Raw genomic sequence first — 57671 nt, forward strand, 5'->3', positions numbered from 1 at the left:
CGCCGGCCCCCTTTGCTCTGAGCTTCGGCGCCAAGGTAATGAGCCGTTCGGCCCGACGGCCAATCTCGGTTGCCAGCCGGCAGGCCTCCGCCGCCGCGTGGGCCAGCGCCACGCAGACCGCCCGCTCAAAGCTTTTTTCCCCGGGGCGGATGCGCTTGCTGCCGGACTCGGCGCGAAAAGGCGGTAGTGCAAAGGCCTGCGTCATCGACAGTGGCAGCGGCCGCGGCCAGCGCAGGCTTTGCGCCAGCACCAGGTCGGCAAGCCACCAGGCAAACAGCTCGGCATCGGGCCGCATGGCGACCGTGTGAGCGGCGATCGCCGCGGCGGCGAATGGCGCCGGCCGCGACGACCGCGCCAGTTTTTCGATCTCCGTGCAGAGCGCCGCAAGCGCGGCGCCGTCCCAGGCGAACCCGAGCATTTCGACAATCTTGGCAAGCCGGTCAGGGGTAGCGACGGGCGGCTGCGCGGAAAACTGCCGCCAGGCACCAAGGATCGCGCCGGCGGGACCGGGATCGGCGCCGGCTCGGCGCAGGTGCCAGGCATCGCGCAACGCGGCTTCGTCCTCGGCGCGGCCAGCCAGCCGCATGCTGGCGGTGGCACATTTCAGCGCCAGCCGCTGACGCCAAGCCCCGGCCCAGGCAGGCTGCGCCCGGGCGAGCATGTCGAGCGTGCCCAAGGCGGCGCCGGCCTGGAAGGCGGCGTAGGCGTCGCTGGGCGCGCCGCCGGCGGCGAGCGCCCAGGCCGGAACGGCGGGCGGCGCGGAGGAGCTGGCGGTCGCGGGATCGAGGCGAATCATGATTTGGAGCGTAAAGCGCTCGTGCGCTTTGTGCCATAATTTTCGCGCCAAAACGCACAGCCTGTCGGCAACATAAAACGAATGATAATGTTGCCTTATCGTTCGTTTTGCTCTCTAAGTGAGAAATGGCTGTTTTCATCGAGCAAAAGCCGAAAAAGCACTCTCAGGAGAGCTCCGGACCGTCCCACAGCACGGCTGCGCACGACGATGCGGGCGCGCGGCTGTCGGTCGAGCCGCAGGACGCGATCGCTGACGACTTGCCCGACATCATCGACGTCGTCCTGGCGATGGGGACAACGCCGGAAGAACCGCCGGCCGAAGCTCCCTCCCCTCTTCCGGACGTCGCCAATCCGCGCCTGCCGGCGCATCTCGAGGCGCTTGCTGGGCGCGCCCGTGACTATGTCGAGGCGGCGAGCTCGGCCAACACTCGCCGCGCCTACGCCGCAGACTGGAAGCACTTTGGCGCCTGGTGCCGCCGGCAATATTTTGACCCGATGCCGCCGGATCCGCAGATGGTCGGGCTCTACATCACGGCGCTGGCTTCTGGGTCTGGAGGGGATAAAAAAACGGTTGCGACGATTGAACGGCGTCTGTCCTCGCTGACCTGGAATTATGCCCAGCGCGGTCAGCCGCTGGACAGAAAAGACCGGCATATCGCCACTGTGCTGGCCGGCATTCGCAACAGCCACGCCAAGCCACCTGTGCAGAAGGAGGCCATTCTCCCCGAAGATCTCATTGCCATGCTGGAGACGCTCGATCGAGGCACGCTGCGCGGCTTGCGCGACCGCGCCATGCTGCTGCTTGGCTTTGCGGGCGGACTTCGCCGCTCGGAGATCGTCGGGCTCGACGTGGCCCGTGACCAGACCGAAGACGGTCGTGGCTGGATCGAATTCTTCCCTGGCAAAGGCGTCCTGGTCACGCTGCGCGGCAAGACCGGTTGGCGCGAAGTTGAGATTGGCCGCGGTTCGGCGGACGCCACCTGCCCTATCGTGGCCCTGGAGGCGTGGCTGAGACTGGCACGAATAGGCTATGGGCCGCTGTTTCGCCGTGTCACCGCCCAAGGCAAGGCGGTCGGCGCCGAGCGGCTCAACGACCAGGAGGTGGCACGGCTGGTCAAGCGCGCGGCACTTGCTGCCGGCGTGCGGGGTGATCTGCCGGAAGGCGAACGCGGCCAAAGGTTTTCGGGACATTCGCTGCGAGCCGGTCTGGCCTCCTCAGCCGAGGTCGACGAGCGCCATGTGCAAAAGCAGCTCGGCCACACCTCGGCTGAAATGACCCGCAAATACCAGCGCCGTCGCGATCGGTTCCGCGTCAATCTCACCAAAGCGAGCGGGTTGTAGCAGGAAAGCGCCCTCCCCTGCCCCGAACCAGATGTCCAGAAAGACCAGATGACGATCTGGTTTGAGTTGGCGCCGCAAGCCGCCAACTCGTTAAAGGGCCGTCATAGCCAGGATAGCTGGTCTTTCGGCAACCGTCCGCTCGGATCGAATACCGTCACCTTGTGCGGCAGATCTGGCCCCCAATCCCAAAGCACGAGATTGCAATCTTCTGCCTCGGCGCCCGGCGCAAAGCTTGGCACCAGAATGCCGGCAATGCCTCGAGAACGCAGGCGGTCATGGACATCCCATGAAGCCGGGCGTTCCCCGTTGCTGAGCGCCGTCGCCCAGGCGCACGACACCTCGTCGAGCGTGACGGACGCTTCTCCCCTCCCCTTCCCCGTTGTCAGGTCCACAATGGCCTCGCAATCAACCTCGTAGGAACACAACACGCACGGATCGATCCGATGCGCGAAGCCCTGATTGGCTTCCTTGACCGCCGTCATGATGGTCAGGGCCAGGTAGAGTGCGGGCACACCTTTGGGATTAAAGCGCGCACCCCTGATCGCGGCTCCCTCACCGGAAGTCGGTTTGAAAGCCCAACGCGGATCATGTGCCCTGTAGCAGGTTCCAACGAACCTCAAGCAAAGCCGCCAAGCGCCATGTGATCGAGATAGTCACGAACGGCACCAGCCTTGCCCTCTTTCACGAGCGCTTCGGCGGTGCGCCCTCCGAATGCCGCAAGCGGCTGGGCTCGATACCACGCCATCGCCTGGTCCTTTCCCCCCGCCCAATCCGTCACGCGGCTGATGATCTCAAGCATCTCACGAAGTCGCCCCTGTGTTTTGGCGGCGCGGCTGCGCTCCAATCGATAAAGGGTCTCGCGAGCAAGGCCGGCCGTCTCGGCCAATTGGCCCTTGGACATTCCAAAGCCATCCGCCACCTGGTCGACAGCAATGTTCCCGGCCGGATCCATATAAAGCAAAACCAACGGTGCGTTCGGGGCGATTTTTCTGAGTGCGTGGCCCACAGCTTACATCCTGTCATATCAGACGTCACAAATACTAGGCAAAACATAAGGCACTTTAACGTTAGCATCAAGTCTCGCAACCGAGGCGACCACCGACGAGGCTGTTGGATGGCCCGCTCGCGGCTGATCAAGAGCATTCCCCTGCCTCGACTTACGACGTGACAGCACGTGACCCAGTACACCGGCTAAACAGCTTGGCCTTGAGCGGGATTGATCAACGACCAGGCCCGTCCCTCCCCAATCAATCCCAGCCTTTCCGTTTCATGCTGAGCCGCAGTGCCTCGCTGATCTCAGCGGATCTTGGGCCGCTGGCCGGCCCATCCTGATGCGCGCTGTCCTTCCAGAGCGGCTTGCCGGCGTTCTGGCTGGTCTTTGCATCAAGCCTTGCACGCAGCAGCGCCATGACCATCGGCCACACCGAAAACTGGCCGTTGCGAGCCCGCTCCGTCAGGTTCCTGAGATAGCCGCCCCGACTGTTGATCTGGTCGGTTCGCTGCAGCATCGCAGCTATCGTGATAGCCGCGTTTTCAGGCCCCATCACCTGGACCGCCTCCTGCCATGCGCTGGGGCTGACCCCCATATGGGGCCGGGCCAGTTCGGCCGCCGCAACAAAGTCGCGCCAGGTTCGGATCTGGGCGCCGCGGCCCATGTTCAGGATTTCCGGGCAGGCGTCCAGCACCATTCCCAGGGGCAACTCCCTTTTGGGCAGGCTGTGCACATTGTTATCGTGCCCGGCGCTGCCGCTCGCTTCTTTCTCGTTATCCTGGCGTTCTTCAGTTTCATCGTTAGAATGAGAGTCTGGGTTTGAATTCTGTATGTGGCGCTCGAAATGGGACTCATTGGCGTTCATATTTTGTGATTTAACGAATGTTTCCAGCAGTTGATGCACTTCGGCCCAGATGTCCTCCAACTCGTCGGCAACCGACTCCAGCAACTGGCGTGAGGCTGTCCGCGGCAATCGAGCGACCGCCGCCTCATACCGCTTCTGAAACCGGCGCCAATCACACGGAACCTGTTCATTGAGCCCTGCATCGATCATCTTGACGATGTCGCGCCGGCAGATGGTGAGACGCTCCTTGACCAGCCTGTAGGCCTTCCGCTCGGCTTGCACGGCGGCCGCCAACTGCTTGAATTCCTCGGCACGAGCCACGATTGGCGCAAGGTCGAAGCCATAGGCCTGCTCGATCTGCCCGCCCTCCCCCTTGCGAGCAAAGCGTTTGCCATTCGGGCTGTCACGACGGATCACCAAGCCACACGTCACAAGGACGGACAGGTGGCGCCTAAGCGTCGCCGGCGACATGCCGTTGGCACGCCGGATCAGCTGCTCGTTGGAGGGAAACACGACCAGGCCCCCCTCCCCGGAAAGATCATCCTCACGGTGAAACGACAGCAGCGCATTGAGGATCGCCAGCGAACGATCGGTCGCGCCTATGGCGTCCCTGGCCTCTGTGATGTCTCGAAACGCCTGCCATTTAGGCACCACAGTCGTTCGGTCGATCGCCTTTGCACCTGCCTGGCTTGCCATCTGGGCAAGCGTCATTGACCGCCGCCCAAAGGGCGTCGTTGAGATATGCGTAACCATTTTCCCTTTGCCTCTAGTCAGACAAAAGAAATCTGCTCGCCAGACGACGCCTAATAGCACTTGACAGTGATTCGCGGATTTGCGATTCTCGGCTTGCTACAGACCTGAGAAGGGCTTCCGTGACGGTGACGTTCGGGGGCCTTTTTCTTTTGCGGTTCAGTCTCCTGTTGTCTTCCTGGATTCCGTCTCTCGGAACGCCTCGAACAGTTCCTCGAGCCTGCCGGCAATGAAAGCACCGAACGCCGAGGCCTCCCTGGATTTAAAAGCCAGGGTGAAAACCTTCCCAGTATCGGTGATCCTTGCCTTTACGGAATTGTCTTTTGTCGCCCAGGCCCTTTCCACGGCCCTCGTCGGCGTCGATTTCGCACCGTGGACGGTTGCCGCCAGCAGTTCATAAAGGGCCTGGAACCGCGCATCGCTGCCGGCTTGCTGGAACTGGGCGGACTGGACATGCGCCTGCGCCCTGGCGGCATTGGCCGGATGCTCCATGAGCTTGGCCAACTGCCACCAGCGGTCACGGCCGATCCCCTTGGCCGCCCCGATGGCCATGATGACGGATTCGGAGACGTTGCTCGACACGGACCGCATCTTGGAGAAGGTCGTATCGTCGAGCGTCAAGGCCGATTTAACGATATCGGCCGAATAGCCCTGCTTGAGCAGGCGCTCGGCAAACAGCGTCCGCTCGACAAAGGACAGGTTGGCGCGAGCCGCATTCTCCTGGCCCTGGGCGACGACGTGATCGCGATCGTCCATTTGCTTGACAACGGCTCGCACTGGGCGCCCCAACGCACGTGCGACCCTGACGCGCCGATGCCCGAACACGGTCTGGTAGCGCCCGGGGGAAGCCGGATGCGGCCTGACCAGAATGGGCGAATCCTGTCCGCGCTCCTGGATCGCCCGCACCAACTCGGAGAATTCCTGCTCATCCTCGCCAATCCGGTCCGACACAAACGAGGTGTCCACCAGCTCTGGGTCGAGATCGACAACCGAGCTTTTCGACAGCTCTTCAAAGGACTGCATGATGGATCGCGATGCGCCGCGAACAGCGTAGCTCGACACATCCCTGGTCTGCTCCACCGCAGCGGACCCCATCACGCTATCGAAAATGTCCTTGCGCGCCATTCAGCCCCTCCTCAAATCAGCTACCAGTCTGATTTTGTGGACAAAAATCTGCGTTTTTACTGCAGTAAAATTCATCGCCATCACGCCCTCCCCCACGCGCGATGGACGAGCGAGACGATTTCGGAATTGACCGCGTCGAGCGATTCCATCGCCCGATCGTAGGTCGTGCGCGTGAACGATGATTTCTCGACTTCGTAGAGTGTCTGCTTGGTAAGCCCGGCGTCCGATATGGCGGTCGACTTCAGCATCGGATGTTCCAGGATCTGGCCGGCCAGCATCGATTGCATAAAGCCCACCATCTGGGCCTGCGGGATGTCGGTGGGCTCGTAACGGGTGATCAGATAACGGAACCAGTCGAGTTGGATCTCGGCTCCGGCTCCCTTGATGGTTTTCAGAATGCCGCCGAGCATCAGCAGAAACTGGCTCATGGACATGAGATCGAGCATTTGGGGGTGAACCGTAATCAGCACCGACGTCGCGGCCGACATGGCGGTCAAGGTGAGATAGCCGAGCTGTGGGGGACAGTCGACGACGACGACGTCATAGCGATCGTCGACGTCACTCAAGGCCCTGGCTATGCGCAAGAAGAACTGGCGGCCGGCATTGGATGATTTGTCCTGCATTGCCAACGGCGTATCGTACTCATATTCCTGAAGTTCGAGATTTGCAGGAACAATGTCGAGGCCGGGGAAATTCGTCGGGACGATGACGTCGGCTATGGACCTACGCTCCGCATCATAGCGGATCGCCTCATAGAGCGAGAGGTTCCGGTCGAGTTCCGGCTGGAAGCCGTGAAGTGCCGACAAAGACGCTTGCGGATCGAGATCGATGGCAAGCACGCGATGGCCGGTAAGTGCCAGGTGCTGGGCGAGGTGAGCCGCGGTCGTGGTCTTGCCGCTTCCTCCTTTGAAATTGACCACCGCGATGACCTGCAGCTTATCTCCAGGCTTGCGGTGCGGGACGTATTTCTTAACCTCCGTCCTGCCATGCTGGTCGAGGAAATGGCGAAGCTCCAGCATCTGGTCCGCCGTATAAGAGCGTCGACCCGACTGCGCTTGTTCGGGCAGGGGCCCCTTGCCTTCGAGATGGAGGCGCTTCAGATTGTTTTGCGACACACCAAGATAGTGCGCTACCTCGGCCATGGAGAAGGTGCGCAGGGTCTTCGTGGCGTTCGGAGGAAACTTCTCCATGCGCAGCTGATTGAGCCGACGCGATATCTCCGCCCCGTGCTCGAGGATCTTGTCGTCAAACTCAAAGCTGGGCAACCGCATCGCGATGTTCATACTTCCGGAAACCTGAATTGGCGCTTTTTGGTGGGAAACAGACCAACAACCGCCATTAAGCTCCGATTCGCCATCCCGAGCAAGAGCTTTTGGGTTAACAGGAGGTTAACGGCCCGAGCGGTCAACACGCCGGTAAAAACGTCTGCTGGAGAGAGCTACCACGCTGTTTCGATTTAGGTTTTTGTGGAAATTTACTGCAGTAAAGTACAAACAGTAAAGTTGCCACCACTGTCGCTCCAGCGGCGGGAAAACGGGAGTCATTCGACCCCGGGGGCGAGATATCTGTGCATGGGGCCGGGGCCCTGGTGTCAGTCAGCCGCACCCATGACCTGGCGGCCAGGCGTGTTGATCAGCAGCAGCCCTGCAAGTTCACGGCTGACTGGCCCAAGCGCCTGGCATAACGCAGCGCGAACGCGTGCCGGACGGCCATTCTATGCCAGGCGCGCCGCTGGCGACAAGCGGCTGCTGCCAAGGCGACGGCTGCTGAGACGGTCATGAGCGCCAGCCCCGCCGTGTCATAAGCCAGCGCATCGCGCAGGTTAAATTGCGTTGTAGTGACCAAATGCGATTACCGGCTCGTAGACGATATAGGTCCTGGTGATAGCTTCCTTGTGCCTCCTCAACCCTGTCATCTGCGATACCCCGGACAAGCTGTTGCTGCTCGAGTCATTGGCTTCGTCCACGGCCTCTGGCCCGCGTTCGCGTTCTCGGCTCCGAGCAGGCAACATTGCAAGACACTGCCGCTGCGATGCCGAGCCTCAATCGGAACGTGCCGCTAGTCGACGGCAATTTCGGTCCGGGCATTGTTTGGTCTCCTGGCACCTCGAGCGGAGCTGGTGAAAAGCAGGCCGCTCACGGAAAGGATCACGAGGAGCGCGCCACTCGCCATCCATATCGACGGAACCTCCGCAAGAAAGGCCCAGCCGAGCAACACAGCGATGATGGGGTTGACGAAGGTATAGGTCGCTACGAAGGTCGGCGTGACTTTGCGGAGCAGCCAGATGTAGGCGGCAAAGGCGATCACCGTTCCGGCAACGGTGAGGTATGCCCACCCAGCGACCGACAACGCCGTGATCGAGGAGGGGTGAAAAAGGCTCACTTCACCCTTGGCGGCACCGACAACCGCCAAGGCAGCGGCGCCAGCCCACAATTCGATGATAGACATCACCAATGGGCTGCTGGACGTTGGGGACTGTTCGGATACCACCGTTCCGACGCTCCAGGACAGGGACGCGCCAAGCAGCAAGAAAATGTCGATGAAGTGCACCGCCCCGATTCCGCCACCGCCTTCTTCCCAGGCTATCAGCGCAACGCCAACGACACCGGGGACGAGAAAGGTCAGTGACAAGGGGCTTGGCCGATCGGGACGTCGGAGGCCTGTCTGAAGCGCCGCAATCCACAAGGGAATGGTCGCCAGCATGATTGCGGCCAGGCCTGTTGGAACACGCTGCTGAACGTTGGCAAGGATGCCGTGGCATCCGACGAAGAAAAGTAATCCGCATATGACGCCGTATAGCAGGGACCTCCTTGACGGAGGTCTCGCACCGGATGCTGCGGCAATGATGAAAACGATCAGACCACCGACCAGGCAGCGCGCCGCCATCAGCAGGAATGGCGGCAGTGATTGCAGGGCCAGCGTCAAGGCCAGGTAAGTCGAGCCCCAGATGAAGTAGATGGCGCCGAAGGCAGCTATCAGGAGAAAACTTGCGCTGGGGAGCTTCATAGGCGTAAAACCTCTTATGAGGTTAGAATTCGGAGATCGCGCTTGGGTTCCCCGCACAACCTGAAAAAGCGGCAGCCGACCGATGTCGCAAAGGAGGATCTAGCGATCCGCTTTGTCAACACGGTCGCCTGGCGCCTGCGGCAAGCCACTGAGGAGCGGCTTCCCACGACCGCGGCACTGCTGGATTGGCTTGATGAAAACGGCGTGCGCATTTCCAACGATGCTGCTGAACTCACGCGGGGGAGGGGAGGGCACTTTCAAGGGGCCCAAACCGCATATGCAAGCGCCATAGCGCTGCGCGAGACGATCTATGCACTCCTGGTGGCACAGATCAGAAATGTCAGTCCCGTTGCCGACCACGTCCAGGCATTCAATCGTTTTCTGCATCACAGGCCAGCCGCTTTGCTGGAATGGCGTGCCGGGAAATTCGGCTGGAACGGCTCGCATCCAAATGAACTCGATTTTTGCACGCCGATCGCCATCTCCGCGGCTGAACTCATGACCGGCCCGCGGGCAGGACGGGTCAAGCAATGTGCCGACGATCGCGGCTGCGGCTGGTTGTTCATCGATGAGAGCCGGGCGCAAAACCGTCGTTGGTGTTCCATGGGAGACTGCGGCAACCGCGCCAAGGCGTCGCGCCATTATGCCAGGATCCGCGAGACCCGAACCGGGAACTGACGCCATGGCAGCCCCCACAGATGTTGCTGTAAAAGCAGGTGGCCCTGAGTCACGCCTATCATAGCGTCAACTGTAGCGGGCCATTTCGCCACAGTTCAGTGACAGGATACCAGCTGGCATGGGGTTTGCCGGAGGGGTGTAAGGTCGTATCCTACATCGCGCAAGCTGGATCAGACACTATGTGCAACGACTACGAGCAACACATTCTGTGGGCTGAATACTGCAAGATGATGCAGAGGCTCGAACTCGGGATGCCTACCGGGCAGAGCGAAGGCGATCTGCCCCAGGCCGACGACATCAAGATCAACGATGTCGGCCCGGTGATGCGCGCCGCCGGCAATGGCATCGAACTGGTGCCTATGAACTTTAGCTTCCCGCCATCGAGCCCGCGCGGCGGACCGGTTTTCAATTTCCGCTCCGAAGGCCGAAGCTTTGCCAATAGCAACCGCTGCCTCATTCCGGCCTCGGCATTCTTCGAGTTCACGGGCAAGAAATATCCGAAGGCCAAACATCGCTTCACAATGAATGATGAGCCGTTCATGGCGATCGCCGGCATCTGGCGGGAAGGGCAGGGCGGAGCGCCAGCGGCCTTCACGATGCTGACAACCGGTCCCGGACCAGACGTTGGGCCCTATCACGACCGGCAGATCGTCGTGTTGAGCCCGCATAACTGGGCGCACTGGATCTACCTTACCAAGACCGAAGCGGAGCTGCTTCAACCGTCGCCTGCAGGCACACTGCATGTTGAAACGGTTCGGCCAGGAAGCGACTGATGAGCGCTGCTGGCGGGGCCCAGATTGAAGCCCCTGCTGTTCGGTGACAGGCCCACGACTGCGTACAGGCGCGGCGTCAGCCAGCCTGGTTGGCGGTGGCATTTTCTTTCCAGCCGTGGCGCAGACCAGCCCGGCCAATGCCGGAGAGCACGGCGACCGACAGCTACACCACGTTCGGGACACGATCCAGCCAGCGTGCATCGGCGGGCCTGATCGTCACGGAGGCGACGCAAATGTCGCCTATGGAAAAGGGTAGCAGATCGCGCGCTCAAAGCACGTCGTCGTTGCGTTTCTTTCCCTTGCCTGCAAAACAGCTTCTGGGGGCGAATCCGGTTACCTGGGTCTCGAACCCGCACTAGAGGGAACATTCTGCCTGACAGTAAATTTGTTTAGCGATACCAGAAATGTCGTGCGGAACGATGAACAGACGATCTGCTTGGCGGATTGGAGCCATCGGCATCGGGGGACTTGAGTCGCCGGGTCTGAGATAAAGCGCATTGGTATCCGAGGAAACCTGATGTACCAAGAAACAACATATTGCTCGGCCTGGCCTTTGGCGTTTCCTTGGCACTTGTGCTTAGCGTCATTGAGTGCAGCCCTAAAGTAAGTTCAGCATCGCTATGTCCGCAGACGAGACCAAAAGAGCCAAACTCGAACGCCTGATATCATCCGTACCGAAGCACGAATTCGAGTTTCTGATGAAGCTCGGAAAGCTCAGCAGGCAAGAAGCACAGGCGCTCGTCGAGAAGCACAATGGCGATCGCGCCCGGATATATGCTGACTTGGCGGCCATAAGAACATTCAGATGGTAGGGACACATTGCCTGCGAGTTCCTCTAAGTCGAGCACGACGCCGACCCTGGGACGGCAATCTTGCGCCATCCCCATTCTCTCTACTCCAGCGTCGCTATATGGCGGTATGACGGCACCATCTAACGCATGACGAAAGGGCTAGGGCCGCCGACGAGCCCTGCCGACGTCCCGCTCCGGACGGCTCCAGCTCGCTGCCGCGAGGGGAGGGATCGTGCTGTATCGAGTCGCCGCAGTCGGCATTCCCGACGCTGCTCTAGCATGCCGTCCTTCAGCCTCTGCGTTCCGCTCTCCAAACAGGTCTGAACAGCAAGTCCGCAATGCTCGGTTTGCACTCGATCCCTCCCGGTCCCGGCGATGGTGGTGGTCGTCCGATAGGCTTAATTGCGCTGTAGCTAATATAAGATATACCAAGCCTTGCGGGAGGCCCCCCGACCGCGATGGCCGGTGCGGCCCGCATCCCAACATCCCAGACCGCGCCGGCCATTCCAGCTCGTGTCCAATGAAAGATGTAGCTCGCGCTAACAAAAGCTGCTTGCATGTGGATTTGACAGCCCCGCGATGAGCGTGCCGCGCGCCGGAGGCATCGGCGCTGCGCCATGCTTTGGTGGCGGACACCCAGCGTTTGCCTCAAAGGGCTACGATGAGGGTTTGCAGGCTAGCAGCTAAAGGGAGATGGAAATCACCCAGGCGCCGGCGCCGCGGAAGGATGGGCGGTCGAACACGCAAGGGTGCGGGGAGCCGGCCCGGCGGAATCCCTGGGAAGGGTCAGCCGGCGCCCAATGGCCGTGCAGAGCCAGCCCCTTGCTGCCGGACGGCAATGCGCCCCTCGCTCAGGAGGCATCTGGATGCCAAGTTGCTCCTACATACAGATGTCAACTGTTTATATAGCTGCATTCGAAACCCGCATATTCCGTCATGCCTCGTAGATCGAGCACGCGAACACGGCCTTGCCGGAATTCGAGAAATTTACGCTCGCGCAGTTCGCGCAGCATCCTGTTGACATGAATCGGAGTGAGGCCGAGGGCGTCCGCGAGATCGTACTGGGTCAGAGGGCATTCATAGCTATCGCGGGTGACGAAGCCTATGTGTTCCAGGCGCGTCCTCAATTCGAGGAACAGATGTGCGGTCCGCGCCAGGGCACTGCGTCGACCAACATTGGTGAGATGTTCAGCGATGACGGCCCCCTTGTGCCCAAGAGCCGCGACGACCAGGGAGAAAAGATGGGGGGATTTCATGGCTGCGAGCGTAAATGTCTTGGTCGAGGCTACCAAGACGTTCAGTTCGGTTCGAGCAACAAACGTTTCAAGCGCGCCACCCCCGCTCGACCGGGACAGGACGAGATCGCCTTTCAAGGCAAAATCAAGGATCTGTCGCTGCCCCCCTGCAAGTTCGTGCGACAGGCAACCCCAGCCCGACTCGACTATGAATACGCGATCATTGTCCTCACCCTGGCTGAAAATGACCGTCTCGGGTGGATAACGCTTCGGTGTGAACCCCAGCGTCTTCATGAGCGCCGAATCTTCGTCGGCAAGCCTGATATACGATGACCGCTTTTCATTCCCGCCCAAAGACTGTGAAGCGTACAACATCTATAATCCCGCCCGATGTCTTCCTTTCTATCCCCAACGGATCGAATGTACATTAAATTTGGCGTGATGGGTACCTGTGCGACGTCGCAGCTACCAGCATGCGAAAGCAAGCGTTGTACGTCGCAACCCCGCAGCTAGCTTTTATTTCTTGTGAAAGTTTCTTGCATGGAATCGACTATTTCGGCGGCGATGAAGCTGCTGCGATTGTCCACTTGGCCGGCGGCATTCCGCAAGGTATTTGATGCGTCCTTGAGCAACCCTCTTATCTGTCTTGCCGACAACAATTCCGATGCCTCAAGTTCAAGCAGCACCGATTCACTTACGTGCAACGCGGCAAGGGCAACAGCTCGAGGCCTGGTGGCTAGTAATTTCAAGAGATCACTGCTGGGCCTAGTACGAGATTTCTTTTTTGCCATAGTATGCTTCTCAACTGTCCGGACAAGAAGGGTGTTTGGACTCACATCACCTCGCCTTGGCGATTTTAATCGCGATCCGCGGCGACAAACGAGATTGGAAAAGCTCAATCTGTGCGTCCCTTTAGACATATTGTAAGCATGCTATCCCGGTTTGGAGCCACGACACAGAGGCAGGCATACCGAATTAGCCGTAGCTTGCCCTTCCACCTTGGGACACCACGATACCGCCGTCGCCGCTGAGACGTCGCATCGGAGAACGGCGACAAGTCGTTCATCAGAGAAACCATGGTCACTCCCCAGCTCACGGGGTCGCCGCTTGCCGTCCGGGACGGGTCTCGCCACCTTCGATCGGGCGCGTACATCGCTGGCCTGCCACGCTGTCGAATTCTTCCATACCCAGCCGGATGAATAGTGTAGGGCAGACCGTGAGGCTTAGCCCAGAGCCCGCGCGGCGACGCTCTCACCCATGCCCAAAGCCGGCATCGGGAAAGATTCGATCTGCCCTTCGGTCTTGTCCAAATATTGCATCAAGGCCGTCACCAAGTGGTAGAAAATGCTGGCGGGAACCTCCGTCGCCTGTGATCTTCCGCGCTCGTCAATTCTGTCGATCCACAAGCCAAGGGGGGCGGGATCGATATGCCATCGAAAGAGGCGGGCAACACGGGCCTCTATCTCTGGTTTCAAATCAGGCCCGCCTATGCCGTCCAAGGCTATGGCTGCCTTGATAGCCTCGCATTGGGGCCAACTGCGGGAGAGCCGGTCGATGGGCATTCCCTGCCGCGACACAGCCGCGTAAGCCAGACCCGTAGCCCGATTCAAGCCGCTGGCGATCGCGGACGAATAGAGCTTCCGTGCATAACTGGCCAAGTCCTTTTGCCCGCTTTTTTGAGCGAAATCGATGAGAAGCGAGGCCCATTCGAAATGGTGGCCCGGTTCGGTCGACAGGCCTTTTTCTCCAGGCAAAGGTAGCCAGTCGACGTCGAAATTTTCCCCTACCGTCCAGCTCTCCTGGTCGAAGAAATGGCATCTGAAGAGATCGACCACGCGAGCCGACCGGCGCAGATAGGTGCGGTCGCCAGTAACGCCATGCCACGCAAGGAAAGCCTCCAGCATGTGCATGTGCGGGTTCGAAAACCGCATCCCGTTGGAGCCGGAGGTTTCCAGAAAGCCGTTCAGACGGTGGTCTTCGAGATGTGCGTCGATGAAATGGAATGTCTCTTGTGCCAGTCGCAAGGCCTCGCGATGGCCGCATCGATGAGCATGGCAAAGTGCCAGGAGCACGCAGGAATGATCGTATGCGTCCTCCGCAGGGTCAGCCACGCTGCCATTGACATTAAGGGTGCGCACCCAGCCACCACGGGTGGTACGGCCATATTTGGCAATGAAGTCGATGCCGTGGTCGATCAGCTCGTCGGCTGGTCCGGCCCAGCCGCGTTCCTTGGCCACCGCGAAGGCGTAGATCTGGCGAGCCATGGTGCGCATGCGCTTGGGCTTCCCCAGCGGCCTTGTGTCGAAACCGAGCGCCTCGTGAAAGCCGCCGTTCACATCATCGACCCCTACGGTGGACCAAAGCGGCAGGGTTTCGTTGAAGAGCCAATGTTCGACGCGCTTGCGCCAGGAACCGTTGATGATGACCCGGTCTCCCGAGGGTGTGTACTTCGTCTCAAGCCGTCCGCTCTTTTCCAACTGCTCGACGACCTTCTTCACGTTCTGGCTGTGGCTGACAGGGGCGACGAACACCGCGTCCGGTGTCGCTACTACCGCCACCCCCGTCATGCCGATGACGGTCAGCAGCCTGCCTTGGCTTCTAAGGTAGGAGCTGTCGCAGTCCATGGCGACGATGTCGCCCATCACGACATTGCCATTGCCGTCGATCGGACTGGCTTCGAGCAGCGATTGCCACGACCCAAGGTCGTTCCAGCGGAAGGAAGCCGTAACCATGGCAATATCGCGTGCATGCTCCATGACGGCATAGTCTATCGAGGTGGAGGGGACGGCCGAGTAGAAACCCTGGGGGAGACAGATACCCGAGAGGTCCGTTCGTGCAGTCTTGTAGGCCCGTTCTGCAGTTTCCCAGATGTCCGGCTGCAACTCGAGAAATGCCCGGCGCATGGTGTCGGCACGAAACAGGAAAATGCCTGCGTTCCAGTAGAATCGTCCTGACGATACGTAGTTGCGCGCTGTCTCGGCGTTGGGCTTTTCGACGAAGCGCGAAACTGCAGCCACGCGGTCGTCAGTTGCTGCAACCTCGATGTAGCCGTATCCAGTTTCCGCATGCGTTGGCTTGATGCCGAACACGATGATGCTCCCTGACTCGGCGGCATGAACGCCCGACTCGACGGTCTCCCAGAATTGCGCGTCGGTCGATATTTCGTGATCGGAGGGAACCACTAGCACAAGTGCATCGCTGCCATGTTCCGATATTGTCTGCAGGGTGGCTATGGCGACGGCTGCGGCGGTATTGCGACCGACAGGCTCGAAGATCGGCTTACCGCCGTTCAGGCCGAGCGAAGCAATGTCAGAGATAACACGATCGGCATGTCGTTCGGAAGCGATCAGGTAGATTGGGGTCTGATTGTCGGGCCGCGCCTTGAGGCGCCGGACAGTCTTTGCGAGCATTGAACCGTCGCCCGAAAGGTCGTGGAATTGCTTTGGATTGTCTTCGCGCGAAAGCGGCCACAGGCGTGAGCCCACGCCCCCGCTCATGACAAAACACACCAGCTCGGATGCCATATTCGAGTCCCTTCTCAGAAATCTCTAACTACTGGCTCGACCTTTGGATCTTGGCGCAACTGCAGGTCGAGAGCATCGACCATGTCGTGGCGCCCTTTGGACGGAGCAGCGCACCAGAGCCGGATCATAGGCTTCTCCGAGAGGCTGTCACTGTGGCCCCGGCGAGGAGCTGGCAGCAGCGGCGTGAGGCAGGCAGACTGCGAAAAGCCATGCCGACATTCTGGACCAGGCCGCCAAGGAACAGCCCGGCGATTGGGCGCCAGGCAGCGATCAAATGGCTGCCCAAGTCACGTCCACTACCATCCAGCGCGGCGGCCGGCCCGACGCCGCGTCGTGATGCAATTGAGTTTGTAAAGGACACCTTCCGCTCCGAAATCGCTCACGAGGGAGGGTTTTAGCATGCTGCGGGGCGCCGGCCTCGTCAGGAATTCGGGCAGTCCTGACATCCAGATACGCTCCCCTCATCCAATAGGAGATGCCAATCGGCCGCCGAAAGGATGTCTCGTAGAGGCGAGAGCGTTTTGTATTCTGGCACATGCGTTCCATTCGGGCGCTCACGTTAAGGATTGGGCCGCAAAATGCCGCTTCCCGCATTGAGGTCCCCGTCGCGCGAACTCGTCGATGAAAGGCGCCTTGGCCGGCTGGTTCGGCTTCTTCAGGCCACGCAAGTCGAAATCGAGAAGGAGGCGACGCAACTTTATCCGTCGGAAAACGCGATGGCGGACTGCGCCGCGTTTTCTGTGCAGGCGCTCGAGAACGGCGAAACCCTCGACGTTATCTCCGTCAGGATCGATACGCTCACACATAATATGATGTTGAATCACCAACGGCAGGTCTCGCTGCAGCGGCAGCTGTCATTCGTGCGCAGGACTCAAGCAGAATTGCAGCGCCTTCTTCCCTCCCATAGGACGTAGCCGCATACGCCAATTGGCGGCGTTTACCTTCCGCACCGCCGGGATAGTCTTTTGGGGCAATCTGGGATCGCGGGGCCGCAGCTTTCCACCAGACATCGGCCGGACAACATGCTTCGCCTGCATCAGGATGGCGCGTGCGCCGGAGTTTCCCGCACGCCTGCAGGAGAAGTTGAATGGACCGCATGTTGCCTCATCAATGGCCTGCGACAACGAACAAGCAGGGTGCCATCAGCCAGGAGTTTATCGGCCTCGCTGATATAACCGGATTTTTGCGGCGTTACCTCAGAACGATCATTGCCTGCCTTGGCGCCGCGCTCTTGGTGGCCTGGTTCTACAACTCGACCACCGACCCGGTGTTTACCGCCAGTGCGCAGATCCTGATCGAGCCGAAAGTGCCGCAACATCTCCAGGAGGGCGGAGAAGTAAACCTGTCATTGGACACCGCGCAGGTGGAAAGCCAGATCGCAGTGATGCAGTCGGAAAAAATCGCCGCGATGGTCATTGAGCAGCAGAAACTCGTCGAAGACCCTAAGTTTAACCGTCCACAAGCGCCGATTTTGCCGGGGGCATTCAGAAAAATAAAAATGGTCCTGGCTGACGCTTTGGGAGCCCAAAAAAGCGCCAGGCTGACCTCGCTGTGGGATTATTTCGGCTTGGGCATGCCAGAACCCGCCGCATCACTGAGCGACTATCAGAAATTCCGCCACACAATGTCGAGTTTCCGCGACGGCCTCGATATCCGCAGGGTCGGTGTTTCCTACGCGATAGACATTTCCTTCACCTCCGTTGATCCCGAGGGCGCATCCAACATTGCCAACGCCACGGCCGATGCCTTCGTGCATGAACAGATCGAAACCAAGGCCGACGCGGCACGGGAAGGTGGCGCGTGGCTTGAGAAGCGTCTTCAGCAGCTTCGTGCGCAAATGAACGCGGCCATGGCGAAGGCTCAGGAGTTCCGTTCTCGGCACGACTACAGCGTCGGCAACGAGGCCAACAATGAAGAGGCCAATGCCACGGACGGCGTCAACGCCGTGCCGACGCTCGAAGAGCTCGAGGTGACCGCCGAAACCTATCAGAAGATGTACGAAAGCTTCCTCCAGGCCTACACCAACTCGGTGAGCCAGCAATCGTATCCCGTGGCCGACGCGAGGGTGATCACGGCCGCGACAGCGCCGCTTTATCCGAGCGCTCCAAGGCCGAAACTGGTCCTTGCCTTCGCCGCGATTGCCGGGCTCATTGTCGGCATCGGGATTTCGTTTGTGAGGCACACGCTCGATTGGACCGTCAGGTCGCCGCGGCACATCAGGGAGAACCTCGGCATCGAGTGCCTCGGAGAGTTGCCTTTGACGAGCAAGCGAATGGAATCCGGCCACATTGACGAGGTCAAGAGACGTCCCTACTCGCGATACAGCCAGTGCCTCAGGAAGGCACGGGCCGAGATCAGCCTTGCGGAAACCAACCATCAGGTCAAATTCCTCGGGTTGACCGCCGTATCCAACGGCAGTCCCAAGAGTTCCGTCATCAGCAATCTCGCCACGCTTTACTCGATGTCGGGTCTAAAGACGCTGGTGATCGACGCCGATGTCCGGCGATCGGTGACCACCATGCGGCTGCTCGGCCGCTCGGTTGCCTATGACAGACTGTGCCAGGACCCGATCCGGCTCAGCATCGTGCGCGCACCAGGCCGATCGTTCGACCTGCTTCGCAGTTCCGTGGTGGAGGGCACCGACTTGTTGACGCCACGCAACATGGAGGCGTTCCTCTCGGAAGTTACAGCTTTTGGTCTCGCCGATCACGAACTTGGCGCTTACGACGTTGTCATCGTTGACCTGCCGACACTGGCCTCGGGAGCCGACGAACTGATGGTCGGATCCGTTCTGGACGGTGTCGTCATCGTTGCGGAATGGGGCAAGACGCATTCCGAAACGCTGCGGGACCTTGTCAGAGCGTTGCAGGCCAGCAGGGCGCATGTGCTTGGAGCCCTTTTGGCGAACGCTCGGGCGATGACATCCAAACAGCGCACGACATGAGAAGGGCAGATGCGTCGTCGAAAGCCTGGAAGACGTTCGGGATCATCCCTTGGCATTAGGGTTAGGGTGGGGCGCGTAGTGCTACCTCCTTTGCCTTTCTTGCCGAGCGTCCTCCAGATTGGGAAACTGTCAGCGTCACACAATTCGAAACAATGATCGTCATGACAAACGCCTTCGAGAAGCAGTCACATCTGGCACCCTCGAGTTGGGGCCCGCCATCCGTTCCGGTAGCAGTCGACAACCGAGCGGTCCTGCATGTTGTTTCGGCTCCCGACCACGACAGTGGCGGGGTGTTGTTGATCGACTTGTCACCCGCCACCAGGGCAGGCTCTACAAATCCTCCCGTGGGAGGTCTTCTGAAGCGAATCCTGGATTTGATCATAGCGGTCACGGCGCTTGTCATGGCCGCGCCGGTAATGGTTGCTGTTGCCCTGCTCATCAGGATCACGACAGGCGGCCCGGCGGTGTTCCCGCACCGCCGGGTCGGCCTCGGCGGAAGACCGTTCAACTGCTATAAGTTCCGTTCGATGGTCGCCAATTCGGAAGCCGTTCTGAAAGCCTGCCTCGAAGCCAATCCCGACATCAGAATGGAGTGGGAGAAGACCCACAAGATCAGGAACGACCCGCGCGTGACGTTCCTCGGGCGAATGCTGCGAAGGTCAAGCCTCGATGAACTCCCCCAGCTCTACAACATTGTCCGTGGCGACATGAGTTGCGTGGGGCCAAGGCCGGTCGTGAAGGAAGAGCTCCAGCTTTACGGCGACCACGTAGCGGACTATCTCCGCGCCAGGCCGGGACTGACCGGTCTTTGGCAGGTGAGCGGAAGAAGCAGCGTGGACTACGCCACGCGCGTGGCGCTGGACAGCCACTATGTTCGGAACTGGTCTGTCTGGTCCGACATCGTGATCCTGTTCAGGACCGTCTTCGCGGTGATGCGCTTCGACAGGACCTCCTAATCCCCCTGACCCGTCACTCTGCGGTTTGCTTCCAGCGGACGGACAGAAACACCCCTATGATGTACGCGCCTGCCAACACGAATGCCAGGATCAGGAATTTGAGGACGCTCACATGGCCCGGAAATCCAAAGCCGTTCCAGGCCAAGCTTCCAATCGCAAGCAGGGCGGTGGCTGCGAGAAGGGCGGAAACCTTGAACCGCAGGCCTATCAGAGCGCCCGCAGCCGCCAGGGCGATTAGTGTCATGAGCACCGACATCTCCAGTGGCAGGACGGATCGACTCACTGCGGCACAAGGTTCCGTCCGGGGCCTGAGGGCCCACGGTGCTCACTGATATGCGGCCTCAAAGAGCAAGGCAAGTGCTGCGAGCATTGCCTAGACGGTCGGCTTGAGTGCCGAGTCTTGCTTCATCTTCCTGATCTTCCTGAATGGCTTCGGCCGCCGTGGTTTCAGGGCACAAGCCAAGCCGATCATATGGAGGCGATCGAGAGCGTCACAGGATCTGATGCGGGGGGACCGATCAGCCAACTGGTCAGTTGCCCTGGCGGATCGCGGACTTGATCAATTGATGCCCTGAACCGGAACCGTCTCGGCCTGAAGGCTACCGCCTGCAGGTATGCTAGCCAGACCTGCGTCCGGCGCCGGGATCTCGACCTTCACTGTGTCGCCGGGTTCTAATGCTGTCGTCTCCTCGGCGGGAAGTTCGGCTGTGCTGCTATCCGTCGTCCGGACGATCTTGAAGATTGGCTTGGCACTTTCGGAGCGTTGCCTCAGAGCGAGTAGGGCGGGGACTGCAATCTCGGTTTCGTGCAGCAACTGCACCGCGGTATCGGCCTTGCTGGTCACTTCGTTGAGCTGCAGCTGGGTTTCGCGCAAACCTTCAGCGACTTCGCTGGCGTGCCGGTTGCTGATGTTGAGAATCTCGATGTCGGTCTTGCTGATCTCCTGCCTCACGCGCAGCAGCGAGGTCTCGGCAGCGAGCCTGTCCCCTTGCATCTGCGCGACCGTCCCCTCAAGCGATAGCTCGCGTGGTGCAACCGCCAGTCCCTTCTCGACAAGCGTCGAAACACTCGCGAGCTCCTTCTGGACAAGCTCGATCTGTTTGTCGTGGAATGTCAGTTGCTGTCCCAGCGAGTCCAGTTCCTTTTCCAGGAAGTCCCGGAGTTCATGGAGTGAACGCAGTTGCGTCGTCAGCGCGTCCTTGCCGATCGCAAAGATCTTGCGCTCCTGGTCCATTGTCGATGCAACGGTTTGGTTGGAAGCCCTGTCGTTCAATTCCGCAGGAAACGAGATCTCCTCGCTGCCGGCCAGTTCGGCTTCGAGGCGCGCCTTGCGGGCAAGAAGGCTGACATTGTTCAGCGCCAGTAAACCCACATCGCCCTGGCCTGAGATGACTTCCCGCCCCAGCCGCGATATGTCGTCCTGGCGTATGGGCAGGCCGCCCGCGATCCCCACCGCCTGCAGCACGGTCAGTCCGGGCCGATAAGGAAACTCCCCGGGTTGCTTGACATTGCCGACGATGTAGAAAGGTCTGTACTGCACAATTTCTACAGCGACATCGGGCTGGCGGCCGAGCCCCATGTTCCGCATCAGGCGATCGCCGATGGCCCGGGCGAGGTCGCCGGGAGCGGTGCCCTGCGCGCGTATCTGGCCGACAAACGGAAGGAAGAGCGTGCCGTCGGCACCGACGACGAAAGCGTCGTTGAGAGCCGTCCATTCGAAAATCACATCACGTGATGCGCGCCATTCATAAACCTTGAGCCTGACCTTATCTTGGGGTCCGAGCAGATACTCGGCAGCCGCGGAAGGCAAGGCGCCGGCGACTGTCGCGGCCAGTGAGGCAGACGCGATCGTCAAAACCCATTTGCGCATTGTCTTCCCCTTCGTCAGATTTTCAAGATGTACTCGGGTTCGATTCGGCCAATCGCGACGTGCAGGATAGCGAGCAGGTTACCCCTGAGCCTGCCCCTACGGTCGACATACGGCTCGGGCCACAGGCTCTTTGCCAGATTGGCTGCAATATTCCTGAGCATCAGGGGAAGCGCGAAAGAGGCCGGCACGGACCCCTTTCTGATCAGATAGATCGCATTAGCAACCTGGGAGTAGCCGAATCGCTCTCCGCTGACGCGACCTGTCTTGATGCCCAGATGGACTCCCCTGATCGAGGATACGCAGACCACCCGGCCTTTGGATCTCAGTTGGCTGGTGAAGTCGATGTCCTCCTGCCATCCATACAGGACGAGGCGCTCGTCGAAACGCAAATCGCCCACAAGCGAGGAACGGACCGACATGTTACATCCGTATGCACCCACATGGTCGATTGCCGAAGGTCCGGCACTGCGGGTGCCCTCTGCTGCCCGCAGCGCGGCTTCGGCATCTTCCCAGGTGAGGCCAGCGTTGGCGGCCCCGTCCTTGATGACCCTGCCCATCACCACCGCCCACTCGTCATTTGTGATAAAGGCTTCTTCGACCTGCTTCAGGTATTCGGCCGATGGGACGAAATCGTCGTCGAAGAATGTGATGATGTCGAAGCGCGCCAGCGACGGCGCAAGAGCCGTGTTCCGCTGTGCGGTCAGCCCCCTCGGCCCGAAAACACATTTTACAGGAAAGGGGCAACTGGCCGGCAATTCAACATGCGTGGCGTCGGGCGCGGACACTATGACTTCATCGGGAAGTCTTTTCTGGCTACCCAAATAGCCGAGCAGGCGCGCAACCTGCGCGCTGCGGCCTAGGGTTGGGATAATCACTGCCAGTCTCATGCCAGGTCCATGTTTCGCTGTCCGCCGACCCTAGGACGGCGAACACACCTGGACAGCCTGCATAAAAGGGTAAGCACAGCCCCAGGTTACCTCGGAGCACAGGCTTTTGGCGTATTGCGGGCCGACTCGCTCCAACCAAAAGGATTAGGCCGGCCCGCGCTCGCAGCGTCCTGTAACCGATCGGACGACTTGCAAGAGCCATGGCATGAAAGGGAGACTGCCGGCAGTGCGATTGCTGGCTGCGGCAAGGGGGGAACCATGCTCCACGAACGTTCTTCCGACCTGGCAATCGCCGCCAAATTCGCGGTGCCAATCGAGAAACCGCCGACCGCGCCGGGAAGTGTCGACAGATACGCGAGAATAGCGGTGGTTCACGACTGGTGCCCCAACTTCCGGGGAGGGGAGCGGGTTCTTGCGCAAATCTGCAAGCAGTTTCCGAATGCCGAAGTCTTCACGCTTTTCGATTTTCTGCCGGCCGACGTCAAAGAGCAATATTTCCGGGATGTGGAATTCCATACGTCGGCAGCCAACCGGATTCCCATGGTGCGGAAGTTCTACCGGTCTCTTTTCTTCTTTTGCCCTTTCCTGATCGAGCAGTTCGACGTGACAGGCTACGATGCGGTGATCTCCTCTTCGGCCGCGTTTTCGCGCGGCGTCATCACCAGGCCGGATCAACCGCATTTATGTTACGTGCACAGCCCCGTCCGCTATGCGTGGGATGAGCAGTTCTCCTATCTTCAGCAGGGAAGGTTGGGCTTTGGTCCCAAGGGAATTCTCTATCGATACATGCTGCACCGGCTGAGGACGTGGGATACCAGGACCGCGCATGGTCCGGACCTGATGTTGGCGAACTCGAACTATGTCCGTTCCCGAATCCAGCACATCTACGGGCGCGACGCGCGTGTCGTCTTCCCGCCGGTTTGCGTAGGAGAACTGCCGTGTGTGGAGGACAAGGATGACTACTACGTCTCGGCATCCTTCCTGGCCCCATACAAGCGCACCGACCTGGTCATCAGGGCCTTCAACGAAATGCCGTCGCGACGGCTGGTCGTCGTTGGCGAGGGCCAGCAATCCGCCAGCTTGCGATCGCTGGCTGGGCCCAACATCTCGTTTTCGGGTTTTCTACCCCGCCAGGAGTATGTAGAGACGCTGGCGCGGGCAAAGGCCATGGTCTTCGCGGGCTGCGAGGACTTCGGCATCGCTTTGGCCGAGGCGCAAGCCTGCGGGACCCCGCTGATTGCCTTCGGCCGCGGCGGCGCGGTTGACATCGTGCGGCGCCTGGGGTCATCGGCCGAGCCGACGGGGGTGCTGTTCAAGGCGCAGACTATCGAGTCTCTCAAGGCGGCGGTCGTGCGCTTCGAAGAAAACAGCCACGCTATCACCCCCAGTGCCTGCACCGCCAATGCAGCGCGCTTTTCCGAAGAGAACTTCGATCGCGCGATTCTGGAATCGATCGGGGCAGTCCAGTCGCTTCACGACATCATATGAGTTCGCGCACCCTGGCGCCCTTGGTTTGTGCGTCGAGGCCGTCGGCGGCCGCCATGGCCTTGAGATAAAGCAACGTCGTCGCCCTCCAGCTGTATGCTGAGGCTCTTGCCCTTCCCTTCGCCACCATCTCCGTTCGCAACGCCTGAGAACGATGAAGTCGCATGAAGCTGTCGAACCATGCCTCCGGATTGTCGGGAGAAGCGTATAGGGCCGCGCTCGCGCAGACCTCAGGCAGGCTTGCGCGGTCGGAAACCACCACCGGGCAGCCGACAGCCATCGCCTCGAGGGCAGGGAGGCCGAAGCCTTCGGTAAGCGACGGGAAGGCCAGGCAGAGCGAGTCCGCAAGGAGAGCAGCCAACTCGCCATCCGAAACGCGGCCAAGCCAGTGGATGTTTCGCGCTTGCGTGCGCGCAGAACCTGACCGGTAAACGCGGCATTCCGACATTCCGACGATGGCTATCCTGAGCCCGACTGCTCCAAGCCGGTCAGCCATGTTCAGGACGAGGTCTACATTCTTGTGGGGTGCGGCACTTCCGATCATGACTATGGTGTCCCGGGAGGCCGCCAACCGTGTCGGCGCCGAGTGCTCAGGCTTCCAACGCAAGACATGCTCATGGCCGTTAGGGGCCACGAGGGCCCGATGGGCCTGGATCACGCCTTGGCGGATGAGTTCACCGAGCGAGAAATCGGAGACAGTCGAAATACTCCACGCAGTCTTGCCGAGGCAAGGCAACAGCGTTCTGTAAAGGCTTCTGAAGGCGAGGGAATAGCTCTGCGGCGCGTTCCAGACATTTGCGTCATGAATACAAACGATATGTTTGTGGGCAAGCAGCGGCCCGGTATTGCAGAGGCTGAGCAGACCGCCGCCGTCGAGAGCGACGGGAAGTCGCGCTTGCTCCCAAACATGCCCGCGCGCGCCGCCGATCTCGCGGCGTTCGATGGACGTGAGGGGGATGTCCCCGGATCCGGGTGGACAGAGCAGGCGGAGCTGGAGATCGCTAGCAAGTGGTACTCGCTCCTCAATCAAGGAGTCCAGCGAACGGACGACTTCATGGGCATAACGTTGCACGCCCGTTGTCGCCTGGGAAAGAAAGCGCCCATTGATCGTCCAACGTCGTGGCATGCCCTTACCCCCGAGACTTTCACTGTGGAGCGGCCATAGGGGCGCAGTCACTACGGCCATTCGGTCACCTGTTGGCGCGGAGCCTCATCCGGCCGGGCGAGGGCGGTGTTGAACCTACCTCGAACGTTGGAGGGCCGTGCGCGACCGAGAATGCTAATCTGACCACAGGTGCGGCCGGACCGGAGAGGGTTATGGGTAATTCCGAATTCGATGCGACGCAGTCGCCGCCATCAAGGCGGTTGAATGGCCACGACAGCGGCACACAGCTGGCGGGAACCCTTGTCGAAGACGCCAAATACCTGGTTGGTATACCCGAGCGAAAGTCACGGGATCAGGGGGCGGCGAGGCGACGCTGGACGATAAACGGAGACTTCACGACGCTTCGCCGTAATGGAGTAGCCCGTTATGCTCGCGAAGTGACCATGGCTCTCGATGCTCTCATTTCGGAAGGTCATCCCCTTGGTCGCGACCTGGACATGGATCTGGTGATCCCACGCCCGCTAACCGAACCCTTGCCCCTTAAGGCCATCGCCGTCCGCATCATTCCGGAATTCAACAGACCACGACTTCCTCAATTTTGGGTTCAGGCGCAGTTGCCCTGGCATGTGCCTGGCGGGTTGCTGAGTTTCTGCAATCTCGCTCCCGTCATGCTTAGCCGTCAAATCGCTTGTATCCACGACATGCACACCAGGCTGATGCCGTTGAGCTATGCGAGAGGCTTCCGGTGGGCGCACCGCCTCATCCTCCCAGCGCTCGGCAGGCGGGCTGCTCGTATCACGACGGTCTCGCAGCTGGCGCGAAGTCATCTGATCAAATTCGGAATAGCACCGGAGGAAAATATTGTCGTCACCTACAACGGCAGCGACCATGCCAGGAGATGGGATGCCAAGAAATCGTCCCTGGCCGTGGATCGGCGTAGGCCATATGTCCTTTGCCTTGGCCGGGGGGACCAAGAATACAAGAACCTGGAGCTTCTCGCCCGGCTGGCCCCACTCCTCGATGACATGGGTCTGGATCTGTGGATGCCTGGCGACGTCGACGAAGCCACGATCCTGCGATACGTTGCGAAACTGCCCGACAACATCGTCTTGCTTGGCCGCATAGGCGATGACGACTTCAAGAAGGCGCTCGAGGGCGCTTTGTGCTTCCTGTTCCCCTCACGCATCGAGGGTTTCGGGCTCCCCGCGGTCGAGGCGATGGCGTCTGGCTGTCCCGTCATTGCATCGAGCTCGCCGTGCCTCCCGGAAATCTGTGGGGACTCTGCTCTTTATGCCGATCCCGACGATGTCCATGCGTGGGCCGAGAAGGTCCGCCAGCTTGTGCTCACCCCAGCCTTGCGCGATTGGCTGGTGACCAAGGGCAACGCCAGGGCAAGCAGTTATTCCTGGCGGTGGATCGCGTGGAAATACCTGGAACTGATGGTCCAGGTTGACGCCGATTTCGGGGAGCGGTCCCGCGGCTGGAGACCGTCCGAAGGAAGCGACCTTGTCGATTTCTCGAAACCGGCCGCAAAGCCGCGCTGATTGAAGGCTTCGTGTCTGGCCGGGTGCCAATCCGCGCTCGACGGCCTAACAGAAACGATTGACCCAATATTCCTCAAATGGATTAGCAATGCGCCGTTTGGGTCAATTCTCAGGTCCGCTCGCCTCCGGTAAATTGAGATCGAAGCCGATCGAGGGCAAACAGGCCACCGTAGCGGCTTCATTGGATAGGGCGATGGTCTTCTTAACACTCGGCACGGTCGGCCTGGCATCGATAACGTCCAGGGTCAACGCTGAGTACTCTCCGGCCACGGCCCGGTCTGCTCAGGCAAGGAAGTTCTGGCACAATCCTCAGCTTTTGAGGCTCGTATCCGCCTATGCCATCGCCTACATCCACATGCCCGCAGTGGTTGGCGCCGCCCACATTCATCCGGCTGTCTTGGAGATTTTCCGTTTCGGAACGGATCTGTTCGTGGTTCTGGCCGGCTTTCTAAGCGCGCATGTGCTCGGGAACAACGGCACGTCCGCAGGTGCTTATTTGCGCGCAAGGCTCATTCGCATCGTGCCTTTATACTGGGGCTTCACGGTTCTCGCATTTCTTGTCGAAAATTACGCGATGAATAACCATTCGACGCCCTTGTCAGCACTCTTCATGTCGCTTGCCTTCGTCCCCTATGGTCCCTACCCGATCCTGTATCCGACCTGGACCTTGCTGGTCATCGTCGAGTTCAGCTTGATTATCGCGGCTTTTCAGACTGCCAGCGCCAAAAACGGTGTTTTCTATTCCGCCGCCTTTGCGGTACTCCTTGCAGGCGCTGGCAAAATAACGAGATTTGAAAACCCGATTTTCGTATTCTACACCAATCCCATACTGATCGATTTTGCCCTCGGCATCCTCATCTTCACGCTTGTCAGCTCTGGGCCGTTCCTTTTCAAAATGCCGCGGCGCCGCGTCGTTGTTCTCGCAGCGGCGGCAGTCACCTTCGGAGCTGTGGCTGCAGTCTTGCGTCCGTTCTTCTGGCCGGCGCTGCCCCGCGTCCTCGCCCTCGGCGTGCCGATGTCGCTTCTATTGCTGGGGGTTGTTATTCTGGAGCAGCTTGGCATCTACAACGACTCGAGATTTGTGAACTTTCTCGCCAAATGCACCTACGCGATCTATCTGACACACTGGTTCATGGATCTCATCTCCGAAAAGCTCGTTGTCGAAAGCGGAAATTCGGCACGGCTGGCCACGGTGCTGTTGTTCGTGACCCCCATGGCCGTAACCTGCGTTTCAGTCTTCATTTATCTTTATGTTGAAGTGCCTATGACTCGATACCTGTCCGACTGGTTCGTCGCACCGGGAATATCACCGTCATCGGCAGCGCCCAGATCGACGACAGGGCATCAAGGTGGCGCGCAGCCCGGATCGGAGCATCGGAGCCGTTTGCCATGAGCAAGATCCTGGGCTGAACGCCTCATCTTAAACAAAGCCACCGACAGAAGCTGAGGTCGGCTTCTCGCTTTTGAGTAGGTCAATTCAATATCGACGTCCGAAACGAAAAAGATAACGTTATGAGACACCGCTCGGCGCCAGCTCTACCTCTCGTCGCGGTGGTAACGCCCGTATACAACGGAGGTGCCTATCTCGAGGCTACGATGAGATCCGTTCAGCGGCAAAGTTATGATAACATTATACACGTTATCGTTGACAATTGCAGCTCGGACAACACGCCGCAAATCATCGATCGCTTTCGGTCGGAGCGTGTTGAACTGATTACCATTCGCAATGACAGCCTCCTTCCGCTGCGAGAAAACTGGACTAAGGCGCTTTGTGCGGTTCCCACCGAGGCCCTTTACGTGAAGGTTCTATGCGCAGACGACCTGATGCATAGCGATTGTATCTCGCGCTTCGTGGAGATTGCTCAATGCGATGAAAAAATCGAAGTCGTTCTTTGCCACGACATCTTCATGGACAGGGTCCATCGCGCGAATTTGCCGTTGAAGCAAGGTATTTTTGGAGGCATTGAGATTGCGGCCAAGATGCTAGACGAAAGCATTAATTGGTTGCCCTATCACCATCTATTCGTTCGATTTCCTGGCAGCGCGCAAAGCGCGGTTTTCTTCAACGATGCCCCGATCCATTTTGATTTTTCTGCAGTCGTGCGCAGTGTCCTGCGTGGCAAGCTCGCCTATCTGCACGCGCCACTCGTCTACACACGGTGGCACGCGAATTCGCTTACCAGCCAGCAGCTCGGTGCGAACCAGTTAAGAGCCTTACTTGAGCGTTTTGACATTTTATGTGCCTTCGGGGCTCAGTGTTGGGACGAGGCGACCTTCCGAAGTAAAAAGGAATGTATGCGTGCCAGAATGATGCGCTTGGCCATAAAATGGACACTGATGGGAAGGCTGGACGCGGCTCAGGAACTCTTGAAGGGCCTGAAAGAGCGGCAGGTCGCTCCGAACGCCGCGGATTGGGCCAAATCGCTGGTTGAATGGCTGCCCTATTCGAATTGGAAACGAAGCTGGCGTCTTTCAACGGGCCCTGAGATTGACGAAGCCAAGTTCTGCTCGGAGAATCTTTAAGGCGGCGGCCGCTGACCGAACGCATCCACAGGAGCTGCTGGGCTGTTGAAGCCGCGACTGATCGCGCGATCGACAATCTTTCAGTAGGCAATAATTAGCGCCTCGGCTTAATCAAAGGACCTTGGACAACAACTCCTGCTCGTGCTCCTTTACCCGAAACAGTACATCATCGAGGTGCCGCCGAAGGACTGCGCGATAGTGCTTCCTGTTTTTCAGCAATTCCGTGAGGTGCGTCTCCAACAGGTCCAGGTTGAGATTTTCTATGGATTGACAGAAATTCCCAAGGCCGAAATCAGTCATCACCGCATCGTTCTTGGCCTCGTATCCGATGGAGATTGTCGGTAGAGCAAGCTTCAAAGCGCAAACCACGTTATGAAAACGTGTGGCGACAACGACGTCAGTGTCGCCAATTTGCCGCATGACGTCATGCAGGGAGTTGATTGGCTCGGCGACAAGCTGACGAGCCTGCCGCGTGAAGCGGGTGCCGTCGATCAGGTCATATCCGCTTGCCTTAGCAATTCGACCGATATCCCTGACTGCCCGCATATCCACGGTTTCGCCGATAATTAGGCGTACTCGGTAGCCTCGATCCAGCAATGAGTTGACGAAACGGCCCATCTTCTCGATGTAGGTTTCATAGATAGCGGTGTCCGATCCTGAGCGCGCGCCTGCGCGCCAGCCGTTGTAGTTCATGAGCCCAACCCCAACTGTCGTCAGTTTTCCTCCGGTGTTGTCTCGCGCGGGCAATGGCGTAGGCAGTCTGAACACCAGATCTGGGTAGACTTCATCTCTACTTGTATCGATGCCGAGTGACGATAAGAAATCCTTGGAGACCTGATCGCGGAACGAACGGAAGTAGGCCCAGGCCGCTGCAGACCTCAACATCCGGCGGCTGGTAGAATTTAGGATCGGACCTGCGCCGGTTCCAATAAAGCAGAACTTCACCCCCGACAGTCGCGCAGATGCAGCCCAGCGGAACAGACCGTAGGATGTTCCAAATGGACCTGAGCCGTAGTCGTTTAACGTTGACGTTCCTGGCACAATTATGATGTCGAATTGCCTGACATATTTGATTGCCCGGCCCCAGTTCGCTAGCCTTCCAATTGTTCTCAGGCTGACTTTATTGCAGAACCTCAGGAGGGCATTGGAAAACTCTGGGGCGCTGATTGGTGTTGTGGCAATCTGATGCGCTTTACCAATGGCATCTGGATCAACACAGACGCACGCGATAGCCGCCTCCGGCCGAGCTTCCCGCACAAAAATCAAGAACGCTTCCAACGACGCGTCATTACCGAAATTACCCCCGCCAAACATTCCGAAAAGGCATATTTTCTGTGGCTTTGCGCCGATGACCTGCGAGAACCCATTCCTGCGCGGAAGGACCATGGTCTGTGCTCGCTATTGGTGCATGCATGCGAGCGGCGGCAGCATGATACTGCGGCCGTGCACGCTCTGATTGGAAGGGGTGACAGAGGTCAGGAGGTTCGAATGGCAAATTCGGCTGCTTCGGCATGGCTCGCACTCCAAGCCTTTCGGCAGGGCGAGGCCCTGCTTCTTGTCCCGCTGGTTCTCGTCCATGAACATTCGCGTCCTTCCAGGCTCGTTTGGATAACCACTGGCCATGCGACTTTTTCGTCGGCCATCGTGTTCACTGATGCTCGCCTCACTCGGCCGGGCGGAGCGAGGCACGCGCGAAACCGGGGATGGACTTGATTATCTCGTCAACCAAAGGATGTCGGGTAAGGACCAATGCCGCTCCCCATCCAGCCAACGCCAACACCCCTGCTGCGAGTGCCTGCCCATGCGAAAGAGCGAAGCCTGTGCCCGACAAGAAAGCCACGCACAGCGGACCAGCCGCGCTCGCCATGGCCATGACTGCACTTCTCCATAGCGCTGCGGCGATATCCTTCAGCTTCAATCCCAACCGTCGCCTAACGAAGCTCAGGGCAACGTATGCCTGGAAAGGAATCGTCACCAGCATACACCAGGCGGCCGCCTGCAATCCACCGAAGATGCCAGCCATTGACAACAGAATGCCAGAAATCGGGAAGACGATGAGGGCACGGATGAACAAGTCGCGGATCGCACCGACTGCAACCAATACCGGGTAATTGAGCTCAAAACTGAAGGAGAAGAGAAGAGCAATCGCGACGACCTGAACAAGCGGCGCAGCCTCGATCCATTGGCGACCGAGCACGACGTCCACGACCGGGTAGGCCAGCACTGAGAGCACAAGGAGAGCCGGCCAGTAGAAAGCCGTGACAATAGAAAGGGCCGCGAGATACGGGCGCTTCAAATCGCTGCCTTGTCTGACCTCTGCCGAAAACGCCGGCAATACGACAGCCACGGCCCCTCCGAGGAGGAGCTTGTCGGGTATCTGGCTGATCAAGAGGGTCCTGCTGAACAAGGCTGCGGCATTCGGTGACACCAGTCGGCCCAACAAGAGCAGGGGCAGGGCGTCAAAAATGCGGAAGAGTATGGCGATGGAGCCGTTGTATCCGCCGAACGAGACCATTGCGCGCCAATTGACGAGGGTTGGCTTGAACATCCAGAAATGCGGGCACAGGGCAAGCGCAAGGCATGCAGCAAGCCCACTGCCGATTAGCCACGCCCAAGCGAAGCTCATATAGCTGAAGCCCGCGAACGCCAAAGCGATTGTTGCCACGGCTCCTGTCGCTCCGTTGGTGATGCTAATCGCAGCTACCTTGCCGAAGGCCATGTCCCGGCGCAGGAGAGCGTTGACCAGGATGACCAAAGCATCGAGGAAGAGGCAGGCTGAAATAACTCGAAAATAGGGAACGAGGTTCGGCTCCGCGTACACTGAAGCCAGAATAGGGGACGCGGCTAGGAGAACGGTGACGGCAATCCCGGTAAGGACGAACATCACTGTGAAGGCCCCCCGAATGTCCTCGCGGCTGAGTTCCCCGCGCTGGATCAGAAAGCTTGAACTGGAGAATTCCCTGACGGACAGGGCTATCGCCAGGATTGCCATCCCGATCACCGACACGCCGATTTCCTGTGGTGTCAATATGCGCGAAACCACTGCGGTCGTGGCGAAATTCGATACGAGCAGGACATAACGTTCGCCCGTGCTCATCAGAAGTGCGCGTTTAACAGAAGGCATAGTGCCCTTTCCCGGTAGCGGCGGGGCCGCCTTCGTCACGCTGAATAGTCCAACAAACCCAGTTAAAGGTCAGTACCTTCAAAGTAAGGACTAATCACAGACGAAAGGGGTAACGGGCATGCCGGCCGGAGTTGTCGGGCCTTGTTCCAGATCAGCTAAGGGCTGATCAGATTTGGGTAAAATAGAGCGTAAGAGGTTCAAGACAGGGCTTGAGTTGGTGGCGACCTCCGAAAGGGGTATCGCAGACGCGTCGGTCACCCGTATGGGTAGATTGCTACCGGCGCTCGCAGTCCCGACTATCGAGGCCGCCCCCGACCGGGAGAACTGTCGCCATGTCGTTTCGTTTCGCAGTCGCTTTGGCTTGCCTGCTGGCGTTCGTCTCGTCTGCCTCCGCCAATTTCCTTTGGGGCATTAACGGCCATCCAATAGTTGCTTATCCGGGTATCCCGATCGAACGGCAACTCGACTTCGTCAAGGATCTCGGCCTGAAGTCATACAGGGTCAATGTTAGGGGCGAGGGCGACGTCGATATGCTTGCCAACCTTGTCTCCGCCGGAAAGGTGAGAGGCATCGAGATCCTGCCCGTCCTCACGCCCGCCGGCATCGATATGGACAAGGACAGTCCGGAAGAACTTTACGCCAGGACCCGGAAACTTGCGATCGCACTTGGCTCAAGGTTCAAGGCCGACATCCGTGTCTGGGAACTCGGCAACGAGATGGAGAACTACGCCATCATCAAACCTTGTGAGAAGCGCGATGATGGTTCGCAATATCCATGTGGGTGGGGACCTGCAGGTGGAACGGGAACGCTCGATTACTACGGCCCGCGCTGGATGAAAGTGAGTGCCGTCCTCAAGGGCCTGTCCGAAGGGATGATTGCGGCCGATCCGACCATCAGCAAGGCGATCGGCACCGCCGGATGGGGCCACGTCGGCGCGTTCGCACGGATGAAGCAGGACGGCATCGCTTGGGATATCTCGGTGTGGCATATGTACGGCGAGGATCCGGAATGGGCTTTCCGGGAAATCTCGGCCTACGGCAAGCCGATATGGGTTACCGAATTCGACAACCCTTACGGAAGCCAGCGCGGCGAGAAGCAGCAGGCCGACGGCATCAAGCAGACAATGACGAGACTTCAAGACCTCAACAAGAAGTACAAGGTCGAGGCCGCGCACATCTACGAACTCGTCGATGAGGCCTACTGGGCTCCCAGCATGGAAGCCAATATGGGATTGGTGAGGCTGATCCCGGCGCCCTATGGTAAATGGAGGGTCGGCGAGCCTAAGCCGGCCTATAAGACGGTGCGTGACTTCACCCGCGGCCCGCAGCCGGCGCCTAGGCCGTACCGGGAATGCGATCCAGAGACCCTGGCTGCAAACAAACCCCTATATGTGAGGCAGGCAAGTTTCGTCTATTGCCTCATTCTTGGTCACGATGGCGACACGGCCAGCGTGGATCGTTGGTCGGCAGCTCTTGAAAGCGGGAATAGCAAGCTTGCTGACATGATATTGGACATGATGGACACCGACGATTTCGAAAGCAGATATGCCACGATCGGCCTGACGGACCGCGCCTATATCAGTTTCCTCTACCTGCTGCTTCTTGACCGTCCCGCAGACAACTACGGCCTTGACTCCTATACGCGGCCGCTACGCGCGGGCACCATGACCCGCAAGGACGCAGCCTTCGGCATTGTCACCTCAGCGGAGTTCAACTCCAGGCACTCCGCCATCCATGAGGTCTCCGGGGCGCCGACCCCTGGGTGAGCATGAACGACGGGCCGGAGGGAGTGAGCGCAATGCGCTTGATGTCTGTTCTCATGACCTGCGTCTATTTGGTGGCTATGGAGACCGGAAGCTTGGCCTGCGAACGCGACAAGGGGACGCGTTTCCCCTTACGGATCGAATCTGGAAAGAGCTTTCCGGTCGACAAGGACGGCGATCCATTCTTGATGCATGGCGACTCGGCCTGGTCCCTCATCGCAGATCTGAAGGATGACGAAGCATACCTCTATCTTGAGGACCGCAAGGCTCGTGGTTTCAACACGGTGCTGGTCAACCTGCTAGAGCACCGATTTTCCCGCAACGCGCCCGCAAACGCATATGGCGAGAGACCATTCGCTGGCAACGCCGATTTCGCCGTTCCGAATGAGGCGTATTTTGCCCATGCGGACCGTGTCCTGCAGAAGGCATGCGACCTCGGTTTCCTGGTGCTGCTTGCCCCAGCCTATCTCGGCTATCGCGGTGGTATTGACGGTTGGTATCAGAACATGGCGGCTGCTGGGCCAGGAAGGCTTGCTTCGTACGGCCATTTCGTCGGACATCGCTACCGGCACTTCGACAATATCATGTGGGTCAACGGTGGCGATGATGATCCAGCGGACAAGGATCTGGTGAGGGCTGTTGCCAAAGGCATCCTTGACGAGGAGCCGGGCGCTCTTAGCACCATCCATGGCGCTCCCGAAACGCCACCATTTGATTTGTGGACTCACGAATCCTGGCTGAACGTGAACAACATCTACACATACGGCCCTGTCTACACTGCCGCGGTCAGGGAGTACGGCAGGGGTATGCCTTTCTTCCTGATTGAGAGCGCCTATGAGTTCGAAAGTGGTACCGACGAGTACCGGGTCCGCATTCAGGCTTACCAGGCGATCCTCTCGGGCGCCTTTGGCCACCTCTACGGCAACAACCCGATATGGCATTTCGGCGGGCCCGGTCTCCATCGGCAAACATTGGGGTGGAAAGAGGCTCTGAACAGCCCGGGGGCAAAAAGCATGGAGGTGCTTTTCGCCTTCGTCTCGTCGATAAAATGGTGGCTGCTCGAACCCGACGCCACGAACAGCTTCCTGGTCAACGGTATGAGCGCGGGCATGGAAAGGGCGGTCGCTGCGACCGCAAGGGACGGATCCTATGCTGTCGTCTACATGCCCGGCAACGGCCGCATTACAGTGGACCTGGCGCGGCTTTCGGCGGCTTCCGTCCGCGCTCGCTGGCGCGATCCGACCAGCGGAGAGGTGATGGATGTCGAAGGTTCTCCCTTCAAGGCGGAGCGCACGGTTTTCAAGCCGCCAGAGCTAAACAGCCGCGGATACAAAGATTGGATCCTGGAGCTGATAGCTCAAGGCCGCCCCGAAGCGCAAAGTCAATGACGCGCGATTGCGTGCAGCAGGCAACGCAAGGCAAGAAGTGCGCCGATTCCTCCGAAAGCATTAGACGAGCGCCACTGCAAAGGAGGTAAGCGCCGGCAACGCTTCCTCGAACGGGGAATCCTGGGCGTCCATTGGCGTTCTCCCCCGTTCCTTCAAGCCCAAGTAGCCTCCCGGATATCAATATCGGTTTGAGAAGAGGTGCGCGATGAAAGTCATGGTAACCGGCCATCAAGGCTATATCGGATCGGTGATGGTGCCGATGCTGCTTCGTGCCGGGCATTCGGTGACGGGCTATGACAGCGATCTCTACCGGCGCTGCACCTTTGCCGCTGGGGGCGAGCGGGCTTCAATTCCATCTATCCAAAAGGACGTCAGGGACGTGCATGCGCGCGACCTCGAAGGGTTCGATGCCGTCATCCACCTTGCGGCCCTTTCCAATGACCCGCTGTCCGACCTTGATCCGGACATCACCTATGAAATCAACCATAAGGGCAGCGTCCGGTTTGCAAAAGCGGCCAAGGACGCCGGCGTGTCGCGCTTCCTGTTCGCTTCGTCGTGCAGCAATTACGGACAGGCGGGCGACGGGATGGTCGATGAAACGGGCGAATTGAAGCCGGTAACGCCCTATGGTTGGTCCAAGGTCCTTTCAGAACGGGATATTTCCGAACTGGCCAGCAACAGCTTTTCTCCCACCTATTTCCGCCCCGCCACGGCCTATGGGCTCTCGCCGCGGCTCCGTTTCGACATCGTGTTGAACAATCTGGTCGCGTGGGCGGTCACCAAAGGCGTCATCCTGCTGAAGTCCGATGGAACACCGTGGCGGCCGATCGTCCACATCGAGGACATTTCCAGGGCATTCATTGCCGGGCTGGAGGCGCCCCGCGAGGCCATTCACGATCAAGCCTTCAATGTGGGACGAACCGACCACAATTACAGGATCCGGGACATCGCCGAGATCGTCGCCGAGATCGTGCCCGATTGCCGGCTTGAACTCGCGCCCGACGCCGGACCCGACAAACGCTCCTATCGGGTCAACTTCGACAAGATCGCGCTTGCCCTGCCTGCCTTCAGGCCACAATGGGATGCGCGCAAGGGTGCCGAGCAACTCTACCAGGCATACCGGAAGTCGAATGTCACGCTGGAGGAATTCGAGGGGCCGCGCTTCCAGCGTATCGGTCATATCAGGCATCTGTTGACCAGCGGACTTTTGGACGAGCGGATGCGGGTCGCTGGAGTATCCAAGCCATTGGAGGAGGCGCTCGGATAAGCTGGATGGAACACCTGAACCCCGCCGGGATCGGGCCGCCGCCGGCAACCGGAATCGGTCACGAGATTTATGGCCTGGCCGAACGTCTGTTTCCCATCTGCCGGAGCATCACGGGAAACGGCGTGCGAGCAACGCTGGATGTCTTGTCACAGCATATCGAGTTGGAACGGCACGAAGTGCCCACCGGGACGCAGCTGTTCGACTGGACCGTTCCAAAGGAATGGAACATACGCTCGGCAACCATCACAGGCCCGGACGGACATACGGTCCTCGATTTTGCGGACTCCAACCTGCACGTCGTCAACTACAGCTTGCCGTTCAAGGGGATCCTGACGCTCGCCGAACTGAGGCCGCACATTCATACGCTGCCCGATCAGCCGCAACTGATCCCCTACCGGACCAGCTATTACGCCCCGACCTGGGGCTTCTGCGCGGCCCACGTCCGTGTGGCTGACCTGCCCGACGGTTTCTACCATGTGGAGATCGACGCCGAGCTCGAGGACGGCAGTCTCACATACGGCGAATACCTGCACCGCGGTCAGACCGAGCGGGAGTTCCTCCTCTCGGCGCACATTTGCCATCCCTCACTTGCCAACGACAACTGTTCGGGCTTGGCGCTGCTGGCGATGCTGGCGAGAGGTCTCAAGGCAAGGAAGACACGGTACAGTTACCGCTTCCTATTCGCTCCCGGCACGATCGGCGCGCTCGCGTGGCTGTCGCGCAATGAGGACCGAACATGTCTCATCGACCACGGTCTGGTGCTGTCATGCGTTGGCGATTCAGGAGGCCCGGCATACAAGCGCAGCCGCCGCGGCGACGCCTTCATCGACCGAGCCATGTCCCACGTGCTGGGGCATCGCGCCGGGGCAAAGCTGATGGATTTCTCCCCATATGGTTATGACGAGAGGCAGTATTGTTCGCCGGGCTTCAATCTTCCGGTCGGCATGTTCCAGCGAAGCGTCCACGGCACATTTCCCGAATACCACACATCGGCCGACAATCTTGACTTCATCAGCCCAGAGCATCTCGAGGATTCCTTCCGCATCTTGATGGAGGTGATCGACATTGTCGAAGAGGACTGGACGCCGTTGAACCGCTTGCCCAAGGGCGAGCCGCAGCTCGGCAAACGCGGCCTTTATGCAGCCGTGGGAGGGCAGAAGTCGTCGGGGGCGACGTCGATGTCCCTGCTTTGGGTGCTGAACCTCGCCGATGGGCAGCATTCGCTCCTGGCCATGGCGGAGCGCTCGAACCTGCCCTTCAAGGAACTGGCCGCCGCTGCGAAACTGCTGTTCGAACATGAGCTCCTGGTAGCCTTATGAGGCCGTTACGGTTCGCCGTCTGACAAGGGGCCAACTTTTGTCCCTTTCCGACATGGCTGTCGGCATCAAGGGCCATGCGATGGAAAAGGTGGGGTCATTGTAGAGGACGCCGGTCGACGCGTTGGGCGTATAGAACTGTGATATGAGATACGAGACCTCGGTGCCGTCGGTTAGGGTCTGGAGGCCGTGGGCGAAGCCGGCAGGGATATAGAGCTGCTTCATGTTTTCGGAAGTCAGCTCGAAACCAAGCCACTTGTAGCGTGTCTGCGAATTCGGACGCAGGTCCACAACGACGTCAAAAATCGCGCCGCGGACACAGGAGACCAGCTTGACCTCTGCGTAAGGCTCCTCCTGGTAGTGCAGCCCCCTGAGAGTTCCCTTTTTGATCGAATGAGCCCGGCTGTGCTGGACAAAGCGCGTCGCCAGACCACAATCGGCCATCTCCTTCTCACAGAAAAGGCGGGTGAAAGAACCACGGTCGTCAAGCATGGGAGTAGGCTCGATCACCCAGACCCCTTGAAGCTCCGTTTCGGTGAACTGCATGCCTTGACTCCCCGGCGCCGAGCGAGACTGCCGCATCAATTGTCAGCGTCGCCAGCCCACGCTGTAAGGGCTACCTAAGCCTTAGCTGGCCTCTCCGATAGCGGTATGTGCGGATGAAAGCTGACTACCCGTTCGGCGAGCCTGGCGTCGGGATCACCGCCGCCGGCTCGCTATAAGGATTAACGCGCCCGACGGATTGGCAAATCGAAGCGGAGAGGGCCGGATCCTAACCTGCCGTCATGTGCCTACTCAGGCGCGGCAGGCATGGGTTCTGCGGAGCGGACCCGCGGGTTAGGTAGAAGACAGGAGCGGGGAAATGAACATTCAGCCTATCGAAACCGTTCGCGGTCACAATGCGGCAAGCCGGAATGTCGGTTGCAGGCTCTGCGGGTCGCGCCTGCGCCACACATTGGTCGATCTAGGCATGTCTCCACCTTGCGAAAGCTTCCTGCAGGCCGAGCAGCTTGACCAAATGGAAGCTTACTATCCTCTCAACGTGCTTGTCTGCGACACCTGCTACCTGGTGCAGCTCAAGGAGTATCTGAGCCCCGAGACCATTTTCAGCGAGTATGCCTATTTCTCTTCGTTCTCCTCCAGCTGGGTGGCTCATTCGAAAGTGTATTGCGAGGCCATCACCAGACGGCTTGGGCTTGGCCGTGACAGTCTTGCGGTCGAGCTCGCAAGCAACGATGGTTACCTGCTGCAGCACTTTCTGCCACTGGGCGTTCCTGTACTGGGCGTCGAACCGGCAGCCAATGTTGCGCGCGCCGCGATCGAGAAAGGTGTGCCCACCCGGGTCGACTTCTTCGGGGTTCGGTTGGCAAATCAGATGATGAGCGAAGGACATTGCGCCGACCTCATCATTGGCAACAACGTCCTGGCGCAGGTGCCGGACCTCAATGACTTCGTCGCCGGGATGAAAATCCTGCTCAAACCTCAGGGGGTGGTCACGCTCGAGTTTCCACATATCGAGCGGCTGATGGCGGAGAATCAGTTCGATACCATTTATCATGAGCACTTTTCATATTTCTCGCTGCTGACGGTCGAACTGATGGCGGCGCGCCACGGATTGCGGCTGATCGACGTCGAGGAGTTGCCCACCCATGGCGGCTCGCTGCGCGTCTATCTCGCCCATGATGGCAGTCGCTGGGGCGTGGATGACAGGGTGGGCAAACTTCTCGCCCGAGAAAAGCGGCACGGGCTAACGGAGATGATTACCTATGCCTCCTTCGGTCACAAGGCGCAGCGCGCCAAGCGCGACCTGTTGGCCTTCCTTATCTCGGCCAAAAACGAAGGGAAGAAGATTTGTGGCTACGGCGCTCCAGGCAAGGGCAACACGTTGCTCAACTACTGCGCTATCGGCACCGACTTCCTTGACTTCACGGTCGACCGTAACCCTTACAAGCATGGTCGCTTCACACCGGGGATGCATATCCCGATCAAGTCCGTCGACGCCATCGACGAAGTCCGGCCAGATTACATCCTCATCCTACCGTGGAACCTGAAGGACGAGATCATCGAACAGATGCGCCATGTCGCCTCCTGGGGTGCAAGGTTTGTGGTCCCAATTCCCTTTGTGGCGGTGATCGATCCATCGGAGTTAGGCAGATGAAAGTTGTCCTCTTCTGCGGCGGTCGCGGAACCCGGATCCGCGACTATTCCGACAGTATACCCAAGCCGATGATCCCGCTTGGCCATCAGCCGATCCTGCGCCACGTGATGCAGTGGTACAGCGATTATGGACATGACGAATTCGTCTTGTGCCTGGGCTACAAAGCCAATGTCATCAAGGATTTCTTCCTCAACACACGGCCGCAGACGTTTTCCGATTGCGTGGTCACGCAGGGAGGTCAAGACGTGAAACTGCTCGGAGACCAGGTCAAGGACTGGAGCATTACCCTGCTTGATACCGGGGTCTGGCGCAATATCGGCGAACGCCTCTGGGCGGCAAGGGACCAGGTTAAGAACGAGAAGATGTTCCTGGCCAACTACTCCGATGGTCTGACCAACGTCGATCTCGACGACGTGGTGGCGAAATTCGAAGCCAGCGGCAAGATCGGTTGTTTTCTCGCGGTGCGCGCACCACTGACATACCATTTGGCCGATATCGCGGAAGACGGTCGCGTGCGTGAGTTCCGCACAACAGATACCTCGGAGATCTGGATCAACGGCGGCTACTTCCTGTTCCGCCCGCAAATCTTCGACTATATGCGCGATGGCGAGGAGCTCGTTCTGGAACCTTTCAGACGACTGATCGACGACAACATGCTCATGGCGTACAAACATGATGGCTTCTGGCGATCGATGGATACGCTGCGCGATTGGCAATCGCTCGAAGACATGGTCGAACGGGGCGACATGCCCTGGAATAGAAAAGTTACCGCCGAGAAAACCAGGCGCGGTCTGGTGATGGCCGCTTCATGAGAGGGCTTGGCCTCGCACGTGGCGGGGAGGAACTCTCGATCCTCTGCCTTGGCGCCCATTCCGATGACATCGAGATCGGCGCCGGCGGCACTATCCTTGGCCTGATCGCGTCGGGGGTGAAACTGGACGTCCACTGGTGTGTGCTGAGCGCCGGCGGCCAGCGGTCGGTCGAGGCCCGCGCTTCGGCCGAAGCGTTCCTGAAAGGATCGAAGTCGTCCGTAATCGACATCGCGGATTTCGAGGACAGCTATTTCCCGGCCCATAGCCGGGCGATAAAGCAGCGGTTGATAGATCTAAGATCTCGCGTCCATCCCGACCTGGTGCTGACCCATGCGAGGTTCGATGCCCATCAAGACCATCGGGAGGTCAATCAACTGACCTGGAATGTCTTTCGCGATCATCTTGTGGTCGAATACGAAATTCCCAAATGGGATGGCGATCTTTGCCAGCCAAATGCCTACGTGCCGCTCTCTGCCGCAGTGTTGGGACGCAAGATCGAGCTCCTGCAACAGCACTTCGGCACGCAGCGCTCCAAGGACTGGTTCGACCGCGACACATTCGCGGGGCTGGCGCGATTGCGCGGGATGGAGTGCAGGGCGCCGGAACATTTCGCCGAGGCATTTACACTCAGAAAAGCCAGACTTCTTTAGCGGATTTCCGTCACGATCTGCTTGAGGGCTTGCCTGAGCCAAGGGGGCACATGGTTCCTGGAGAAGACTTCGGGTCGGGCTTTGCCTCCACGAGCCATCCTCGACGTTGGTGGCGATCTTCGCACGACACTTTTGGCGCACCGCGCTCTGCCAGATCGGGGTTACCGGCTCATGAAGTGGGTACGAGCCCGCGGGTTTCTGATTGCCGTTTGGTCTCACTGCTCGCTGGCCGAGAATTCTGTGAGACCGCCGGTGTCTGGGCCTGTGCATCGCCATTGTTGAAGCGACGAAACACGATCTGCGAGGGACGGCCGACCAAAAATTGGCTTGCTCCCGAATCCAGGGCCTTGGCGTACACGCCCAGAGCACCATCGACGGCGTCTATGGTTTTCATGACGGCCGCGTCGTCGTGCGTGTAGCTGACGACGAGAGATGGCATGAGGACACCACGCTTGATCGTCTCCTGCAGGAACAGGGAACGGTATGTCTGTGAGGGCTTGCCGTCCTGGTCAAGCGTGGCGTAGGCGAGACAGCTGGGGCGGCCGACAACTTTGAAGTGCCGATCCAATCCATGGCGTCTGGAAACCTCCGTGATACCTTCCTTCAATTTCGTTCCCTGACGGTGCAGGTGTTCGATGACGGACTGGTCCTGATAAACCCGCATGGTCGCGATGGCCGCGGCAAGCGCGTGGGTTTCCGCACCATGCGTGGTCGACAGCAGAAAGACACGGGGGCGATCCGTATGCTCGAGCCCACCCAGCCGCATATATTCGCGTTTGCCTGCCAGGGCGGAGACCGAAAAACCATTGCCAAGAGCCTTGCCGAATGTCGACAAGTCCGGTTCGATGCCATAGAGCCTTTGTGCTCCCGCTGCATGCCACCTGAACCCGGTGATCATTTCGTCGAGAATGAACAGCGCGCCATTTTCCCGGCAAAGCCGGTGGACATTATGCAGGAAGCCGTCGACCGGATCGTCGCCACGGGAAGGTTCCAGGATCAGAGCGGCCACCTTACCCGGGTGCCTGTCGAACAAATCCTTGACACTAGCGATGTCGTTGTACCGGAATGTGAGGGTCAGGTTTTGAACCGCTTCTGGAATTCCCGCATTCATCGGTGTGGTGCCAATGAACCAATCGTCTGTCGAAAAGAAAGGGTGGTCGGCGCAGCACGCGACGAGATCGCGACCCGTGTAGGCGCGGGCAAGGCGGACGGCGCCTGACGTCGCGTCCGATCCGTCCTTGCAGAATTTTACCATCTGCGCACCGACGAGTTCAAGGAAGGTTTCGGCGCAGTCAACTTCGATCCTTGCGGGGCGCGTGAAGTTGGCTCCGCCTGCTAGCGCCGCCTCCACCGCCCTGAGCACCGTTGGGTATGCATGCCCCAGCCCGACGGAACGGTTGCCCATGCCGTATTCGATGTATTGGTTTCCATCGACATCCCAGACGTGGCACCCCAGACCACGTTCGATAAAGCCCGGCGCGAGAACGGGATACTGATCCTCGCCTTTGGCGTAGGTGTGGCTGCCGCCCGGGATCAGCTCGCGGCCACGTTCTTGAAGGTGTCCCGATTTGCGAAAACAGAGGCTTTGCTCAGGCATGCGGACTGCTCCAGTTCGACAGAAAGTCTAGATGTCTGAGCCTGGATTTTCGCGTTCTCCATAAGGTCACCGGTTTAGCACTTATGGTGGATGGAAGGGGCGATTGTACGGACTTGTGCGGCAAACGCGCCAACCGACAAGCAGCATCAAGGCGCAAGCGAATGAGTTCGCGCAGCGTTGCCTGCTGCCGGGAGCAGCTAATCCTGCGTAGGTTGGGTGAACTAGGCTCAACGCTGGAACATGGGGGAACAGTCCGGCAAGTCCTAAACGCTCATGATATTGCGCCGCGGCTGCCGCGAACTACGACCCCTCACCCGCGGACGACCCGGGAATTCCCGGTGATCCTGCCAAATAGCCGCCCCCTACGTGATCACGCCATTCACGGAAAAGAGGCTTATGGTAAACAGCTAGCAGCGGTCGATTCCCCCGGGATGTAGCCGCTCAGAATGAAGCCCGCCCGGGTCGCTACCGTGGCGGGCTTTTCGTTGACCGCGACCCGCTTGGTGCGTTCGCTACATAAGACCGCGATCGTACATTGAGGGAAGGCGGCTTGTGATTGCGATCACCGTTCAGCCGCAGCTCCTTCCGCGAAGAGATCATTGACCTTGTATGCGACTTCCGTGCGGTTGGTCGCCTTGAGCTTTTTCATGATGTTGCGGATGTGCACCTTCACCGTGCTTTCGCGCAGGTTCAGTTCAAAGGCGATGATCTTGTTGGCCTTGCCGCGTCGGAGCGCCTGCGCGACCTCAGCCTGCCTGAGCGTGAACATGCCGGTCAAAGGCGCATCACGGCTGCCTGAATCTATCAGGTGCCGCATAGACAGAACGCTACTTGCCGGAACGAAAATGCCTCCCGCTGCCGCAAGATTGATTGCCTCGACACAGACATCGATCCCTACAGAGGTTGGAATGTAGCCACGCGCGCCACATTCGAGAGCCGTCAGTATCTGTGCGAGGTCTTCGGTGTCCGCCAAAATCACTACGGGCACCGACTTGAATTCGCTCGAAATTCGCCTGATCTGGTCCGCGATACCCTGGTCAGTGACTTTCCGGCCACCTAGGTTGAAGAGAATGGCTGCAAGGGTCATCCCCTCTTTGGCGCGCCATTCGGCAATCGATCCCATGGCTTCGACGGCCATGCCGAGATCGTGGTCTTCCAGAGCCGATGCGAGACATTCGCGGTCGAGCGCCCTTCCGTCCAGGATGAGCAGACATTCCCTGCCTGCTCGTTGCACCATTCCCGCTCCGCCCGACGGGATGTCTGCCTGCTCTGCCGAAGTATATTTATGCATTCCTACTGTGGAGCCCATACTCTTACCCACCCTTTTACCACGCGATCCGCCCTGCGGCGGCCAATTAGCCCCTCACTCTGCAGTTCTTCAGAAATTGAAAAATAGCGCCCGCCGTTTTGGGAGCTTCAGCTGGAATTCGCCCAGCCTTGCACCCACTGCTGTTCCCTGTTCCCAATCCCAACCAGAACAACCTGAGCTTATGGGCTATTTATGAGCCGGCGCTAACTTAGATTAACATTTAGTTAAATTTTTGAATCTGCGAAAAACACTAACGGCTAACCCCGCCGCGGGCGCTACGGTGTTAGGTAAAACATGCGAGCTGGCCAGTCGCGGATGTGTTGTGGAGCGTCTGAATACCGCACGACATCGCAACGCTGCGAAGGTGAACCCATCCGAAGACGGCTGGCCTCGGCGGTCCTCATCCCATAGGCGTAGCCGACTGCCCCTCCGGCAGTCAAAAGCCATGTATCACCAAAGCATCGGTTGATTGCATAGGCGCCGCCACTGTCATCTAAGCGCCTGCTTCGCGCAACGCTCAACCAAAGGACGGCGTAGGGCAGCTCCCTGGCGCTCCTTGGACGCTGTGGCAAATGCCAGCTCGTTTGGTCGGGAAGGGGAAGGCAAATCCGCCAGCATCCCTAGCGGACACGAGGTCCGAAGCAGCACACGGTGCCGCAGCACTTAGACCGACAGAGCTACGCCATGTATAGCTCGGGCTCAGGCGGTCCCCTGGGGATCATTCTCGGTCAGCCAAGATGCGTCCAGAACAGGTCCGGCATTCTGGACATCGGCTTCGAAGGCGTCGATCAACCTTTTGGCGGCTTTGCTGGCGATATGGCTCTCAGGGTAGGTGGCCTTCACGGCCCGTGCACACTCGTAAACCTCCTTGAGTTTCCTAACCTGCTTGAGCCCTAACGCGCGATATACTCCATGGCTGGTCATATCGCCTCTCCTCCCTGTAGTGGAATTCTCCGCTGCCCGGCCTACTATGCGTCTGCATTGACAGAGAGTTTCCTGGCTGAAAGCAAAAAACTGCGTGCGACTGTAGTAAGGTCGTCGGCTTCCCGGGTCGAGGCGTTCTTTAGGGGGCCCGCCGGAACCAGGGCTTAGCCATTCGCGGGAGGGTACGACCCGCTTCGCGCCTCCGTCGCAGACCTGTTTGTTCTCGAATTGTGCTCAGGTGCATGTTCTGGCGCGACGTTGATGGGGACATTCGATCACTCAACGCCAAGCGCTTTTGAGCGCACGCCACCACCTTGATTATCAAGGCCACGGAAGTGACGTCAGGACGAGCATTGGCGCGCTCTACCATCGCCGGTGGAAGGCTACCCCCTTTGACTCACTTGCTCAGCACATCCAGCTGTCGAAAGATTAGCGATCGGACAGCTCGCTGTATCCGCGTCACAGGGCCAAACCAAGCGGGAACTCGTCGGCATGCAGGTGTCTCTGCCGGGACTGCTAATATGCGCGGCTATTTTGGTCACGTCCTACTATTCAAGGGGAATGCTGATCATCGGCTTGATCGCTTCCCAGGCTTTCGGCGCGACGGCCGTCATGACACTGAGCTTTCTGGGCGGGTCATCTCCATTGATCTATACCATGTTCGCGGCCTTGCTTGTCACGACCGTCGCTGCAAGACGTCGCATATGGCTTGATCTTGGACTCGTGTTCGGAAGCATCCGGACGGTCTGGATCCTGACAAGCCTCATGTTGTACGCAGTCATCGGATCATGGTTGTTTCCGAGATTCTTTGCGGGACAGACCGCCGTATTCGTGCAGGCCAAGACCCGCGGCATAGTCATAGAAGATTCCTTGGCGCCGGTTTCCGGCAACATCTCTCAGACCGGCTATTTCGTCCTTGGTGGACTCGCCGCTATAGCGCTTTGCGCCCTGCTGCTGCACTCCGACCGGATCGACCAGGTCCGGCGCGGCTTCTTCTTGTGGTGCGGTCTCCACACGGGGATGGGAGTCTTCGATTTCATCAGCAAGACGGTGGGCGCGGGAGACCTGCTGGGCCCGATCAGAACCGCCAACTACGCGATCATATCGAACGCGACGGAGGCCGGATTCGTGCGGATCACCGGACCTTTTTCGGAGGCCTCTTCATTCGCCAGCGTTTCCCTCGCCTGCCTGGCATTCTGCTACAGCTACTGGAGAAAGACGAAATCACCGCTGGCCAAATGGCTGGCTGCCATCCTGCTCTTCCTGTCCATTCTGTCGACTTCATCGACGGCCTATGTCGGGCTGATACTGCTATGCATCCCGGTTGCTTTGTCGATGCTGGGCTCGATCCTGAGGGGAAAGGTCGAGGGCGAAGAGATCCTGATAATGGCTCTCTTGGTGTTGGGCGGGACAGCCATGTTGGGCATAAGTCTTTACAAGGCCGAGGCGTTTGACCCGTTCGTCAGGCTGATCAACAGCACCATCATCAACAAAGCCGATTCCGCCTCGGGCCATGAACGCACCTATTGGAATGTAAAGAGCCTGCAGTCGTTTCTCGATACCAGCGGCCTGGGCGTGGGGTTCGGCAGCTCAAGAGCATCGAGTTGGCCGATCGCTGTCCTTTCCCAGTTGGGTTTGTTCGGGTCGCTGATGATGGGTGTCCTGCTGTGTGTCCTGGCTAGGGGGCTGGGGGCGGTTCGGCAATGGGTGGCCCCAGAAACAGACGCCGTCGTGGCTAGCGTCAGGAATGCTGCCCTTGCAAGCATAATTGCCATTTCGGTATCGGGCGGCAGCGCTGATCCAGGCATCCTCTTTTTCATTGCACTTGCAGTCGTTTGTGCCACGAGAGTCAGTGCTCGGCGCGGCATTGCCGCATTCGAGCGATCTAGCCCGGCGTCCGGCGACGGTGCGGCCAAAGTCGTGTACTCCGGTTCCGCCGAGTTGGCTTTGCGACGGCAAAGGTTGCTGGCAATGTGTCAGGGCCCGGTGATGTTCAAAATGGATGGGGATGTTGACTAACCGGCGAGTCTGGGCTCGATCGCCCTTGGCTGGGGCGCCGGTCGCCTGGCAAGGAGAGGAGGGTTGCCGCCAAAAGCTGGTCGCAGCCTGCAGGCTGTGCCGGACAGGTGCAACACGCTGGCGCCACAATCCTGCCTGACCTCACCTGCGCATCCGACGGCTACATCGTTGCGGGGCAGCTCATCCGTGCGAAGCTGATGCCGGTTTTGGGGATTTTCAGAAGACTTTTATATTGCAATCAATATTTGCTTCCATCACGGGCCTACGGCTTTCGTCGGATACGACTACCGAAAGCTTGCTTTGCAACTCGCCCTGAACTTCGTCCTGTGCCATGGCGACCAGCATTCTGACTGCGTCTACCCGGGCCTCAAGCGCACCGACGTAATGGGTGCCCTCGGTGTCGGGAAAATGGGATTTGCCGTCCCGGACATCGAAAAAAAACAGTGGCATTTTGCATCCGCGCTTAACAACAAACCGCTCGTCAAAGCGGGGTTTTGCATCTTGCTCACGGCTGCTTAGGGCATTCGCCCACAAGATTCTAGCAACCGCAGATGGTCAACCGGAGACGGTTGTGGAGAACTCAAATCCGGTTGATCACAAAATGTTAAAAAGGTTCGATTGGCCGACAAAACCGTTTCCCGAGACTTCGCCTTCTGCACCGTCGGGAAAGCGACAGCCATCGCCTTTTCAAAAGCAGTGTCGGCCCGCTAAGGCCGCAGCAGGCGTCGAGCCTGAGCAGGCTCAACCAAACTGATAGATAGGCCTGAGGAACGGTTCCGGTAAGCTACCGCCTCGACAAGCGCATTCGTGTCGTTTTCATCTGCGGAGTTTCCTTTCGTGCCTCTGAATTTCATTGCCGAAGCCCGGCCCAACACCTTCGCGTTTGAAACCTCTGCGCTGATCAAGGCATGCGGCTTCAGGGAATATGACGCGCGCTGGTGGTTTGGCCAGGTCGCGCCCGAACTCAACCTGATCGGCGTCCAGGCGTTGGGTATGGGGCTCGGCACGATGATCCGCCGTCTCGGGGTTGGGCCAGACATCGTCACCGGACATGATTTCCGTTCCTATTCGCTCGGCATCAAGCTGGCGTTGGTTTCCGGGCTGATGGCGACCGGCGCACGGGTGAAGGATATCGGTCTGGCGCTGTCGCCGATGGCCTATTTCGCGCAGTTCGCGCTCGATACGCCGTCGGTGGCCATGGTCACGGCCTCGCACAACGAGAATGGCTGGACCGGCGTCAAGATGGGAGCGGCGCGGCCGCTGACCTTCGGCCCCGAGGAGATGAGCGCGCTGAAGGCGATCGTGCTGGCCGGCGATTTCGACCTTACCGGCGGCGGCACCTATGATTTCGTCGACAATTTTCGCGCCACCTATCTTGACGATGTGACAAGGGACAAGCGCATCACACGAAAGCTGAAAGTGGTCGCCGCCTGCGGCAATGGCACTGCTGGCGCCTTCGCACCTGAGGCGCTGGAACGCATTGGCTGCGAGGTGATCCCGCTCGATGTCGAGCTTGATCATACGTTTCCAAACTACAACCCCAATCCGGAAGACATGCAGATGCTGCATGCCATCCGAGACAAGGTGCTGAAGACCGGGGCCGATGTCGGGTTGGGATTCGATGGCGACGGCGACCGCTGCGGCGTCGTCGACAATGAAGGCAAGGTGATCTTCGCCGACAAGGTCGGGGTCATGCTGGCACGCGACATTTCCAGCCAATATCCGGGTTCGACCTTCGTCGTCGACGTCAAGTCGACCGGACTGTTCAACACCGACGCGGTGCTGCGCGCCAATGGCGCTGTTACCGACTATTGGAAGACTGGCCATTCCTACATCAAGCGCCGGGTTGCCGAACTCGGCGCGATCGCCGGCTTCGAAAAATCGGGCCATTTCTTCTTCAACCCCCCAATCGGGCGCGGCTATGACGACGGACTGGTCACGGCAATCGCCATGTGTCAGATGCTGGACCGTAACCCGGTCAGTTCGATGGCCGATCTCTACGGGGCACTGCCGCTGACCTTCGGCACGCCCACAATGTCCCCGCACTGCGCCGACGATGTGAAGTATGGCGTGGTCGAGCGAGTGGTCTCCGATTTTCAGGCGATGAAGCGGGACGGCGACAGTTTCGCTGGCCAAAAGATCGGCGACCTCGTCACCGTCAATGGCGTGCGCGTCGTTGCCGAGGACGGTACCTGGGGCCTGGTGCGCGCCTCGTCGAACAAGCCGGAACTGGTCGTGGTCGTCGAAAGTCCGGTCTCGTCCGAGCGTCGCCGGCAGATGTTCGATGCCGTCGATGCCGTGCTGCGCCGCAGTCCGGAAGTCGGCGCCTACAACCAGACTTTTTGACAGGGCCAAGCGGCGAGAATGGCGGCTTGGTGCAACTGATTATTGCAAAGTGGGACGACGGGCTCTTGCATCCTCAGGCTCCAGGGCAGGCTCTGCCGGGGTTCGCAGCGTCAAAGCTGTGCCGTAATGGGCCACCCGCAAATGGTCCCTCAATTGCATCTCCCATCCAGCGTCAGGGGTGAACCTTGGCGAGCGCTGGGATAACCATCATGATTTCAAACACACCGCGGCTCGGCTGCAACAGGTGCAAACTTGCTCTTGTCGGCGATGAGACACGACCATCGAATGTCCTGAGATGCCCTGGGTGTGGGGCTTCAGACACGTGCGAGAATGTGATGCTGGAGATTGACGAGAGGCGAGCCGAGGCACTTTCGCGCGCCCTTTGCCGCCCAGAAATGCGGGGGGTAAGAACGGGTCGGCCAAAAGTGTACCGTTTCGCGCTTCTGTTTGGGACAGGGCGGCTCGTGCGAGCCGACGTCAAAGACGGGCAGTAGCATCGCGCCGGCGGTCGGCCCTTGCCAGGCCGACAGCAAACGCCAAGATCAGGTGCTTCTGGCGACCTGGTCGGGAGCCGTAACGGCAAGCTGTACTCCTCGACTGCCAAATTGTCTGTTCAGACCCTTCTTCAAGCGAACGATATCTGGTCAGTATGCAAGCTGTATGTAACCATCTGTACAGAGCAATTTAGGTAACGGCCCGCACTGCGGTCCATGGCAGCTGCCGGAAGTAGGCGCGACTTCAGAATTCGTCGGAGGCTCTTAGTCCGTAAGACCTACTTGGATATTTGCCAGACTATGATGCATCCTGAGGCCACAAATGGTCCTTGGCCCGGTCACCTCAGTGCTGAGCTAGTGGCACTCTGACTACGGTCGTCGAAACGGAGCTCAACAATGACGCCCAAGCGCTTCACCCGCCCGGTTCAGGTAATTGTGGGACTTGGCTTTGCGCATGAGGTGTCATCTGTCATGGATGCCTATCAGCTTCTCGACGAATGGGTCGGGTTCCGCAGCCCAACACATGCGGCCACACTTGCGCTTTTCCGGTCTGCCCTTGCAGACGACGAAGATGCTGAAACGGCTCGCCTTGCCTTTGAGGCATTTGCTCGATCTCGGGGCATTCTCGCCGCGGAGGAAATCGTGTCCTCTGGTGGTGCTGCAGAAGAGTGGATGACAGCCTATGACAGACGGTCAGAAGTCGTGGTTGATGGCTAGTGCACGGTGGCCAACAGTGACTTCGGTTTTGGGAAGGCGACACGCATAAGACCTACGTAAAGCGCGTCGCCTGAAATCCGTCTCGACGCGAAGCGCTTCAGGCGATGACCGCAGCGGTCACCCCGGTGGCTTGCAAGCTCTGGACGTGTCCGCACGAGGCCACCTCAGCGGGCGATCGCGCCACGAGCCTGACGGTTTGTTGACAAAATCGGCAAAGCTCAACCAGATATGGGCTCGGCGAGTTCGTCGGCCGCTTCACTGACGCCGCAGGCAGCCGCGCGCTCGAGCCAGACCCGGCCGGCCGCGGGGTCGCACTCCCCGGCCAGGCCATTGACGAGGTAACGCCCAAGCATGAGCTGGGCTTGGCCATGACCACGCCCGGCAGCGGCGGCGAACCATTTCTGCGCCGCCTTGTGGTCAACCGGCAGGGCCTGGCCAGCACCGTACAGCGCACCTAGCGCAAACATCGCCCCGGCGTGGCCGTCGAGAGCGGCCTGCTTGAACAACTGCGTTGCGACCTCTGGCTCGCGGGCGCCACCGCGCCCGTTGAGCAGCATCTCGGCAAGCGCGACCTGTGCGTCGAGGACGCCGGCTTTGCCCGCCCGACCAAACCAGAGGCGGGCCTGCCTTGGATCCGTCGCCACGCCGCGGCCATCCTGGAGGAGGCGGGCATACATATATTGCGCCTCCGCGACACCTTCGGCGGCCCGCCTCAGCCACTGCGCCGCTTGTGCCTCGTCCTGGCGCACGCCAACGCCGTTGGCGAAGCAAAGCCCGAGATTGAATGCTGCAATCAGGTCGCCCGATGATGCGGCGGCCTCGAACCAACCGGCAACGCTTGCGCCGTCGTCCGGCTCGCCGGCTCCTCCGAGGACGAGATTGGCGAGGTCGATCTGTGCGTCCTGATTGCCGGCATTGGCAGAGGCGCGCAGCCAGCGTGCTCCCTCTTCGACGTCCTCAGCCACACCATTCCCCGTCAGGTAGAGAGAGGCCAGGGCGCGGGCGGCGGCCTGGTGACCCGCTTCGGCCGCCCGCCGATACCAGTTTGCCGCTTCCGCAAAATCGGGCCGCTGGTTTTTCACGTAGCGATCGCCCAGGAGATAGGCGGCCTCGCTGTTGCCGGCCAAGGCGGCACTGCGCATCCAGGCCTCGCCGGCAGCGGGATCATGGTCGACGAGGCCACCATCAATCAGTGCCAAGCCCAGCCGGAACTGGGCGGAGGGAAGGCCCTTCTCTGCGGCGGCCTGATAGAGTCGAGCGGCGGCCGCCAGGTCGCGTGAGACGCCGAGCCCGTGCTCGGTGAGGACCGCCAGAAGATAGGTTGCGGTCGGCAGGCCGGCGTCGGCCGCGCGCCGCACCTCGGCCGCAATCCTGACCCGGTGTTCGCGATTGCCACGCCGGGCGAGCGACAGGGCAAGACCAAGACATCCTTCGGCACAGCCGGCGGAAGCCGACTTCTCGTACCAGTGATGCGCCGCATCTGCGTTGCGCATCGGCTTGGGGCCGCTGGTGAGGATATAGCCAAGGATCGCCTGTCCGGTTGGCGAGCCCGCCTCGGCCGCCTTGGTGGCCAGTTCGAAGGCTGCCGTGAAGTCCGGTTCGCCTGGGCGGTCGCGTTTGAACAATTCTTCCGATCCGGCGCCTTTACTGGCGGCTTCCGCCGGGACCAGCCCGGTCACGTAGAGTGCGGCAAGGAGCGCCTGCGCATCGGCGTTGCCGTGATTGGCTGCCCGCAGCAGCCAACGCGCGCCTTCCACACGGCTGGGCGGCACACCCGCTCCCTCGAGATAGCAACGCGCGACCCGGTATTCGGCCTCGACCATTCCCGCACGCGCGGCTATCGCCACCAGCGGAAAGGCTTCAGCTGGTTTGCCGGCGTCGAAAAGCTGGATAGACCGGCGCAACGCTGCCGCCGGGGAGACGCGTCCAGCCAGCCGATGCAGAATTGTCATCGATCCCGAACCTCTGATTGCTCCGATCCTCTATGGCTCCCGCATTGCTTCCTGGCTGACCGGGAGCATCACTGCGAGTATGTACTTGAGCACAGTACGCCGACCGACCTTGACGTCGGCGGTCACCGGCATTCCGGGGCTGACGGTGAAGCCGGCAGGCACGCCGTGAAGAGCGACCTGATCGATGGATATGCGCACGCGATAGAACGGCTCGGCGTCGGAAGGCAGCATGGCCAGCGAGCTGTTCGGATCGCGGGCTTGCTCCTGGGCAGAAAAGGAATCCGGGCTGAGCGTCCGCACGGTGCCATGCGCGAGCCCGTATTGCGAATAGGGGAAAGTGTCGAACTTGATGACCACCTGGTCGCCGACATGGACGAAGCCGCTGCTGCGGCCGACGATGTTTGTCTCGATCTCGAGCGGCGCGTTAGCCGGTACAAGGGTGATCAAGCGCTCTCCGGACTGCAGTACCGAACCGACCGAGACCTTGGCCACCGATTGGACGGTGGCGTCGGCTTCACTCTTCAATTCAACCAACTGCTTGCGCAGCTTTGCCTTGTTGAGAAGTTCGCGCGCGTCGGATATCCGCGAACTCGCCTCCGAGAGACTTTGCGAGACATCGGCTCGCCATCCCTGAATGTAGCCGTCGCGCTCGGCGGCCACGGCCTGCTGCTGGAGCCTTGCGGCTTGGGCCGTCTGCTCGGCATTGCCAAGCGACCGGGACATTTCGGCGCGATTGTCTTCGGCCAGCAGTGTGTTGAGGCGGCTGCCCACCTGCCGTGCTTCGAGCTGCTTGCGCATCTGTTCGATCGAGGACGCCACAGTGAGCCGCTGGCGGTAGCCGTCGGCATCCGACAGCGAACGCGAGATCACGGAACCGAGTTCGTCGCGCTGGCGGTCGAAATTTTCGACCTTGGCGTCGTAGACCGCCTTGCGGCGCTCAAAGATCGATGCCTGCAGGGTCCAGCTTGGGTCCAGACCATCATAGTTGAAGATCTTGCCGTCTGCTTCAGCCTTCAGGCGCGCCACTTCGGCTTCAAGCGTCGAAACCTGCATCGCAAGCGCCGCCAGGTCGGCTGAAGCAAAGGTCGCATCGAGGCGAGCAAGCACTTGACCGGCCTGAACGTGCTGTCCTTCACGAACGTCGATCGAACGCACGATCGCCGTCTCCAGCGGCTGCACCAGGATGTTGGGCGCGTTTGACACCACCAGCCCCCTTGCCGTCACAACCTGATCCACGGGTATTAGTCCTGCCAGGGCGATCAGCGCCAGGACCAGGGTCGCAATGATCCAGACGATGCCGCGCGCCGTGCGCGGAATGGGTGCATTGGTGACGGCGCTCGACGGCCACTGGAACTCAAGTATGGCCGGGGTTGTCGGATCCCTCGTTTCCATCCGCTGCCGCCGGGCGGGGAGGGCGATGAGCGAGGTGCTACTCATGGGTTACCAAACCTGAAGCGTAGATTGTCTTGGCATCGTCAAACCAACCGCGGCGGTATGGCGACCGGACGGCCTTGGCGTCCATCGAGGTGCCGGTTTTGCTGCGACCACAGCTGGCGATAGAGCGTGCATCGGTCGAGCAGCGTCGCGTGCGGCGCGACGTCGAGCACCTTACCCTGATCCATGACCAGGATGTTGTCGCATTCTGTCAGCGAGGACAGCCGGTGCGAAACGATGATCATGGTGCGCCCGCTGGCGATGCGCATGAGGTTGGCGCTGACCACTGCCTCGCTCTCGGGGTCGAGCGCGCTGGTCGCTTCGTCGAGGATGAGGATTGTCGGATCGTGGATGAGGGCGCGCGCGATCGCCAGCCGCTGCTTTTGACCGCCTGACAGATTGGGCGAGCCTTCCTCGATGTAGGTGTCGTAACCATTGGGCATCCGCTCGATGAATTCCTGGGCACCGGCGAGATGCGCGGCACGCATGGCGTCGGAAAGCGTCAGCCCTGGGCGCCCGGCGATGATGTTGTCACGGATCGAGCCGCGGAACAGAAAATTGTCCTGCAGCACCACGCCGAGCCCTTGGCGAAGATGGCGCAGGTTGATCTCCTTGAGGTCGACGCCATCAAGCTTGAGGAAGCCGCTGTAGTCACGGTTGATCCCCTGCAGGAGGCGCGCGATGGTCGATTTCCCCGACCCGCTGCGCCCGACAATGCCGAACATGGTGCCGGCAGGGATGTGGAAGCTGACCCGGTCAAGCGCGGGCGTCTTTGTAGCGATATAGCTGAAGGTCAGGTCGCTGAACGCCACCTCGCCGACGAGCTTGGGTCTCAGGCCGGTGGAATTCGAGCTGCTCTCCAGCGGCCGGTTGAGAACCGACGCTGCCTCGCCGATCGCCGCACCGACCTCCTCATAGTCCTCAACCAGTCGCGCCAGGCCGACCAGCGGCTGCGCCACGCGCTGGGAGATCATCATGAAGGCGAACAGGCTGCCGACCATGTAGCCGGAGCGGTCGTTCATGGCGAGATAGGCGCCGATCAGCATGGTGCCGAGCACCATCACGCGTTCGATCGGCGTGACCAAGGTCTGCGGCCAACTGGCGAGCTGGCCGAAGGCGAGACGGGCCTTTCCCGCTTCCGCCACCCGTTCATCCCAGAGCGCCTTGCGCTGCGGCTCAAGGCCGAGCGCCTTCACCGTCTTGATGCCGACGACAGTTTCGCCGAGCGCCGCCGACTTCCAGGTCTCGGCTTCGACCACCCGTTGGTACCTACGGCGCAGCGGCTTGAGATAGGCAAGGATGATCAGCATGATCACGACCGCGCAGGCCACCACGATCCAGGCCAGCGTGGCGTTGATATAGAACATTACCGGCACCAGCACGCACAGCGTGATCAGATCCAGGAACGTGCTGAGGAGCTTTCCGGTCAGGAATTCGCGGATACGATAGACCTGGGCGAGGTGATACATCGTCTCGCCGGCCGGATGGCGCTCGAAATAGTCGAGCGGCAGGCGCAGCAGCCGGCTAAAGACGTGCAGATGCAGCTTGGTGTCGAGACGGGCGCCGACGACGTTGATGATCAGCCGCCGCGCATGGCCAAGCAGGGTCTCGTAGACGAAAACCACGGCAATCACCGCGGACAAGAGCACCAGAGTGGACAGGCTGTTGAACTGCAGCACCTTGTTGACCAACGTCATGACCATCAGCGGCGGCAAGATGGTAAGGACACTCAGCGTGAACGAGGCGATGGCGATGTCGCGCAGGGGGCGGCTTTCGAGCCGCACCAGTTCGGCCAGCCAGTGCAGGGTGAAAGGCGCGTCCGCTGCCACATGCGACCGAGTAGGGCGCAGCAGCACGGCCTCGCCCGTCCACACCTGGGACAGCCGCAGCTCGTCGACGGCGGTGACCTCGCCGTCGTCTGGCGCGTCAGCACTTTTGAGGAAGACGACGTTGCGCTCGGCACTCGCGCCGGTAAGGAGACCCGCGCCGCCATCGTTGAACAACAGGACGACCGGTCCGGTGTCCTGGAAGCGCAAGAGGTGGGCCCAGCGGATGCGTATGGCGCGCGACCACATACCGGCGTTCTGCGCCCACTCGGAGAGATCGGCGGCGCTCGGCACCGGGTTGGCCGTCCTGAATTCCGAGGGGTCGAGTTCGACGCCGTGATAGCGGGCGGCCCGCAGTACGGCCTTGAGGCGCGCCCCGAGCTGGTCGAGCTCGGCGGGACCGCCGGGCGCATTCTGGCCGTCCGCCTGGTCCGCCGCAGCCTCGACCTCGGTCCCGGCGCGGATCCGGAGCGGCTGATTGTCGGCATTTACGGGAACGTTTACCACAGGCTTCTCATCCGGTACGCAGCGCCAACGATCCACAAGGCCCAGGGCCGAGGCGTTTCTGCCGAGGTTCCTGGCAATGGCGCACTGTACTCCGAACTGATCGGGAGCGCGACTCTCATGGCTTTTCCTCTTTCGAGATGATGAACGCGCGGGGTGCCGATTTCCAGCGAAGCCCGCGCGTCCTTTTCAACCTTGACCAGCTACCGTCGAGTCCGTTCGCCGCTCACTCATGTGGCTTCAAGAGATCCTTCAGGGTCGTCTTGACGGTGTGGTCGTTGCTGGCGTAGCCGGCGCCAGGCTTAGTCTGGTCGGAGGTAAGATCCGTGCTCGCCCCCGTCGGCTTGTTTTGGTTCTGACCAGATCCGCTGATCGTCTTGAGGACGTTGAGCAGGTCTGTCGTCACCGATGTGGCTGCAAGCCCGATCAGGTTGCGAAACGACGCTTGGCCGCCGGGGTCATTGCCGTTGCCGGCCGAGCTCGACGGCAGGAATTGCGTCGTGTCCTTGAGCCCCAGCGTGCTCGCCGTGACGTTGGCTTTGGAACCGCCGTTTCCGTTGCCAGAGTTGCCCTGCCCCTGGTGTGAGCTGTTGTCGGCATTGTTATGATCGCCGGAATTACCCGGCGCGGGCTGTTCTCCGTTGCCGTGGCCGTTATTGGCATGACCAGTGTCACCACCACCCGAACCGGTTCCTCCGGTCGGGCCTGTCGTCCCTGTCGGACCAGGCGAGCCGGTCGGACCGGTTGCTCCGGTCGAGCCAGTCGACCCGGTGGCGCCTGTCGAGCCTGTGGCACCCGTCGAGCCGGTGGCACCTGTCGCGCCTGTTGCACCCGTCGAGCCAGTCGCACCTGTCGACCCTGTGGCACCGGTCGAACCAGTGGCACCTGTCGACCCTGGGGCACC

The 57671-nt window shown here is 59.9% G+C and carries 46 protein-coding genes (2 of these 46 cut by a window edge); 21 read left to right on the top strand and 25 right to left on the bottom strand.

Going from position 1 to position 57671, the window contains the following annotated elements:
* On the bottom strand, positions 1-796 hold the 5' portion of the coding sequence (locus LB516_RS24140; RefSeq protein ID WP_224720483.1) for a DUF1403 family protein. The gene continues 161 nt to the left of window position 1, outside the view; the window shows 796 of its 957 coding nt (coding positions 1-796); it begins with the start codon at positions 794-796; the stop codon falls past the left edge of the window.
* Positions 797-921: 125 nt separating this feature from the next.
* Here LB516_RS24140 and LB516_RS24145 point away from each other — a divergent pair, with 125 nt between their 5' ends.
* Positions 922-2136 carry a site-specific integrase gene (locus tag LB516_RS24145; protein WP_140722035.1) on the top strand — a complete coding sequence of 405 codons (1215 nt, stop codon included), beginning with the start codon at positions 922-924 and terminating at the stop codon, positions 2134-2136.
* Between the two features lie 101 nt (positions 2137-2237).
* On the opposite strand, the gene LB516_RS24150 is transcribed toward LB516_RS24145, so the two are convergent.
* From LB516_RS24150 to LB516_RS24175, 6 genes are all read right to left on the bottom strand, one after another.
* Positions 2238-2756: an RES family NAD+ phosphorylase gene (locus LB516_RS24150; protein ID WP_140663897.1), complete on the bottom strand. Its 519-nt coding sequence runs from the start codon at positions 2754-2756 to the stop codon at positions 2238-2240.
* The gene (locus LB516_RS24155) at positions 2753-3088 is read right to left on the bottom strand and encodes an antitoxin Xre/MbcA/ParS toxin-binding domain-containing protein (protein ID WP_140664019.1); all 336 of its coding nucleotides are present in this window, start codon (positions 3086-3088) and stop codon (positions 2753-2755) included. Before LB516_RS24155 ends, LB516_RS24150 begins: the two co-directional genes overlap by 4 nt.
* A 295-nt stretch (positions 3089-3383) precedes the next feature.
* Positions 3384-4724, bottom strand: coding sequence for a plasmid replication protein RepC (repC, locus tag LB516_RS24160; RefSeq protein WP_140722032.1), 1341 nt, complete (start codon positions 4722-4724; stop codon positions 3384-3386).
* A gap of 156 nt (positions 4725-4880) precedes the next feature.
* Positions 4881-5846: a plasmid partitioning protein RepB gene (gene repB, locus LB516_RS24165; protein ID WP_140722029.1), complete on the bottom strand. Its 966-nt coding sequence runs from the start codon at positions 5844-5846 to the stop codon at positions 4881-4883.
* Between the two features lie 80 nt (positions 5847-5926).
* Positions 5927-7129 carry a plasmid partitioning protein RepA gene (gene repA, locus LB516_RS24170; RefSeq protein ID WP_140620207.1) on the bottom strand — a complete coding sequence of 401 codons (1203 nt, stop codon included), beginning with the start codon at positions 7127-7129 and terminating at the stop codon, positions 5927-5929.
* Between the two features lie 775 nt (positions 7130-7904).
* Positions 7905-8852 (bottom strand): EamA family transporter, encoded by a 948-nt coding sequence (locus LB516_RS24175; RefSeq protein ID WP_140722026.1) that lies wholly within the window; start codon positions 8850-8852, stop codon positions 7905-7907.
* A gap of 42 nt (positions 8853-8894) precedes the next feature.
* Between LB516_RS24175 and LB516_RS24180 the strand changes: the two genes are divergently transcribed.
* Both LB516_RS24180 and LB516_RS24185 read left to right on the top strand, forming a co-directional pair.
* Entirely contained in the window at positions 8895-9530 is a 636-nt protein-coding gene (locus LB516_RS24180; RefSeq protein WP_224720484.1) for a CGNR zinc finger domain-containing protein, read from the top strand.
* A gap of 179 nt (positions 9531-9709) precedes the next feature.
* A complete protein-coding gene (locus LB516_RS24185) occupies positions 9710-10303 on the top strand; it encodes an SOS response-associated peptidase family protein (RefSeq protein WP_140722023.1) in 594 nt (197 codons plus the stop codon).
* Positions 10304-11987: 1684 nt separating this feature from the next.
* On the opposite strand, the gene LB516_RS24190 is transcribed toward LB516_RS24185, so the two are convergent.
* The 3 genes from LB516_RS24190 to LB516_RS24200 all read right to left on the bottom strand — a co-directional run bounded on the left by LB516_RS24190 (position 11988) and on the right by LB516_RS24200 (position 15853).
* Entirely contained in the window at positions 11988-12704 is a 717-nt protein-coding gene (locus tag LB516_RS24190) for a Crp/Fnr family transcriptional regulator (protein ID WP_140620199.1), read from the bottom strand.
* Between the two features lie 134 nt (positions 12705-12838).
* Positions 12839-13120 carry a hypothetical protein gene (locus LB516_RS24195; RefSeq protein WP_140663915.1) on the bottom strand — a complete coding sequence of 94 codons (282 nt, stop codon included), beginning with the start codon at positions 13118-13120 and terminating at the stop codon, positions 12839-12841.
* A gap of 432 nt (positions 13121-13552) precedes the next feature.
* Entirely contained in the window at positions 13553-15853 is a 2301-nt protein-coding gene (locus LB516_RS24200; RefSeq protein ID WP_140663918.1) for an AGE family epimerase/isomerase, read from the bottom strand.
* A 578-nt stretch (positions 15854-16431) separates the two neighbouring features.
* On the opposite strand from LB516_RS24200, the gene LB516_RS24205 reads away from it, so the two are divergent.
* The 3 genes from LB516_RS24205 (at position 16432) to LB516_RS24215 (ending at position 19753) form a co-directional block, all read left to right on the top strand.
* Positions 16432-16767 (top strand): hypothetical protein, encoded by a 336-nt coding sequence (locus LB516_RS24205; RefSeq protein WP_140722020.1) that lies wholly within the window; start codon positions 16432-16434, stop codon positions 16765-16767.
* A 173-nt stretch (positions 16768-16940) separates the two neighbouring features.
* The gene (locus LB516_RS24210; RefSeq protein ID WP_140663924.1) at positions 16941-18797 is read left to right on the top strand and encodes a GumC family protein; all 1857 of its coding nucleotides are present in this window, start codon (positions 16941-16943) and stop codon (positions 18795-18797) included.
* A gap of 344 nt (positions 18798-19141) precedes the next feature.
* Positions 19142-19753 (top strand): sugar transferase, encoded by a 612-nt coding sequence (locus LB516_RS24215; RefSeq protein WP_224720491.1) that lies wholly within the window; start codon positions 19142-19144, stop codon positions 19751-19753.
* A gap of 13 nt (positions 19754-19766) precedes the next feature.
* Here LB516_RS24215 and LB516_RS24220 read toward each other — a convergent pair whose 3' ends face one another.
* The 3 genes from LB516_RS24220 to LB516_RS24230 form a co-directional block, all read right to left on the bottom strand.
* Positions 19767-19997, bottom strand: coding sequence for a hypothetical protein (locus LB516_RS24220; RefSeq protein WP_140663930.1), 231 nt, complete (start codon positions 19995-19997; stop codon positions 19767-19769).
* 315 nt (positions 19998-20312) lie between these two features.
* On the bottom strand, positions 20313-21623 hold the full coding sequence (locus tag LB516_RS24225) for a polysaccharide biosynthesis/export family protein (protein ID WP_140722017.1): 1311 nt from the start codon (positions 21621-21623) through the stop codon (positions 20313-20315).
* A 14-nt stretch (positions 21624-21637) separates the two neighbouring features.
* Positions 21638-22510, bottom strand: coding sequence for a glycosyltransferase family 2 protein (locus LB516_RS24230; protein ID WP_140663935.1), 873 nt, complete (start codon positions 22508-22510; stop codon positions 21638-21640).
* 258 nt (positions 22511-22768) lie between these two features.
* Between LB516_RS24230 and LB516_RS24235 the strand changes: the two genes are divergently transcribed.
* Complete coding sequence (locus LB516_RS24235; RefSeq protein ID WP_140722014.1) at positions 22769-23998, top strand: glycosyltransferase; 1230 nt, start codon at positions 22769-22771, stop codon at positions 23996-23998.
* Here LB516_RS24235 and LB516_RS24240 read toward each other — a convergent pair.
* The gene (locus LB516_RS24240) at positions 23991-25121 is read right to left on the bottom strand and encodes a glycosyltransferase family 4 protein (RefSeq protein WP_140722011.1); all 1131 of its coding nucleotides are present in this window, start codon (positions 25119-25121) and stop codon (positions 23991-23993) included. The two genes, LB516_RS24235 and LB516_RS24240, sit on opposite strands and share 8 nt — an antisense overlap.
* Positions 25122-25312: 191 nt before the next feature.
* On the opposite strand from LB516_RS24240, the gene LB516_RS24245 reads away from it, so the two are divergent.
* The 3 genes from LB516_RS24245 to LB516_RS24255 all read left to right on the top strand — a co-directional run bounded on the left by LB516_RS24245 (position 25313) and on the right by LB516_RS24255 (position 29167).
* The gene (locus LB516_RS24245) at positions 25313-26644 is read left to right on the top strand and encodes a glycosyltransferase family 4 protein (protein ID WP_140663944.1); all 1332 of its coding nucleotides are present in this window, start codon (positions 25313-25315) and stop codon (positions 26642-26644) included.
* An 88-nt stretch (positions 26645-26732) separates the two neighbouring features.
* Positions 26733-28037, top strand: coding sequence for an acyltransferase family protein (locus LB516_RS24250; protein WP_140663947.1), 1305 nt, complete (start codon positions 26733-26735; stop codon positions 28035-28037).
* Between the two features lie 119 nt (positions 28038-28156).
* Positions 28157-29167 carry a glycosyltransferase family A protein gene (locus LB516_RS24255; RefSeq protein ID WP_140663950.1) on the top strand — a complete coding sequence of 337 codons (1011 nt, stop codon included), beginning with the start codon at positions 28157-28159 and terminating at the stop codon, positions 29165-29167.
* A gap of 111 nt (positions 29168-29278) precedes the next feature.
* On the opposite strand, the gene LB516_RS24260 is transcribed toward LB516_RS24255, so the two are convergent.
* Together LB516_RS24260 and LB516_RS24265 are read right to left on the bottom strand one after the other, a co-directional pair.
* The gene (locus LB516_RS24260) at positions 29279-30553 is read right to left on the bottom strand and encodes a polysaccharide pyruvyl transferase family protein (RefSeq protein ID WP_140722009.1); all 1275 of its coding nucleotides are present in this window, start codon (positions 30551-30553) and stop codon (positions 29279-29281) included.
* Positions 30554-30830: 277 nt separating this feature from the next.
* Positions 30831-32264 (bottom strand): oligosaccharide flippase family protein, encoded by a 1434-nt coding sequence (locus tag LB516_RS24265; RefSeq protein WP_224720485.1) that lies wholly within the window; start codon positions 32262-32264, stop codon positions 30831-30833.
* Positions 32265-32623: 359 nt separating this feature from the next.
* On the opposite strand from LB516_RS24265, the gene LB516_RS24270 reads away from it, so the two are divergent.
* The 4 genes from LB516_RS24270 (at position 32624) to LB516_RS24285 (ending at position 38028) form a co-directional block, all read left to right on the top strand.
* A complete protein-coding gene (locus tag LB516_RS24270) occupies positions 32624-34057 on the top strand; it encodes a DUF4214 domain-containing protein (protein WP_140722007.1) in 1434 nt (477 codons plus the stop codon).
* A gap of 32 nt (positions 34058-34089) precedes the next feature.
* Positions 34090-35442 (top strand): DUF4038 domain-containing protein, encoded by a 1353-nt coding sequence (locus LB516_RS24275; RefSeq protein WP_181174546.1) that lies wholly within the window; start codon positions 34090-34092, stop codon positions 35440-35442.
* Positions 35443-35647: 205 nt separating this feature from the next.
* Positions 35648-36709: an NAD-dependent epimerase/dehydratase family protein gene (locus tag LB516_RS24280; protein WP_140722003.1), complete on the top strand. Its 1062-nt coding sequence runs from the start codon at positions 35648-35650 to the stop codon at positions 36707-36709.
* Between the two features lie 5 nt (positions 36710-36714).
* Positions 36715-38028 (top strand): DUF4910 domain-containing protein, encoded by a 1314-nt coding sequence (locus LB516_RS24285; protein WP_140722000.1) that lies wholly within the window; start codon positions 36715-36717, stop codon positions 38026-38028.
* Here the strand turns inward: LB516_RS24285 and rfbC are convergent.
* Entirely contained in the window at positions 38023-38571 is a 549-nt protein-coding gene (gene rfbC, locus LB516_RS24290; RefSeq protein WP_140620160.1) for a dTDP-4-dehydrorhamnose 3,5-epimerase, read from the bottom strand. The two genes, LB516_RS24285 and rfbC, sit on opposite strands and share 6 nt — an antisense overlap.
* A 316-nt stretch (positions 38572-38887) precedes the next feature.
* On the opposite strand from rfbC, the gene LB516_RS24295 reads away from it, so the two are divergent.
* Genes LB516_RS24295 through LB516_RS24305 form a run of 3 tightly spaced genes read left to right on the top strand, consistent with a single transcriptional unit; the run spans position 38888 to position 41645 of the window.
* Positions 38888-40183: a class I SAM-dependent methyltransferase gene (locus tag LB516_RS24295; RefSeq protein WP_140721997.1), complete on the top strand. Its 1296-nt coding sequence runs from the start codon at positions 38888-38890 to the stop codon at positions 40181-40183.
* A complete protein-coding gene (locus tag LB516_RS24300; RefSeq protein ID WP_023774755.1) occupies positions 40180-40995 on the top strand; it encodes a sugar phosphate nucleotidyltransferase in 816 nt (271 codons plus the stop codon). Before LB516_RS24295 ends, LB516_RS24300 begins: the two co-directional genes overlap by 4 nt.
* The gene (locus tag LB516_RS24305; RefSeq protein ID WP_140721994.1) at positions 40992-41645 is read left to right on the top strand and encodes a PIG-L deacetylase family protein; all 654 of its coding nucleotides are present in this window, start codon (positions 40992-40994) and stop codon (positions 41643-41645) included. The genes LB516_RS24300 and LB516_RS24305 overlap by 4 nt, the downstream gene beginning before the upstream one ends.
* Positions 41646-41814: 169 nt before the next feature.
* Here the strand turns inward: LB516_RS24305 and LB516_RS24310 are convergent, their stop codons facing one another.
* From LB516_RS24310 to LB516_RS24320, 3 genes are all read right to left on the bottom strand, one after another.
* Positions 41815-43242 (bottom strand): glutamate-1-semialdehyde 2,1-aminomutase, encoded by a 1428-nt coding sequence (locus tag LB516_RS24310; protein ID WP_140721991.1) that lies wholly within the window; start codon positions 43240-43242, stop codon positions 41815-41817.
* Between the two features lie 562 nt (positions 43243-43804).
* Complete coding sequence (locus tag LB516_RS24315) at positions 43805-44551, bottom strand: response regulator transcription factor (RefSeq protein WP_140721988.1); 747 nt, start codon at positions 44549-44551, stop codon at positions 43805-43807.
* A 699-nt stretch (positions 44552-45250) separates the two neighbouring features.
* Complete coding sequence (locus tag LB516_RS24320) at positions 45251-45475, bottom strand: hypothetical protein (protein ID WP_140620151.1); 225 nt, start codon at positions 45473-45475, stop codon at positions 45251-45253.
* A gap of 492 nt (positions 45476-45967) precedes the next feature.
* Between LB516_RS24320 and LB516_RS24325 the strand changes: the two genes are divergently transcribed.
* Positions 45968-47494, top strand: a complete 1527-nt coding sequence (locus LB516_RS24325) for a hypothetical protein (RefSeq protein ID WP_181174545.1) — start codon at positions 45968-45970, stop codon at positions 47492-47494.
* 216 nt (positions 47495-47710) lie between these two features.
* Here the strand turns inward: LB516_RS24325 and LB516_RS24330 are convergent, their stop codons facing one another.
* A complete protein-coding gene (locus LB516_RS24330) occupies positions 47711-47944 on the bottom strand; it encodes a DUF6894 family protein (RefSeq protein ID WP_023781630.1) in 234 nt (77 codons plus the stop codon).
* Positions 47945-48331: 387 nt separating this feature from the next.
* On the opposite strand from LB516_RS24330, the gene LB516_RS24335 reads away from it, so the two are divergent.
* Positions 48332-49840 (top strand): phosphomannomutase/phosphoglucomutase, encoded by a 1509-nt coding sequence (locus LB516_RS24335; RefSeq protein WP_140721985.1) that lies wholly within the window; start codon positions 48332-48334, stop codon positions 49838-49840.
* 890 nt (positions 49841-50730) lie between these two features.
* Positions 50731-51051 (top strand): DUF982 domain-containing protein, encoded by a 321-nt coding sequence (locus LB516_RS24340; RefSeq protein ID WP_140721982.1) that lies wholly within the window; start codon positions 50731-50733, stop codon positions 51049-51051.
* A gap of 218 nt (positions 51052-51269) precedes the next feature.
* On the opposite strand, the gene LB516_RS24345 is transcribed toward LB516_RS24340, so the two are convergent.
* The 4 genes from LB516_RS24345 to LB516_RS24360 form a co-directional block, all read right to left on the bottom strand.
* Positions 51270-52874, bottom strand: a complete 1605-nt coding sequence (locus LB516_RS24345) for an SEL1-like repeat protein (RefSeq protein WP_224720487.1) — start codon at positions 52872-52874, stop codon at positions 51270-51272.
* Between the two features lie 159 nt (positions 52875-53033).
* On the bottom strand, positions 53034-54395 hold the full coding sequence (locus tag LB516_RS24350) for an HlyD family type I secretion periplasmic adaptor subunit (RefSeq protein WP_224720488.1): 1362 nt from the start codon (positions 54393-54395) through the stop codon (positions 53034-53036).
* 83 nt (positions 54396-54478) lie between these two features.
* Complete coding sequence (locus LB516_RS24355; protein ID WP_140721973.1) at positions 54479-56770, bottom strand: peptidase domain-containing ABC transporter; 2292 nt, start codon at positions 56768-56770, stop codon at positions 54479-54481.
* 223 nt (positions 56771-56993) lie between these two features.
* On the bottom strand, positions 56994-57173 hold the full coding sequence (locus LB516_RS24360) for a hypothetical protein (RefSeq protein ID WP_023796661.1): 180 nt from the start codon (positions 57171-57173) through the stop codon (positions 56994-56996).
* A 262-nt stretch (positions 57174-57435) separates the two neighbouring features.
* Here LB516_RS24360 and LB516_RS24365 point away from each other — a divergent pair, with 262 nt between their 5' ends.
* Positions 57436-57671: the 5' portion of a hypothetical protein gene (locus LB516_RS24365; protein ID WP_224720489.1), read on the top strand. Its footprint extends 88 nt past the window's final position; only the first 236 of its 324 coding nucleotides appear in the window; it begins with the start codon at positions 57436-57438; the stop codon falls past the right edge of the window.

Origin of the sequence: Mesorhizobium sp. CO1-1-7, from assembly GCF_020164885.1 — a bacterium.
In the GTDB taxonomy this organism is placed as follows: Bacteria; Pseudomonadota; Alphaproteobacteria; order Rhizobiales; family Rhizobiaceae; genus Mesorhizobium; species Mesorhizobium australicum.

Excerpts from the sequence above, each read along its gene's own strand:
- LB516_RS24145 (WP_140722035.1), top strand. The coding sequence starts at position 922 with ATGGCTGTTTTCATCGAGCAAAAGCCGAAAAAGCACTCTCAGGAGAGC.
- LB516_RS24155 (WP_140664019.1), bottom strand. The coding sequence starts at position 3,088 with ATGGATCCGGCCGGGAACATTGCTGTCGACCAGGTGGCGGATGGCTTT.
- repC (WP_140722032.1), bottom strand. The coding sequence starts at position 4,724 with ATGGTTACGCATATCTCAACGACGCCCTTTGGGCGGCGGTCAATGACG.
- repB (WP_140722029.1), bottom strand. The coding sequence starts at position 5,846 with ATGGCGCGCAAGGACATTTTCGATAGCGTGATGGGGTCCGCTGCGGTG.
- repA (WP_140620207.1), bottom strand. The coding sequence starts at position 7,129 with ATGAACATCGCGATGCGGTTGCCCAGCTTTGAGTTTGACGACAAGATC.
- LB516_RS24175 (WP_140722026.1), bottom strand. The coding sequence starts at position 8,852 with ATGAAGCTCCCCAGCGCAAGTTTTCTCCTGATAGCTGCCTTCGGCGCC.
- LB516_RS24185 (WP_140722023.1), top strand. The coding sequence starts at position 9,710 with ATGTGCAACGACTACGAGCAACACATTCTGTGGGCTGAATACTGCAAG.
- LB516_RS24190 (WP_140620199.1), bottom strand. The coding sequence starts at position 12,704 with ATGTTGTACGCTTCACAGTCTTTGGGCGGGAATGAAAAGCGGTCATCG.
- LB516_RS24195 (WP_140663915.1), bottom strand. The coding sequence starts at position 13,120 with ATGGCAAAAAAGAAATCTCGTACTAGGCCCAGCAGTGATCTCTTGAAA.
- LB516_RS24200 (WP_140663918.1), bottom strand. The coding sequence starts at position 15,853 with ATGGCATCCGAGCTGGTGTGTTTTGTCATGAGCGGGGGCGTGGGCTCA.
- LB516_RS24205 (WP_140722020.1), top strand. The coding sequence starts at position 16,432 with ATGCCGCTTCCCGCATTGAGGTCCCCGTCGCGCGAACTCGTCGATGAA.
- LB516_RS24210 (WP_140663924.1), top strand. The coding sequence starts at position 16,941 with ATGGACCGCATGTTGCCTCATCAATGGCCTGCGACAACGAACAAGCAG.
- LB516_RS24220 (WP_140663930.1), bottom strand. The coding sequence starts at position 19,997 with ATGACACTAATCGCCCTGGCGGCTGCGGGCGCTCTGATAGGCCTGCGG.
- LB516_RS24225 (WP_140722017.1), bottom strand. The coding sequence starts at position 21,623 with ATGCGCAAATGGGTTTTGACGATCGCGTCTGCCTCACTGGCCGCGACA.
- LB516_RS24230 (WP_140663935.1), bottom strand. The coding sequence starts at position 22,510 with ATGAGACTGGCAGTGATTATCCCAACCCTAGGCCGCAGCGCGCAGGTT.
- LB516_RS24235 (WP_140722014.1), top strand. The coding sequence starts at position 22,769 with ATGCTCCACGAACGTTCTTCCGACCTGGCAATCGCCGCCAAATTCGCG.
- LB516_RS24240 (WP_140722011.1), bottom strand. The coding sequence starts at position 25,121 with ATGCCACGACGTTGGACGATCAATGGGCGCTTTCTTTCCCAGGCGACA.
- LB516_RS24245 (WP_140663944.1), top strand. The coding sequence starts at position 25,313 with ATGGGTAATTCCGAATTCGATGCGACGCAGTCGCCGCCATCAAGGCGG.
- LB516_RS24250 (WP_140663947.1), top strand. The coding sequence starts at position 26,733 with ATGCGCCGTTTGGGTCAATTCTCAGGTCCGCTCGCCTCCGGTAAATTG.
- LB516_RS24255 (WP_140663950.1), top strand. The coding sequence starts at position 28,157 with ATGAGACACCGCTCGGCGCCAGCTCTACCTCTCGTCGCGGTGGTAACG.
- LB516_RS24260 (WP_140722009.1), bottom strand. The coding sequence starts at position 30,553 with ATGGTCCTTCCGCGCAGGAATGGGTTCTCGCAGGTCATCGGCGCAAAG.
- LB516_RS24265 (WP_224720485.1), bottom strand. The coding sequence starts at position 32,264 with ATGAGCACGGGCGAACGTTATGTCCTGCTCGTATCGAATTTCGCCACG.
- LB516_RS24270 (WP_140722007.1), top strand. The coding sequence starts at position 32,624 with ATGTCGTTTCGTTTCGCAGTCGCTTTGGCTTGCCTGCTGGCGTTCGTC.
- LB516_RS24275 (WP_181174546.1), top strand. The coding sequence starts at position 34,090 with ATGCGCTTGATGTCTGTTCTCATGACCTGCGTCTATTTGGTGGCTATG.
- LB516_RS24280 (WP_140722003.1), top strand. The coding sequence starts at position 35,648 with ATGAAAGTCATGGTAACCGGCCATCAAGGCTATATCGGATCGGTGATG.
- LB516_RS24285 (WP_140722000.1), top strand. The coding sequence starts at position 36,715 with ATGGAACACCTGAACCCCGCCGGGATCGGGCCGCCGCCGGCAACCGGA.
- rfbC (WP_140620160.1), bottom strand. The coding sequence starts at position 38,571 with ATGCAGTTCACCGAAACGGAGCTTCAAGGGGTCTGGGTGATCGAGCCT.
- LB516_RS24295 (WP_140721997.1), top strand. The coding sequence starts at position 38,888 with ATGAACATTCAGCCTATCGAAACCGTTCGCGGTCACAATGCGGCAAGC.
- LB516_RS24300 (WP_023774755.1), top strand. The coding sequence starts at position 40,180 with ATGAAAGTTGTCCTCTTCTGCGGCGGTCGCGGAACCCGGATCCGCGAC.
- LB516_RS24305 (WP_140721994.1), top strand. The coding sequence starts at position 40,992 with ATGAGAGGGCTTGGCCTCGCACGTGGCGGGGAGGAACTCTCGATCCTC.
- LB516_RS24310 (WP_140721991.1), bottom strand. The coding sequence starts at position 43,242 with ATGCCTGAGCAAAGCCTCTGTTTTCGCAAATCGGGACACCTTCAAGAA.
- LB516_RS24315 (WP_140721988.1), bottom strand. The coding sequence starts at position 44,551 with ATGGGCTCCACAGTAGGAATGCATAAATATACTTCGGCAGAGCAGGCA.
- LB516_RS24320 (WP_140620151.1), bottom strand. The coding sequence starts at position 45,475 with ATGACCAGCCATGGAGTATATCGCGCGTTAGGGCTCAAGCAGGTTAGG.
- LB516_RS24325 (WP_181174545.1), top strand. The coding sequence starts at position 45,968 with ATGCAGGTGTCTCTGCCGGGACTGCTAATATGCGCGGCTATTTTGGTC.
- LB516_RS24330 (WP_023781630.1), bottom strand. The coding sequence starts at position 47,944 with ATGCCACTGTTTTTTTTCGATGTCCGGGACGGCAAATCCCATTTTCCC.
- LB516_RS24340 (WP_140721982.1), top strand. The coding sequence starts at position 50,731 with ATGACGCCCAAGCGCTTCACCCGCCCGGTTCAGGTAATTGTGGGACTT.
- LB516_RS24345 (WP_224720487.1), bottom strand. The coding sequence starts at position 52,874 with ATGGTCGAGGCCGAATACCGGGTCGCGCGTTGCTATCTCGAGGGAGCG.
- LB516_RS24350 (WP_224720488.1), bottom strand. The coding sequence starts at position 54,395 with ATGGAAACGAGGGATCCGACAACCCCGGCCATACTTGAGTTCCAGTGG.